The sequence below is a fragment of the Candidatus Nitrospira allomarina genome (genome assembly GCF_032050975.1).
Taxonomy (GTDB): domain Bacteria; phylum Nitrospirota; class Nitrospiria; order Nitrospirales; family UBA8639; genus Nitrospira_E; species Nitrospira_E allomarina.
Genome location: NZ_CP116967.1, coordinates 576,716 through 634,386, shown reverse-complemented (window position 1 = coordinate 634,386; position 57,671 = coordinate 576,716). Strand labels below are relative to the sequence as shown.

Sequence of the window (57,671 nt, the reverse complement as noted above, 5' to 3'; positions counted from 1 at the left end):
AAATTCCTTGTCACTGCTGTTGGGAAAGGGGGACGGGAGTTTTCAGGACCAAAAAACGATTTCTGCCTGCCAGGAGCCGAGGAATGTGGCTGTGGATGATTTTAATCTGGACCACGTGCCGGATTTCGTTGTGGCGTGCTCCGGGGATAATCATGCTCTCGTGTTTTTGGGACAAGGCGATGGCACTTTTTTGCGTGGGGCCCAATACCTGGTTCATCGTACGCCAGTGAGTATTGCCACAGGAGATTTTAATGAAGATTTTCTTCCTGATTTAGCGGTGGCCCTCCGCAACGACAAAATCCAAATCCTGTTGGGTATGGGGAACGGCAAATTTCGATTGGGACCGTTATATGAATATGGAGATACACCTACCTCTGTGGCTACCGAAGATTTGAATGGGGATAAACATTTGGATTTGGCCGTGACCAATGGAGGGCCGATGAGTCATGCGGTGTCGATCTGGCTGGGTTTGGGGGATGGCACCTTCCAAGCTCCAACTGACTATCGAACTGGCAAGCGGCCATTGGGAGTCTCCTTTGGAGACTTCAATACTGATCGTGCCATAGATCTTCTCGTGATTAACGGTGAAATGAACACCATTACCGTGTTTTTAGGAAACGGGGATGGGACTTTTCAGGAGGGAAGGGAGTCGGGCGGTGATGCCGGTCCAAATTTTGGAGTGGCTCAGGATTTTGATGGCGACAAAGTTCCGGATGTGGCCGTTGCCAATATTCAATCCGGAAGTATTTCATTGCTATTTGGGAAGGGCGATGGAACCTTTCATTATCCTCCAAGAGATTATCCCACTCCGCATGCCCCATTTGCATTAACCACCCTATCGATTGCCACCGATCGGGGGGAAGAACCGGGATTAGCGGTCGTGAATAATGCCTCAAGTAATGTCTCTATTTTTTTACATCATGGGTTGAATATCCGGAAGGGCCAATTCCCGGCAACTCCTTCTTAAATCCTTCTTCAAATGTGAAGTTCTTGACACCCGATTTCTGCAATGATTACAGTAACTTTGCCCTTCAGAAAGATGCGTAACGCCGGTCCAAAGCGTGATTCAGCCTTGTGAGGAGAATGTGCGAACTTTTGGCTGGTGGTTTGGAATGGGGTCTCTGTTGACCTTAGCTGTTTTGCTTGTCCAGGGAGGGATGAGAGACCTGATTTATGGTTCGTCGTATTCTGGGACCTGGGAAGGAATTCTTTCCATGGGACTGACGGTTTTTGGAGGTGGAGTTATTGCGGGCTGTGTAGCGGTGATCTTGAATCGACTTCGCTAGACAACCGTGATGATTTGGGAAAAAGACTGTAAGGGACTGTAATCCGCCTGTTCTTTGGGGGGTTGGCAAGGAAAGGTGGGGATTGTCCCATACGCTCATCGTGAGTATCTCATCCAGGAGTAGGTCTGTATCGATATGACGTGTCTCAGATGCCAAGGAACTATGCTGGTTGAACGTCAGTACACCCGAGTTTCACGTCGGTTCAACGCAAAATGTATCAATTGCGGATTTTGGTTTGATTTAGCAGATGTGTTACGTTTCTTTAAGCGCGTCCTCGAAAGCGGTTACAACGGTCAAAAAATCCGTGAAACCCTCTAGCCTGTCTAAAGCCTCCCGCCCTACTTTCATTCAACTTAGTAACTCAAAAACTTTATAATTGATTGAGTCTCTGTTTGGTTTCTGTGGTGTGGCAAACAACTGAGTGAATTCTAAGGATTTTGCTGTGGCGTATTGGGTTTTTATTTCTGAGGGCAGTCCTGATTTCCGGAATAACGCTCCTATTGTCTCTCAATCCTTGATTCCACATTTTAGTCACACCTTGACGTTGGCCAATACCCCAATATTCATGTGAGGCCAAAACCTGTAGTCCCTTAACACCGGACCTATTTCAATTACCCTTTAGCTAATTCTTTGAGGGTTGTGCGGATGAGGTCTTCAAGTTCGTAGTGTTCGTCCAATTTAGCCGTCGCGAGATTCATGGCTTTTTTGACTTCTTGGGCGCGATATCCCAAATTGATGAGGGCGGAGGCGGCTTCCTCCTGGAGAAAATTGGTCGGTTCGGTCGGAGCTGGAGAGGGCTCGTGGGAATTCGTAAGCATGATGCGATTGGTTTTGTCTTTTAACTCCAGCACGATTCGACTCGCCGATTTTTTTCCAACTCCGGGAATGGAAGCTAAGGTTTCAAGATCACCAGTTTCAATTGCTGTACACAAATCTCGGATGGAAAGGGTCGATAAGGCACTCAGGGCGAGTTTCGGTCCGACCCCGCTGATGGTGGTAAGAAGTGAAAAAGCTTGTTTCTCTTCAGTGGTGGAAAATCCAAAAAGCTGAATGGTGTCATTCCGCAAGTGGGTGGAGACAAAAACTTGCACGGTGGAATTGATTTCAGGCAGGCTGAAATAGGTGGAAAGGGCAATAAATACATGATAGCCCACGCCCTGCACAGAAATTACGGCGTCTTGTGGCGTTTTGGAAAAGAGAGTTCCTGACAGTGAGGCGATCATGATTGTGCGAAACCCAAACTATCTGCAAATGATGAAGGGATGGTGGGGATTGTGAAGGGGCAAAGTAGGAATAAAGAAGGATAGAGCGGAGTGGAGCCAAGAAGGCAGAGAGCCTGTCCAGGATTAGCGATCATAAGGAGGCTCTGATTGTTTGAGTCAGGCGTTTTGAACGTTTGAGGCAAAGTTGGGTAATTGGGCGAGACGGATCTGAAAATCTGGAGGAAACCAGGGCTTCCGCAATAGATCGGTCTAATATTAGACAGCCTCCTAGGCACTGTCGGCAGCCATTTTCTCCATCAATTCGTCAGATATCTCAAAGTTGGCATGGACCTTGGACACGTCTTCGTTCTCTTCCAGGAGATCCATGAGTTTTAAGGCTTGCTCTGCATCTCTGCCTTCAAGTTGAATGTGGTTTTGTGCGATAAAGGTTAGCTCGGACAGACTGGTTTCAATCTGAGCCTTCTGTATTGCTTCCTTGACGGCTTCAAAATTTGCTGGTTCAGAAATGACCTCAAATCCGGTGGGAGTTTGTTTCACGTCTTCAGCTCCGGCTTCCAGTGCTAGCTCGAATAGTTGTTCTTCAGTCACCGCCTGGTTTTCGATAACCAGTAACCCTTTTTTTTGGAATTGCCAGGCGACTGCGCCGGCTTCGGCCATCGTCCCATTATTTTTGGTGAGAATATTTCGAACTTCGGCTACCGTCCGATTACGTTTGTCGGTTGAAATTTCTAGAAGAAGTGCCGTGCCTCCTGGTCCATAGCCCTCCAACATAAACTCTTCGAATTGCATTCCCGGAAGTTCTCCGGTCCCTCGCTGAATAGCCCGTTTGACGGTATCGGCTGGCATATTCACTTCTTTGGATTTTGCAATAGCTTGGCGTAAGGCAGGATTGCCGTCCGGGTCGCCGCCGCTACGAGCGGCAATGGAAATCTCACGGATCACGCGGGTAAAAATTTTCCCCCGCTTGGCATCTTGTGCGCCTTTGTGGCGCTTAATTGTTGACCAATGACTATGTCCACCCATGCTCGCGATCCATTCCTCTAATTAAAGGCATCGAAAATACCAGAATGTGCCCCCGCGTGGGCTTCTATCACAGTAATTGAAAGGGAGTCAATGCACGTGATCATGGCAGAATAAGAGGTTTGGAATCGTAAGCAGGGTGGGTAGTTGTTGTCCTGAAGAGGCAGCAAGCTATATCCTGTTCAATTGATTTTCTTCTTTATCCGGTGTTAAGGAAATTAGTCATGCGCATCGTATTTATGGGCACCCCAGCCTTTGCGGTTCCTACGCTTCAACAGTTATTGAAGTCAGAATTTTCTGTCGTCGGGGTGGTGTGTCAGCCTGACCGACCGAGTGGGCGTGGGAAGAAAGTTCAGGTGGGGCCGGTAAAGGCGCTGGCATTGTCACAAAATATCCCGGTGGTGCAGCCTGAAAAAATGAAGGATCCCAAGTTAATGGAAATTCTTCGAGCATGGGAGCCTGAAGTGGTGGTGGTTGCTGCGTTTGGACGAATTTTACCCAAACCCATTCTTGATCTTCCCCCGAAAGGATGCCTGAATGTGCACGGGTCCCTTCTTCCGAAGTATCGAGGTGCTGCACCCATTCAATGGGCTGTGATCCAGGGAGAGGTGAAGACCGGGGTTACCATTATGCTTATGGACGAAGGGATGGACACGGGAGCCATTCTTCAACAGGAAGAAATTTCTATTGGGCAGGATGAAACCTCAGGAGAGTTAGCTCCACGAATGGCTCAGGTTGGCGGAGCCCTTCTAGTCAGGACACTGCGTGGATGGATCGAGGGCACAATGCCCCCTATCCCCCAAAATGATTCGGCGGCGACTATGGCGCCCATTTTGACCAAAGAAGATGGGTTGCTGCATTGGGAGCGACCTGCGCGAACCCTCGCCAATCGCATTCGCGGACTGTCGCCATGGCCTGGTGTGTATACGTTTCTGGAGGGTGAACGATGGGGGATTTGGAAAGTCCAAGTTGAAGATCAAGAACCAGGTGCCCGGCATACTGCCTATGATATATCTCAGGCCCCAGGCACCATTACTGCTATCACGAAACAGGCCATCCGTGTCCAAACTGGTCAGGGAAGTTTGAATCTTTTGGAGATTCAACCGGAAAATAAAAAACGCATGCATGTTTCTGACTATATAGCCGGGCATCGAGTGACCATCGGCATGACCTTTTCAACGGGGAAGCATGACGATTTGGCGATGTAATCCTGTGGTAAAAATTTGTGGCACCGTCTGGGTTCTGGTGCCAGGCGTTTTCATATGACCCGTTTTGGTGGAAAAGGATCCAATGATGACCGATCAAACCTCAGATTTATTGGCCTATATTCAGAGTCAAATAGAGGAAATCACCACTATTCATGCACAGGCGGAGAAGGCCCTCAATGCCGTGCAGGGAAAAGACCATGTCACCAAGTGGAAGAGAAAAGTGATTAATGGTCTAGAACCCTACGTGAGTCAGGCATATCTTCAGCACATTACCAAGGAATGGCTGGAAACCACCTATTTTGTGGGCGATGTGTTTGATGAATTAGCCGATGAAGTGGACATGTGCCGTCGGCACCTTAAGAAGTTGGTTAAGGACATTCAGACCACCGGTATCCCCTGATGCCTCCTTCCCATATGAAGCACCAGGTTGAACCTTCTCATTTTTCTCCCCGTCTATAATGGCACCCCTTCCTCCTTATCCGCGCAAACGGCTCGGTCAGCATTTCCTTATTGACCGAAATTTACTTCGAAAAATTATCAATCTGGCGGACCTCCAGCCCGATGAATATGTCTGTGAAATTGGACCGGGTGGCGGCGCATTGACCAGATTGTTATGCCAATCGGCGAAGCGGGTGTTAGCCTTGGAAGTTGATCCCCGTATGGTGGATTTCTTGAAAAAGGAATTTGCGGAATGTTCGAACCTTGATATTCAAGAACACGATGCACTCCGCTTTCCCTTCGATCAACTACCAGAGCCTGCTGTGGTAGTGGCTAATTTGCCCTATAACATTTCAACGCCCATTATGTTCCGGTTGTTAGAAGCCCGGCCAAAGATCCATCGAATGATCCTAACCGTGCAACTGGAAGTCGCCAAGCGGTTAACTGCCAAACCCAATACTAAAGACTATGGTGTGCTATCCGTTATGGCCCAACGCTTGGCCGATGTCCGTTTCGGTTTCCCCGTGTCTCGAAAATGCTTTCGCCCCGTTCCTGATGTAGATTCGGGAGTGGTGCGGTTGGATATTCGTGTTCATCAGCCATATTCTGCTCAGGAAGCTGACGTGTTTGCTTTGGTGGTGCGGGCGGCATTTGGTCAACGCCGAAAAACCCTCCTCAACGCATTACGAGGAGCGGGTTTTTCTTTGACCTGTCTAGAAAGTGCTCAAATTCGTACAGGTATCACATTAACTAGGCGAGCGGAAACGCTGTCGGTGGGGGAGTTTCAGCATTTAAGTGAAGCGCTCAATGGCCCAATGCTGTCCTCCGATTCTTAATATCTCGAGGATTTTGTAACCTTGTCATATGCGTAAGGGTTGTTTGCTCGATAGAAACACTTATGGTAGGATTTTTTGATGAGTGTCTTCCCTAGTTCAAAGACCAAGCCAACAAAAGACCAAACCAAGGGATTCTCTGTCTTAACCACACAAGTTGTGGGAATTTTAGTCGCAACTTTGGGCATTCTTGGGCTGCTCAGCCTGGCAACCTTTTCTCCTTCTGACCCGATTCTTTTTTCCGAGCAACCTTCCTCAAATTCCATTCCCGAAAACGCTGTAGGTCTAATTGGAGCTACTCTCGCGTTTTCCCTCCTCACTGTGGCGGGAGGGGGGGCTTATGTAGTTCCGTGCTTGCTCATCGGGTTGGGTTTAAGCGTCCTATGGGGGGAAAAACTTCGTATTACGTCTGGCAGTCTTCTGGGATCGCTGCTTGGTGTTCTCTCTTTCAGCGCACTGCTACATCTTAGATTTTCAGACCAGCCTCAAGTCTCCGACATGGATGTCTTAGGGGTAAGCCAGGGTGGAGTTGTGGGACAATGGGTAGCAGCCGGGCTTGGATCGTACCTGGCGGTCACGGGTGCCACGATCATGCTTGGGGCACTGTTACTTATTGCCTTCCTTTTGCTTGTGCCGTTATCGATTGGGCAAATTGCTCGAACTCTCCTGAATTTTTTGGGGCGCCTTAAAAATACTGTGGTGGAATCGGTGAGGGAACGAGACTGGTGGGTGGCGGAGTCCCAACCAAAAATGAATAAATCGATTCGAATTAATCGTCAATTGGCTGCTCGTGGTGGTATCGGTGCGATGGTTTTGGAAACTTTGGAACCCAAGTCCAAGTTATCCAAGACAAAAAGAGATGATTTGCCAGCTACCATCGAGATAACGCCTACTCTCCCACACATTGAGGAAGTCGACGACACCTTTATTTCTCGCAAGAAAATTTCAAAGTCCTATCAAATGCCTTCCCCAACCGATCTGCTGGATACTCATGCTGCGCGGGCAGCTCATCAGACCGATGCGGTGTTAAAATCTCAGTCCGAAGTTCTTGTGAACACGTTGGCAAGTTTTGGGATTGAGGGAGGCGTCACGGATGTGCATCCTGGACCGGTGATTACCATGTATGAGTTTGCTCCCGGTCCCGGCATCAAAGTCGCCCGAATTGTGAATTTGGCTGATGACCTGGCCATGGCCTTAAAGGCCTTAAAAGTTCGAGTGGTGGCTCCTCTCCCAGGAAAATCCACCGTAGGTATTGAAGTGCCGAATCCCCAGCGTGAAACGGTTGGATTGAAGGAGATGTTGACATCAGAGGCTTTCACCCGGGCCCGTTCAAAGCTGGCCTTGGCCTTGGGGAAAGATATTTTTGGGCGACCGGTGGTGACAGATCTCCGGACCATGCCCCATTTATTGGTGGCGGGTGCGACAGGGTCAGGAAAAAGTGTGGGGCTGAACTGCCTGTTATTAAATATTCTATTTACGGCCCATCCCGACGAAGTGAAACTCCTGTTAATTGATCCCAAAGTGTTGGAATTGCAGGTGTACGATGGGATTCCCCATCTCATTCGCCCGGTTATCACCAATCCCAAAGAAGCAGCTCGTGGGTTAGGGTGGGTCGTACAAGAAATGGAGCGTCGTTACCAGGTGTTAGCGGAATTGGGTGTTCGAAATATTGATGCCTATAATAAAAAAGTTACCGACTCTCAGGAGACGGGTTCTCCACTTCAGACCGTGAAGAAGCTGAGCAAGGGTCAATCGATGGATGTGGAGGAGGGGGCCCCACTTCTGGAGTCTTCGCAAGAAGAGCGGGTTCTGTTGCCCTACATTGTAGTGGTCATTGATGAATTCGCCGATCTGATTATGGTGGCGCCTAAGGATATTGAAGATCGCATCGCGCGACTCGCTCAGATGGCCCGTGCGTCAGGCATTCATCTTGTCTTGGCGACTCAAAGACCATCAGTGGATGTCGTGACTGGATTGATCAAGGCTAATTTCCCTGCACGTATCGCGTATCAAGTTTCTTCAAAAATTGATTCCCGGACCATTTTAGACGCGAATGGAGCAGAAAGTCTTTTGGGAAAAGGTGATATGCTGTTTTTATCCTCCGGCACCGGTGGAATTAACAGACTGCACGGTCCTTATGTCTCGGATGAGGAAGTGCGTGGGGTAGTGGAATGGGTCAAATCCCAAGCCACTCCCGTCTATGACCCGGTGGCCCTAGAGTCCGTTCAGGAACCCTCGGTGGATGAACAGGATCGCGATGAGACCTATGAGCGGGCAAGAGAATTGGTGATGACCACAGGACAGGCCTCAGCCTCGTTTATTCAGCGTCGCTTGCGAGTGGGGTATCCCCGAGCAGCCCGGATGATTGAGCAAATGGAGGAGGAAGGTCTGGTGAGTGCTCCAGGGCGTGATGGGAGACGAGAGGTCCTCGCTCGAAGTACGGTTATTGCGGAGATAGGATGATGTCACTGCCGTTCCTGCGATGGGCGATCTATCTAGGCATTATTTGCTTTATGATGCCTGTATCCGATACCTCGGCGGCATCTGTTTCCGTCATGGAAGATATCGTTGCGAAGGTTGATGCTCGTTATGCTCAGACCAAAGATTTGCAAGCTGACTTCGTCCAGGAAACCATTCTTGAAGGATTTACGACGGGGTTTACCTCTTCAGGGCGGCTCTATTTAAAAAAGCCTGGATTGCTTCGATGGGATTATCTTCATCCATCGGAAGAGCAGATTTATGTGAATGGTGATCAGGTCATGATGTATGTCCCTGAGCATCAGCAGGTGGTCAAAGGGGCGCTTACGCAAATGGCCGCGTCCAAGGGGCCCCTAGCTCTTCTGCAGGGGGCAGGAAATCTATCTCAGCAATTTACGATTCTGGAATCCGCAGATGGCTCGAAAGATAATGAAAAGTTCCCGAGTCTCACCTTAGTCCCTAAGCCTGTTGACCAAACCCCTCCAACTATCAAGAAAATTGTGCTCAAACTCTTTCCTGATACGTATTTTATTCAGGGTATTACCTTGTTTGAGGTGAGCGGGAATATCTCTCATGTGATGTTTGACCACATTCAGGCGAATACGGGTCTTTCGTCCAGTCAGCTCACTTTTGATGTTCCGCCGGATGTTGTGGTGGTGGAATTACCCTGATTTCAACATTCAGGTCTGTCGTTTTAGATGGTATTCTCTGATAAGGAAAAGGTGGAAAGAAATGGCTGAACGCATCTTGGTTGTGGATGACGACAAGGGAGTTCGGGAAGCCCTGTCAGAGTTCTTGCTATCATTGGGTTATACCGTCGTCATGGCCGAAAATGGTGAAGAGGCCCTGAAACAATATCGTAAGGGTGACTTTGACGTGATAATGGCGGACTTGATTATGCCCAATATGGATGGCATGGAATTGTTGAGGCGTATCCGTGAGGCCAAAAATGATGAGGTAATTTTTCTGATGATCACTGGACATCCCTCCATTGGCACGGCGGTGGAGGCTATTAATCGTGGGGCCGATGATTATATTACCAAACCCTTCCATCTCGAGGACGTCAGGTTGCGGGTAACGAAAGCCTTGGAAAAACAAACCCTAAAAGGCCGCTTAAAAACAGCTCAAGGCTTGGCCTGGGGTTTAATGTTGTCCATTCCTCTTTGGCTCTTATTGGGGATAATTCTGGTTATCCTGTTCAAAGGATAAGTCGCTGTTTCCTCCAGTGGTTTTTGTGTGGTCATGGCTCAATCGCCAATCCCAAATTCATTGTGAGCCTGTTGTCGTGGTTCATGCGGGTCTTACTGTGTGTTTTGGGTATTGTGGTGTTCAGTGCAATCTCTCTTCATGCCATTAGCGGCCACATCACTGAAGATCCCACCAAAATTTTACAGAAATATCTTTCCCTCGATAAAAAAGGCGTTCGGTTGGAGGCGCATTCCTGGGAGGTGGTGAGACCTTTTGTGGCCTGGCTGGAAGAACCGGCCTGGGGACACGTAGTCGTGATTTCTCAATATGAGGTGGTGGACGATGTGTCGCAATGGGAAGTTATGAATGGGCTAGAGGCCAAAATTCCCGTAATTTTCGAGGTGTTAGGAACGATGCACTGGGAACGCGCAACGTTTGTGACCAATCCACATCGTGAAATTCAATATTTTCATCTGAAGGGGGTTGGGGACCGGTGGCAAATTGTTGGGCCTCAATTGCCTCCACATGTGGGCCGTCAACGTTTGGTCGATTTTGTTCGTTGGGCGGAGTTAAATGAATCTGGACCTGAAAGAAAAAATCTGCTCAATTCTTTGATACAACAATTAGAGCTTACCAATGAGAAAGATGTTCAAAAATGACTACATGGCGTGCGGAAGTGTTGTTCTTTGACTTTGACGGAACTTTGATCGATTCGAAAATCGATATTGCCACCTCGGTAAACCTGACGCTAAGGGATTTGGGATTGGCCTTACGATCCCGGGAAGAAATATTTAGTTTTGTGGGTGACGGGGTGAAGCGGCTATTGCGGTTATCGGTGGGGGAAGAAAATTTTGATCAATATGAAAAAGCCTTGGAGATTTTTCGAAAACATTATCTAGAGCATTGCGTGGAAACCACACGGTTTTACCCTGGGATTTGGGAGGTGCTTCATCATTATCAGGACCGAAGAAAAGCTATAGTGACCAACAAGTCCTTGGAGTACACCCTTTCAATTGTGGATGGGTTACATGCCCAGGATCTCTTTCATCATGTCGAGGCCCCTCGGGATACGATGGAATTGAAGCCAGAACCTGTAATGTTGTTGCGGGCACTTGAGGGATTGGGCGTCGATCCCTCTGATGCGGTGATGATTGGGGATAGTACGAATGATGTTCGAGCAGCCCAGGCGGCGGGTATTCGAGCTTGTGCCGTAGGGTATGGGTACGGGAATCGAGAAAAAGTTGCAGCATTACGGCCTGACTTTTATTGTGAAAATCCGAAAGATCTTCTTGGGTTGTTTTAATTCCTCCCACCTCTCATTCATTTCTGCGAGTGACAGCATATAGTAAAAGTGGCCTGGTTACCCCGTGATTTTTCTAGTTGTGGCTAACCCAGGAATTCTTTTATGATCCATTGAGATTTTTGTAGCTAGGAACATTTTTGATTATTAATCACGAGAAGAGGTCTTGATGGCGCAGCCGGTTATTACCTGTTTGGACATGGAAGGAGTGTTATTTCCTGAGATCTGGCTAGCTTTGGCGGATAAAGTTGGCATACAAGAGCTACGTCTGACCACCAGGGATGTTGCGGATTATGATGTCTTAATGAAAAAACGACTGGAAGTCCTGAAAGCGCATCGCATTACTCTTCGGGATATTCAGGAAGTTGCCAGTACGATTTCTCCCCTCCCTGGCGTTCCTGATTTTTTTGCCTGGCTGCGTGAACGATGTCAAATCATTATATTGTCGGACACGTATTATGAGTTTGTCGGATCACTTATGAAGAAGCTCGACTTCCCTACGATTTTTTGCCATACATTGGGAGTTGATTCCCATGGGTTTATCACAGATTATTTCTTACGCCAACAGGATCAAAAGCGACACGCTGTCAGTGCGATGAAAGGTATCGGGTTCAGAGTCTTGGCGGGAGGAGACTCTTATAATGATGTTTCAATGTTAAAGGAAGCCGACGCCGGATTTTTTTTCTGTCCTCCTGATTCAATTATCCAGGAATTTCCCCAATTCCCTGTAGCTCGTTCATATGTGGAATTTCAGGAGCATTTGGGTCGGGCAGGCGGCTTCTCTTCCTGATCTGGTCATGCTGAGGTAGGTTTGAATTCCCTTCCCCCATGTTTCGTTCGAGAGGCCCTTGGCTAATGCCAAAATTTATGGAGGGGTTTCTGAGGGGAAACATTGTTGCGTTTCCAAATTGTACTTGCTAGATGTATGGCGGTTTATGAGCGGCTGAAGAAGCGTACTGATGATAAAGGCGAAAGAGCTTCATAGAATCATTTTTAAAGAAAAAAAAGAGATGTAATCCTCAAAATATTGCCAGAAATTTTTTCTGGACTCTCTAGGGCTGTGGCTGCACAGTGTTTATGCCAAGAGCACTGACAAACTTGAAAGGAGCTTTTACATGAGGGTCTCGCGCATTCGCCTGTCTCTATTGGTAATGGTACTGCTCTGCCTCTCTACCGTAACCGGCTGTCTTGGGAAGCGGGAATGGCAATACCCCCCGGCCTCTACTGGGTCATTTCTGAACGAAAAAGCCGCCGCGCCAATCCCGGCAAAAGCCATTGTTCTTCCTTTGGAAGATGTGAGGGGAAACGAGGTAAAAGAGGAATATTGGAAGGCCGCCATCCCTCTCGTTCCCTATGGAGACACGCGATATCAACGCCCTGAGGCCGCACCCAACCCTGAAGAGGTGGATGTCGTCAAATTTGATCCGGCTAATGATTTGGCCCAATCCATCGCTGCGGAATTAAAACATGCAGAAATTTTTTCCTCGGTTGATTTTGCCAAAGATGAAGGACAACAACCGGCGGATGTGGCCTTTCGAGGTCGTCTCCGTTCGACTGACTGGAACCGTAGATTGTACTCGTATCTCTTAGCTCCCGTGGGAGTGGTTTTTTGGATGTTAGGCCTTCCCATGAGTGAAACCACCACCGCTCTGGAGCTTGATCTTCGATTAACCCCCCTGAATGATCCGTCGAAGGTGTTATGGAACATGACAATGGAATTCGAAGGGAAGCAGCTTGATGGACCATATTATGGTCTTGAGAATGCTGTCGAGAGTTATCCTGAGGCTATGCAAGAGGCCTTAAAGCCCGCAATTGCAGATTTGATTGGCTTGGCCAACGAGGACCCAACCCGACTAATGCCACGCTAAGTGATTGAAATTATTGCCATGTGAAGTATCGAGAAAAAATATGAAATATCTGGTTGATATTTGGTAAGCAGAGGATTATTTTAAGCTTCAGGAATTGAAAAAACGGCCGATAATGATTAGGAAACACTGACATCTTGCAAGGACGTTCGTTGTCGTCTCTCATGAATTCATGAGATCTTTTTCTTTCATTCAAGATTTCAGGCACTTGGTGGTATTTTTATATGGAAGAAATGGTCGTAATGGTGACGGTAGGTTCTGAGGGAGAGGCTACAAGCCTGTCAAGGATTTTGGTAAAGAACGGATTAGCCGCTTGCGTCAATATCATTCCAGGCGTGCGATCAATTTTTCATTGGGAAGGTGAAATTGCTGAGGAACAGGAATTTTTGCTATTGGCAAAAACTGTGAGACGGTCGTATGACCAATTGGTTTCCTTGGTGAAAGCCAATCATAGTTATGAGGTTCCTGAAATCATTGCTCTGCCTATTCAGCTTGGAAGCGAAGAATATTTAGCCTGGATTCGAGATGCAACCAAGAGTCGAGTCGGCATGAATGAAGAGTAAGGGGAAGTATTTTTTCGGCTTAAGGTCTGCATAAATGAAAACGTTGATGCTTTTAATTTTATAATTTGGGTGAATTATGAAAGAGTCTGAAGATACGTTGACGGTCATAATCTTTCGTGGGGCCCGCTCAAATCCCTGGCGCCTAAAATTCCGAAAATCTCTTGTGAAGTATGGAATGATTGTGGGTTTAGTGTTGCTGCTGGTTCAGGGTGGGGTTATTACGCATTATGTTTACCAGTGGAGCCAACTGAGTGAATTAGGAGAAATAAAACAAGAATTAACGTCCTCGCGTGCTCGAACCAGTAATTTTTCAACCGAAGTAGATGGAATGAAAAAGCGGATGTTAGCGCTAGAGACCCTTAATCGGAAGCTTCAAACCATGTTTGGTCTTGAGGCGGATGAGATTCAGGGGCTGCCTTCTGGTCTTCCTGGGCAGGGTGGAGAGGAATTACCCTATGAGGAGATGCCATATGATGGGGTCCAAGAAGAGGCGTCTTGGGATTTAAAAACTTCAATTGAAAAAACCGGGACGTCACCTGAGGTCTCTGGTTTAAATTCGACCATGGACCGAAAAATTACCGAGATTAAGGCTGGACTAGAGTGGCTAAATCAACAAACTGAATTGGAAAGTCAAATCCTGGAAGAGCTTTCTGCCGCAGCCCAGCAAAAAGCTGATCAATGGGCCTCCATCCCTTCCATCTGGCCAGTCAAAGGTGCCTTAACCTCAAAGTTTGGTCCTCGGGTCTCCCCCTTTACGGGTAAAAAAGCCCTGCATGCTGGTATTGATATCGGTGCTCCTACTGGAACCGAAGTTCGTTCTCCTGCAGCGGGGAAAGTTGTCGTGGCCGCCTATGATGGGCGTATGGGAAAATTTGTTCGTATTGACCATGGTTATGGCATAGAAACGACTTATGGGCATATGTCCAAAATTAATGTGAAATACGGGGATAAAGTTCAAAGAGGCGATCTTGTCGGTCTTGTCGGGAGCACGGGAAAGTTTTCTACGGGACCCCATCTTCACTATCAAGTGGCTGTGAATGATAGAGTTGTAGATCCTATTCATTACATTTTGGATTAGCCTGCCCTTTCAGGCCTTGGAGATTTCTTAGATATCTGCCAGGTCTGCTCGTGATTTTTCTTGCTACACCTCCACTTACACATTCCTTTGAAAAGTTTGGGACAAAAGACCTAAGCCGTTTGATTCGAGACTGGGTCTTCTTTTATAGAGGGTGGGCCTTCTTTTGTGTTGAATTATCTATAGCAATTGCATAGATTAATCTTAGATGACGTTAATGCATTTTTGGTTTGTGAAGAAAATTTAGAAAATGCTCAGGAAATTCAAGGAAATATTATTTGAAATTTAAGTCTACCCGTTAAATTGACAATAATTTGTTTTCTTTGTTAATTTCTTGTCTTGTTGGGGTATTTTACCTAGCCCAAAGTTGTTTCTAAATATTGATGGTGATGATTACTTTTGCTTTTAACCAAGGAGGAGGCCCGATATGAGTCTCGATTACGTAAAATTCACGCCCGGTTTCGGAAAGTTTATGCCAAAAGAATATAGGGATATGGTCGAGCATGGACCATTTGGAAAAAAAACTTCTGTATCGCAAGTGGGAACGTTTAAGGAGATCTTAGAGGAACATCCTATGTGTGCGGGATGCGCGATGACCTTGTTTATTCGATTGGCTATTATTGCATTCCCTAATCCAGAAGATACGATTACAGTTGGTACTGCTGGTTGCGGGCGACTAGCCATCTCTCAGGCAGCTATTCCTTTTGTCTATGGAAATTACGGCGATCAAAATGGGGTGGCCAGTGGATTGTCACGCGGACTTCGCTTGAGATTTGGAGATCGCCCTAAAGATGTTGTAGTGATGGCGGGGGATGGGGGAATGGCAGACATTGGTTTTGCTCAAACTTTGCATTCCTGGTTTCGAAAGGAAAAATTTACGACCATCATGTTGGATAACGAAGTATATGGGAATACCGGTGGTCAAGAAAGTGGCATGACCAACAAGGGCCAAGTTTTGAAGATGGCACCTTTAGGGAAAAAATTTGAAAAGATGGATATGTTAGGAATGGCCAAGGTTGCGGGGTGTGCCTATGTGGCGACAGTGGTTCCCAATAACCCAAGAAGAGTGGAAAGTGTCATTAAAAAAGCGGTCCTGATTGCGCGAGAAGTTGGCCCAACGTATATCCAAGCCTATACCTCATGTAATATTGAATACGCGATTCCAACAGATAAAGTGATGGAAGATGCCAAAGATGTCGAGAATGATCGTTATGCATTTTCTGAATATCTTACAGACGAGGCCAAGCAGTATTTAGGGGAATTGTATGGATACAAAGAATATCTACCGAAGCCTGCAGCTGCAGTAACAAAAGGGTAGTTGTCTCCCCGATAGTTCGCGTGCTTGGTTGGGATGCTCTTTAAGGTATGAAAATGGAGGAGGTTGAAAATGGCTATTCGTTATAACATTCGTATGGCAGGCGTTGGTGGTCAGGGTGTGGTGACTGCATCCCACATTTTTAGCACAGCGGTCATTAATGCTGGGGGAGAGAGCACCATCGTTCCGTTTTATGGGTCTGAAAAGCGAATGGCTCCCGTAGAAAGCTATGTTCGTGTTTCAAATGAGCCGATTTATGAAATTGGAGAAATTACCTTTCCCCATATTCTCATGGTCTTTCATCCACAGTGCATTACCCATGGTAAGAGCTACACGAATCCATTTTATTATGGGTTAAAAAAAGAGGGAGTCGTTCTTATCAATAGCAATACACCCATGAATCTTGAGCCGGATCAAGCTGCCGAATTGAAAGAACTGGGTGCAAAAATTTATTACCTTCCAGCCACCCAAATGTCTTTAGATGTGGCGGGAATTGATCTGGCCACCAATATGGCGATGGTAGGAGCCATCGGCGCAATTACGGGACTTTCGACTATAGAGGCCACCGGAGAGGCTGTGAAAGATAGATTTCTCGGAAAAGGTTTTGTGGTGTCAGGTGGAACTGCTGCATTGGATAGTGTGGTGGAAAGAAAGTTCAAGAAGAAGGCGGAATTGATTGAGAAAAATTTAGCGGTGGTAAAGGCTGGTTGGGATTATGCTGTCGATAATGGATGGACTTTGGGAGCCTCCTCAATGGCTGACCAAACAACGAGTGCGGCAAATAAAGCAGCAGCAAAGGCTTCGGTCTAAAAACGAAAATAGAAGGAATTGAAAGGGGAGAGCGATGTATCTTGTTGCAAATATAGATATAGATATTTGTGCTGCAACCAGCTGTAAGTTGTGCACACAATACTGTCCGGAAGCCAATACGATTCAGTATGATACGGAGGCGGGAAAGGACAGGGGTTTAAAGTATGGGTCGGCTTATGTCGCCGTTGATCGTTGCAAGGGTTGCGCACAATGCGTATGGGTGTGTGACAATATGGCCAAGCATCATGCCATCAAAATGGAAATGATCGATCAAATTGGGGATGCGGCACTTACTGAAAATATTTCCTACTTGGAAAAAAATACTAAGCCGGTTCTTGCTAGTCCGCTGAGGGGATAATCTAAGAAAAGTTTTTCATTCTCCAGTCATTTCATACTCATCAATCGGAGTCTAACGTGGAATTAACGAAAGAGTTAGAAGAAGCAATCGTGGCCCCAGGCCCACAAGGTTTCCATCCACCATCTGCTGCGGAACTTGGTGTCCTGACGCCTGAACAAGGATATGGTTTGAAGTTTGGCCATGTTGTTGCGGAAGAGCTGGCAATGGAAGCTATGGCGCGTACGATGTTGACTCGAAAGAATGCAACCATTTTCCCTGGTCCGATGGTTTTGTGGAATTGGAATGATCATGCGGCCGATAAGGCTAGAGCTGTATTAGAGCTGGCAGCCCAATTGCCCGATGTGCTCGTCATTCCCATGCCGGATTATCGCCCCAAGTACCCCAAGGTTGAACCGGAGGAAGTGATCAATCCGAATCATCCCAATCTGACAATATGGGGAAATAAGATTGAAGCCTGTATTTTTATCGGGGTCCATTGTCACTATGCTAATCTGACTCTTAAAATGATTCGAGCCGGAACCAATTGCTGGACATCTGCTATTTGTGCGGAACAGGGGCATGAGGATGCCATGTTCACGGTTCGAGATTCTGATGCTGCAAAGATCCGAAGAGTTGCAGCAGTTTTTAAGCGGGTACGAGAAGAAATGGGAATAAAGTTACCAGAAAGTGGCAATAATGTTCGTTTTACTGGACTGCAGTCCAAGGTCCATGGCGGAAAAACACACACCAATCCTCTGGATTTTAATATCGAAAGCCCGGTTGATGGAGACGCAGCAGCGTTTGGCCATAAAGCTGAACATATGCAAAGGGAAGCATGAGTAAATCTGTAAAATTTCAATTAAGTAATAAGGGGGTCAAACTATGAGCGAAGCCCTTGAATCAGAAGTTAAAACAAATCCCCAAGGTGATCCAATTACGAGTGCGCCGGCTGCACCATCGGTAGATAGCGAAAAGGGGAGAAAGGACCCTCATGGAGAGGCCAAGCGCCAGAGGGTTGTCTCTCCAGAGTATATGTTTTTTGAGGCTCCCAGGGAACGGGAATTCATTACCGGGAGTGAATGTGCAAAAGAGGCGGTGAGGCGCTCAAATGTAGATATGTCCGTGGCCTATCCCATTACCCCACAAAGCGAAACCTTGCAATTAATCGGAGTCTTGTATGGTGAAGGGTATGTGAAGGAATTCTATCGAGGTGAAGAAGAATATGGCGTCATGTCGGCAATTGCTGGCGCTTCCCGTGCAGGTGTTCGAGCTTTTACGGCTACAGCTGGTCCTGGAACATTGCGAGGTCTTGAGCCCATTGTCTCATGGGCCGGTCACCGCCTTCCCGCTGTTTGCATGTTTACGTGCAGGGTCGTGAATGCTCCATTGGCTATCCAACCTGATAATATTGAAATTGCCTACCTTTTAAATAGCGGAATGTTGGTCTTTCATGCGGAAAATCAACAGGATCTGTTTGACTTTATCATGAAGGGTTTTATCATCAGCGAAAAAAATGATGTGACCCTTCCTGTGGGTGTCTGTTGTGATGGTTTTTTTGTGACTCATGCTCGAGGGTATTGTGCGATGCAGGATCGTGGGCTCAAGCTCCCGCCTCGAGACCCTTACCGAGGATCGGTCCCGGTTTTAGATGCGGAGAACCCCCCAGCTCGATTGTCCCGTGATGCTCCAGTGCAAAAATCTAATTTTATGGCCTACAACATTCATGCGGTGTGGCAGCAGGAAGTATGGGCTGGGGTAGAACGATCACGGAAATATATTAATCAATATATGGATGGATTGTTAGAAGCTCAGGATGTGGAAGACGCAGATGTTCTCCTTATTGCTTCGGGGAGTGCTGCGGCGCAATCCCGCGAAGCGGTTCGCCAATGTAAAGAGAAAGGCATTAAGGCAGGATTAATCAAAATTCGTTCCTTGCGACCTTTCCCAACAAACGAATTAAGAGAGCTGTGTGGGAAGGCCAAGCTTATTGTTATCCCGGAATTTAATTATGTCGGATGGTTGGCCAAAGATGTGGCTACGGCAATTTATGGTTTCTCCAACGCAAAAATTGTGGCAGGTCCACATGTCTACGGTGGGATGTCAATGCCAGTTGAGATGATTACGGATGAAGTGGAATGTGGTTTAACCGGTAAGAAGTCGAATACGGTTCCAGAATCTCATATTATGGGAACGGTGGATCCAGCAGCGGTTGCTCATTTTATGAAGAGCATTTAGAATCATTAAAGTAGCAAAGATAGGATGACCAAAAAGCCCGTCCCAAGAATAATTGGGGCGGGCTTTTCTTTGCCATCAGGAAAAATTAAGGATTGATAAAGAGAAAGGCTGTCGGTTAGTAAAAGCTACTGATAAAGTAAAAGGTCTAGATGATCCATTCTTCTCCCGGACCAATCATCTTGGTTACCAATGATGATGGAATAAATGCTCCTGGTATCAGGGTGTTGGCTGAAGCTCTGAGCCCATTAGGGGAAGTTTGGGTTGTGGCCCCAGAGAAAACACAAAATGCCGTTGGGCGGTCGATGACATTGCATAAACCATTAAGACTGCGTCCTCTGAAAAAACGATGGTATGCCGTTAATGGGACCCCAGCGGATTGCGTGACACTAGCCGTGTGTCATCTTCTACCGGCGTGCCTGCCAAATTTGGTGGTATCAGGTATTAATAATGGATGGAATTTGGGTGATGACGTTACTAATTCCGGAACGGTTGCCGGAGCCATTGAAGGTATGCTTCATGGTATTCCTTCTATTGCCATTTCCCTGGAAGACTTACCAAAATGTCAATATGCCGTCGCAGGCCATTTTGCCTTTTTGGTTGGCAAACGGGTTTTAGAATGTGGGCTTCCTGAAGAAACCATATTGAACGTGAATGTTCCGAGTCGTCGATTGGAGAACATTGCCGGTATTCAAATAACCTGTTTGAGCCAGCGACGTTATCTCAATCCCGTAGTCGAAAAGACAGATCCGAGGGGTAATCGATATTTTTGGATTGCCGGACAACGAGAATCATGGGCTAGAGGTAAGCATTCTGATCATGACGCCGTTTCCAATCAAATGGTTTCAATTTCTCCACTTCATTTGGATTTGACTGATTATTCTGCGATGCAGGCGCTGAAAGGGTGGGAGAAGTCTCTTTTTCCCTCAAAACAATCCCTGCGAAAACCAATCAAAATTTCTGGGAAAGGTAAGCGATCTCCAATAAAACCAAAACGTCTATGAGGGACTGATAACCAGCAATTTCTACTGAAAAAATATGGAATTGGGCAAACAATTATACGAGTGGATGTTATCGTGGTCTGACTCTCCCTATGGAGTTCCGGCCTTATTCTGTCTCGCTTTCGCCGAATCTTCATTTTTCCCATTGCCTCCTGATGTGTTAGTGATTGCGCTTACTCTTGGCAATCCAAGCCTGGGTTGGTGGTACGCAACGGTTGCGACAATGGGGTCTGTACTTGGAGGAGCTTTTGGATATGGAATCGGATGGTTAGGGGGACGGCCTCTTCTGCTTAAATTTATGGGGCAAGCAAGAATGGATTTGGTGCATCAGTATTTTCAACGGTATGAAGCCTGGGCTATTCTCATCGCAGGTTTCACCCCCATTCCGTACAAAATTTTTACCATTGGGGCAGGAGCGTTTTATGTGAACTTTCGAACTTTTATGGTGGCCTCACTTATCAGTCGGGGCGGTCGGTTTTTTCTCGTTGCAGGTGCTATCCAATTCATGGGCCCATGGGTCAAAGAACTCATCGAAAAGTACTTCAACTTATTTTCCATTGTCTTTGTGGTGATGTTGGTGCTTGGATTTTGGCTGGTCCAACATCATGGAAAAAAACTCACACATCCCGCGCCAACCCGAGAACAGTAAGTCATGTCTCTCACCCTGTATAACTCCCGAACAAACAAGAAAGAACTGTTTCTTCCGCTGACGCCGAATCAGGTTAAGATGTATGTTTGCGGAGTCACGGTATATGATGATTGTCATCTTGGACATGCCAGGAGTGCGTTAGTTTTCGATACCATCAGGCGGTATTTGGAGTACAGCGGTTTCCAGGTAACCTATGTCAGAAATTTTACAGATGTGGACGATAAAATTCTCCAACGAGCTCACAAAGAATGTATTCCTTGGACTCAGGTGACGGAAAAATATATCGAAGCCTTTTATCGTGACATGGGGCGATTGGGAATTATTCCCCCCACAATAGAGCCTCGGGCGACTCACCATATCCAGGATATCGTGAACATGATTGCGGGATTAGTTGAGAAGGACGCTGCCTATGAGGTGGAAGGTGACGTGTATTTTGAAGTCAGAAAGTTCAGTCAGTATGGCCAATTATCCGGTAGGAATCTGGAAGAATTATTGGCCGGTGCTCGCGTTGAAGTCGACCATCGGAAAAAAGATCCCATGGATTTTGCTCTCTGGAAATCAGCAAAGCCGGATGAGCCAGGGTGGGAGAGCCCTTGGGGTAAAGGTCGACCGGGTTGGCATATCGAATGTTCGGCCATGTCGATCAAGCACTTGGGTCCAACATTCGATATCCATGGAGGGGGGAAGGATCTTATTTTCCCGCATCACGAAAATGAAGTGGCTCAGTCCTGTGCCTACACGGGAAAGGAGTTTGCCCGGTATTGGATTCACAACGGGTTTGTAACGATTGATCAAGAGAAAATGTCCAAGTCATTGGGGAATTTTTTTACGATTCGAGAGATCTTTGAGAAGTCACCGTATTCAGAAATAGTAACCGGGGAGTGTCTTCGCTATTACCTCCTCTCCACGCATTACCGAAGCGATATCAATTTTTCTGACCAATCCATTTCCGAAGCCAAATCGGCTATGGATTCCATCTATGGACTCATTCGGCGACTGGAGGAATTCGATACTCAAGCGGATAATCAAGGTAACGAAGAGTGGGGGCGCGTCTCGAATCATTTTGCCAAAAAATTTGAGAAAAGTATGGATGATGATTTCAATACACCCAAGGTGCTCGGAGCTTTTCACGAACTTCGAGGAGAGATCAATAAATTATTGGGAAAGGGGTTATCCAGCCAGGCTAAACAAAAAGTCAAAGAGGCACTGAAAAAGTTTGGCGAACCGCTCGGGTTATTCCAGTTGAATCCTAAAGAATGGCCGTTTGTTGCATACGGTTCTGCAACGATAAAGGGTGGCGGTTCTTTGAAGGCAGAAGGAAAGAAAACCGCTTACGGTTCTACAATAATAAGTGGTGGTGGTTCTGTGGAGACTTCTCGTTTCGTAAGTTCGGATTGGATCGAGGAAAAAATTCGCCTTCGCAATGAATCTCGGGCTCAAAAAGATTTTTCTACCGCTGATACCATCAGAAATGAATTAGCCGAACAAGGCATCATCCTGGAAGACCGACCCGATGGCACCACACGTTGGAAGCGATGAATCCCCGGCAACGGTGTACGGGTTTCATGCGGTTCTAGAATCTCTCCACTCACAGTCTCGGCCCGTCCAACGAATTTGGACTCTTCGGGCTGATGGTCGATTTCTTCCCATTGTGAAATTGGCAAGGGAACGCGGTATTTCCCTGGCTGTCGAATCAAGGGAGCGATTAGATCGCTTAGCTGGCGATCGACATCATCAGGGCGTGGTGGCTCAGGTTTCCGCCAAGGAGTATCTGGAGGGAGAGGAGTTGCTGGACCTACTTTCTCTCAAACATATTCCTGCTTTATTAGTGGTGTTAGACCAAATCCAGGATCCACATAATCTAGGCGCGATTGTCCGTTCGGTAGAGGCGGCTGGTGGAGATGGAATTGTCATCCCCAAGCACCGTGCCGTGGGTCTGACGGGTGGAGTGGCCAAAGCATCGGCTGGGGCTTTAGAGCATGTCTCCATTGCTCGTGTAGCCAATACGGGAAAGTTTCTTGAAACTTGTCAGAAGCGGGACATCAGGACTGTAGCATTAGTCCCGGAAGGAGTTGAATCCTATTCAGAGGTAGACTTCACAGAACCCGTTGCGCTGGTGTTTGGAAGTGAAGGAGAAGGGATCCGGCCGATTGTCCTAAAAAAATGCGATCAACTAGTTAGGATTCCAATGTTTGGAAGGATGAACTCGCTGAATTTGTCAGTTGCCGTAGCAGTGACACTCTTTGAAGCAGTTCGGCAACGGAATTAGAAACCATAAGAACAGTGCGGAAATTATTTTATCTGAATCAGGCCTTCCTGAATTGCGGCATTGAGCAGTTGGGCGGCATTAGAAACCCGAACCTTCTTCATCATATTGGCCCGGTGGGCTTCAACCGTTTTGACGCTAATTTTTAATTGCTGTGCAATCTCTTTATTCTTCAACCCCGACCAGATGAGTTGCAGGATTTCTTGCTCGCGTTGAGTCAGGGCCTCTGGGCGTTTTCGCTTAATAGGTGGCATGTCCAATTTATCCGGTTTTAGTTGGTTGGTCATGGGTACCTCAGGCATTTCCTCTAGGCGAATTATCTAAGGGAGAATATCAGGTCATTTTAGGATTGTAAACCGAAAGAATACGTAAACTCACCCCAGTCGAATTAACTACGGAATATGTGACTTTTATGTCTCACTGGATTGTTTGGCCGAGCGTCTTTATTCTGGGAACGATCATTGGGAGTTTCTTGACGGTATGTGTGCACAGAGTCCCAAAGGGACAATCAGTAGTGGCTCCTCGGTCGGCATGCCCCCATTGCGGCGGTCAGATTTGCTGGTATGACAATGTTCCTCTTTTGAGTTTTATCTGGCTACTGGGAAGGTGTCGAGCTTGCCATGCGGGTATTCCGCGAAGATACCCCATTATTGAGTTGGCAAATGGCTTAGGCTATCTCCTGGTGGTCTGGCGGTTTGGGCTCACGTGGCCCACGATCGTGTATGCGGGGTTGGTGTCGGTGTTCCTTGTGGTGGCTTGGATTGATTGGGACCACAAAATTATTCCGGATGTGATTACATTACCTGGAATTGTGATTGGCTTTTTGTGCGCATCCTTTCTGCTACCGACGGGCTGGGTCAATTCGTTTATCGGTCTGTTGGTGGGAGGGGGGATTTTACTAGCTCTCGCGTGGGTCAGTCCCTTCTTGTTCGGAAAAGAAGGCATTGGAGGTGGTGATATTAAATTTTTGGCCATGGTGGGAGCCTTTTTGGGGTGGCAGCAGGCCATACTTACCCTCATGGTAGGATCAGTGGTCGGCGCGGTTGTCGGGATAATATTGCTGGCCACGAAGGTCCTTGAAAGAGGCCAATACATTCCTTTCGGACCATATCTAGCGCTTGGCGGTCTGATCGCGGTGGTGTGGGGAACGGAATTATGGCACTGGTATTTTCATGGGTTGTTATAAGTACCCAACGAATTCAGCAAGGCAGATGCGACCACACGGAGTCGGTTCAAGACGTTACTCTAACAGGGACAAGACGATTGAAGAGATCTCTTTTGTGTAACAGAGGTTTTACCCTCACTGAATTAATCATTGTGCTTGGCATTATCGGGGTAGTCTTGATGTTAGCTCAGACCTGGTTGGTATCCCAGTTACCTCATTGGCGATTGAATGGAGCAGTCAGACAGGTGTCCTCTGACCTTTTAGGGGCAAAAATGAAGGCTGTGATTGAACGGAATAGGCAACGAGTTTTCTTTCAGGATAATCATCGGTATGTGTTATTGGATGATGATAATAATAATGGAAAGTCCGACCCGGGCGAACATCTTGTAGCTCGCGATATTCAGGAGAGTTTTCGAGATGTCATGATGACAGCCACCAACAATCCCTCCTTTCTGCCAAGAGGAACGGCGTCCAGTTTAGCTTCTATTACCCTGTCCAATTCAGCCGGAAAACGGATCATTACGGTTAGCATAACCGGACGGGTAAAAGTGAAGTCTTAATGAACATCATGATGCATGAGAGATATCGACTGACGAGTTGCCTGCGAGATCAACGAGGGTTCTCTTTGTTAGAAGTGCTAATGGCCCTGGTGGTGGTTTTCCTGGCGCTCCTTGGATTTGCAGGCTATTCCGTTGTCGCTCATACCGGCATGACGGCGAGTGAAAAAATGACCAGAGCCGTCACCCTCGCCCAGGAAAAATTGGAAGACGTGCGCCGGGATGGAGTGCCCAGTTCGTTAACCGGTACATGGATTAATAGGGAACCCTATGGCTCAATTTCCGGTGCGAGCCATCATCAACGAACGCTCACGATTCAACCCCATTTTCCAATATCCGGGTTACACACTGTCAAGGTCGAAGTGCGGTGGGATCATGATGCGCATACCACCACACTTACCACTTATCTCACAAAGTAAAAGTGAATACGCAGATGCCACATGTTTCGATAGGGTCCCCTAAGGGGTATACCCTCGTTGAGGTCGTGGTGGCCCTGAGCTTGAGTCTCCTGACAGTGAGCGTGGTCTATGCTCTGTATATTCAAGAACTCAAAGCCCAGGTTGTGCGAGAGCAAATCCTGGACATGCAGCAACAGGCTCGCGTGGTGGTGGATTTGGTGACCAGGGAAATCCTGATGGCCGGTTATGATCCTCGCGGAGTGAATCGTGATTCCGATCTTACTAATGATTTTGAGGGCATTACGTATGATCCCCAAAAGCTCTCAATCAAGGCTGACATAAATGGTAATGGCATCACCAGTGATGCCAATGAATCGATTGTCTTTGTCTATGATGCCTCGACCCACCTGCTCCGGCGAAATACCGGTGGAGGAAATCAACCGTTTGGTGAGGATATTGAAGCGTTTGGCATAGATTATCTTGATCAGGCTGGGAACCCGACCACAGATTCCAAAGCCATTCGACAAGTGAGAATTTCGGTGACAGCCAGAACGTCACAGCCTGATCCACAGTATGCCAAAAACGGTGGATATCGAACGGTGACTCTCCATTCCCGAATCACGATGAGAAATGTCCAATCATGACCGGATTCAATAGCAAGGAAGGAATAAGGCCTTATCACAATTCCATGGGTGGAGCGCTCATTACAGCCTTGTTATTGGTCGCTTTTTCTACAATTATGGGTGCGACGATTTTGTTTGCCACGTCCACCGACCTACAAATCAGTGGAAATTTCCGAAGGGCGATGGCTACGTTCTATGCCGCAGAGGCGGGCATCGCAGAAACCGCCGTTCGTTTGGGTGGATCTTCCTTATCAAATCCAGGGTATCTCGGCGATCCTTCTCCCATCCTGCAAGCAAATTGGTCCGCCTATGTGTTGTCTTTGCCTGAGTGGAAACCACAGTATGATACGGAATATTCAGAGGTTTTCACCAACTATTTTCCTTTGAGTGGAAATTCTACGAATACGGCAGTTCGTCCCAATAGTGTGCAATCTATTCTCCCTTACTGGACTAAAATTCGTCATAAAACCGAGTATGATGCGGAACGGGCGGGACACAGTTCTCTGACCCCTCACTATCAAGATGGTGATGGAATTAGCGCGACGCATTCAATAAATAACCGAGGCAGCCTGGTCTTCTTTGGATTTGCATCAGAAAGTGAACTCGTCCCCACCTCATTTACGTCAGTAAATCCCACTCCATATTCCCCAATCGAAATCATCATCAGCCAGGGTCAGGCAGAAGGTGCCACGTCCCTGATTCAAGTGGAGGTTGCACACCCGTCTGGGCCGCCATTGTTGGCCGCCGTATATGCGAAAAATCAGGTCGTATTTGCTGGCGGAACCACAGCCGTAGAAGGATTTGATAATTGTGGGATCCTGGCGGCAGGCCGGCCCCCGGTGCAGTTGGGCCCTGCAGGTGCGTTGGCAGGAACCGCGACTTTCACAGGGAATCCTCCGACGCCACAAGTGGGATCGGAATTCCTGGATTTAGTCAAGGCTTTAGAGAGCCTTAAGGGAGGCGCTCAGGTCATTTCAGCAGATCTGGTCGGTGTGAATCTTGGGGCGCCTGGGCATCCTGCCCTGTTGTATGCCGAATCGCTTGCAGGGGGATTTCCGAGCCGCCTTGCCGTTCAGAATCTCTATGGATATGGCATACTTTTGGTAGCGGGAAATCTTAGCATTTCCGCGCCATTTCATTGGGAAGGGCTTATCATTGTCTCTGGGCAAGTGACGTTTGATGGTGGAATTGGGAGTTCAGTCATTCAGGGTGCCCTCTTGGCGGAACAGGTACAGATACTGAATGGCGAGGTGAAGATGACTCTGGATACCTGTCCGATCGCCGCGTCCCTTCGAGTGCTTCCGGTTAAGACTCTCAGTTGGCAACAACTTCTCTAGCCCTCTCTAAGACTTTTTATATTATTCGACTGTTAAATCTCAAAAAATTCATGTGCAAGGCTCGCTCTCAATAATTCCTCTAACTTCCAGTTTCTAGTTGAGTTTACTTTTTCGGGTAAAATGTTTTCGGAAACTTCCCCTATTTCCGCATCTTTCCTGAGACTTTTGATTCGTGGCGACATGGGTCCTTTGATTGATTGCAGAAGGGTGACACCATTCTTACAATGGTTTTCTTGTCACGGCATGGGGATTGGTTTACAGATTTCATCACAACTGCTTGTTGAGTTCCCCCACGGCGTGTTTGAGGCGAGTTCTTTCTAGGAAAAACGTGTTCTCAATTAACCTTTAACGGGGTAAATGCCATGAGTGTACAACCAGACATTATTTACACGAAAGTTGATGAAGCGCCTGAGCTGGCCAGCGGATCGTTTCTCCCAATTATTCAGTCATTTGCTAAAGCGGCAGGTGTGACCGTTGGCACCAAAGATATCTCCCTCGCGGGAAGAATTCTTGCGCAATTTCCTGACAAGCTCAAGCCTGAGCAACAACAGCCGGATGATCTGGCTCTATTAGGCGAACTCGTTGAAAAGCCGGATGCCAATGTCATTAAATTACCAAACATCAGTGCATCGCTCCCACAAATTAAGGGTGCGATTGCTGAATTACAATCTCAGGGCTATGCGATCCCTGACTATCCTGAAGATCCTAAAAACGAAGAAGAAAAAGACATTAAGGCCAAATATGACAAAGTGAAGGGAAGCGCGGTCAATCCGGTGCTGAGGCAGGGGAATTCCGATCGTCGGGCTTCAGCCTCGGTCAAACAATACGCCAAAAAGAACCCGCATAAAATGGGTAAATGGACAAAAGATTCCAAAACACACGTGGCGCACATGACGACCGGAGATTTTTTCGGCAATGAAAAGTCCGTAACCATCAACGAGAAAGCTGCCGGAAAGGGAAAAATTGAATTTGTGGCGGACGATGGTAGCGTTACCGTCGTGAAAGATAAATTAACCCTCAACAAGGGTGATGTATTGGATGCCAGCAAGATGAGTTGCCAGGCATTGCGTCAGTTCTTTAAAGAGCAGGTAGCAGATGCCAAACAGAAGGACATTTTGTGGTCGTTACACCTGAAGGCCACCATGATGAAAGTTTCGGATCCCATCATGTTTGGTCATGCGGTGAGGGCATTCTTCGACGATGTCTTTAAAAAGCATGAAAAAACGTTCGCTGAATTGGGCGCCAACCCGAATAACGGATTAGGTGACATCCTGGCCAAAATTAAAAATTTACCTGAGGCCAAAAAGAAGGAAATCGAGTCAGATATCCAGGACTGCCTCAAAAATGGACCGGCACTGGCGATGGTGGATTCCGACAAGGGCATTACCAACCTTCATGTGCCGAGTGACATCATCATTGATGCATCCATGGCGGCTGCACTGCGAACCTCAGGGAAAATGTGGGGACCTGATGGCAAAGAACATGACATGAAAGCCATCATTCCTGACCGGAGTTATGCCGGTATCTATCAGGCAGTGGTCGATTTTTGTCGCGAAAATGGCGAATTCAATCCGTCTACCATGGGTAGCGTCCCCAATGTGGGGTTAATGGCACAAAAAGCCGAAGAATACGGGTCACATGACAAGACATTTGAATCCACCGGGAAAGGCGTAGTCAGAGTGCTGGATGGAGCAGGGAATGTCTTGCTGCAACACGATGTTGAAAAAGGCGATATCTGGCGCAGTTGTTATACGACGGATGTTGCCGTTAAGGATTGGGTTAAGTTGGCTGTGAACCGGGCCAGGGCTTCTTCGACCCCGGTGGTATTCTGGCTCAATAAAAATCGGGCTCATGACGCCCAAGTCATTGAAAAAGTGAATCTTTACCTTAAGGATCACGATACCAAAGGGCTGGACATCCAAATTATGGCACCGGTGGATGCCATGAAGCACTCCCTCAAACGTGCAAAGGACGGCCTCGATACCATTTCGGCTACTGGAAATGTGCTTCGGGATTATCTCACTGACTTATTCCCCATTTTGGAGTTAGGGACGAGCGCCAAAATGCTGTCCATCGTTCCACTCATCAATGGTGGAGGTCTGTTTGAAACCGGAGCCGGAGGATCGGCCCCGAAGCATGTACAGCAGTTTGTCAAAGAAGGACATTTACGCTGGGATTCCCTCGGAGAGTTTCTCGCCTTAGCCGAGTCGTTTGCCCATTTGAGTCAAGTCAAAAACAACAAAAAAGCAAAAATTCTGGCGGACACTTTGGACAAGGCCACCGGAAAGCTTATGGACAACCGGAAGGCCCCAGGGCGTGAATTGGGGCAATTGGACAATGCGGGAAGTCATGTGTACGAGGCCATGTACTGGGCGCAAGAACTCGCCGCACAGAATGATGATCAGGACTTAAAAAAGCAATTTGCCCCGATCGCAAAAGAGTTGGAGTCCAAAGTCGATACAATTCTTGAAGAGATTAAAGCGGCAAAGGGACGGGCTCAGGATATTGGCGGGTATTATCGTCCCGATCCAACCAAGGTGATGACCGCCATGCGTCCCAGCGCGACTTTCAATGCCATCTTAAGTCGCTTAGCCTAGGTTCTCAACGTAGGCTGGTCTTCCGGTATTATTCTTATACTGGGGAAGTGTGCAACGAGCCGGGTTCCAAACGGAGCCCGGCTCGCCTTTTTTGGGGAGATAATTTCTGTGAGTCATGTGAAAATTGTGACACTTCCCAAAATCGGGGTTGTTCCCATTGTCTGTAAGACCAAGCGAGACATCTCTAGGGAAACCCCACTAGATGCACGGGATGACGAATCCCTCGGATGGGGGTACTGGGATCGAATTTGGCCTTCTGAAGTGGCCTTATCAGAATGCCTCATTCATCGGTTTTTCCCATCAAAACTGCAAGGCGTCAAGGTTCTGGAAATCGGCTGCGGAACAGGGTTAGCCGGAGTGGTTGCTACCCGGCTCGGGGCATTCACCATGTTTTCAGATGTGGTGCCTATTACACTTGAAGCCACAAAGGAGTCCTGTCGCCTGAATCATATCAGCAATTTTGACACATGCTTGTTGAATTGGACGGAAAAGATTGGACCAAAAAAGTTTCTTTATGATTTGGTAATAGGCAGTGAAGTTTTTTATGAGGAAGGAATTCTAACCGGTATTTCTCATATACTTGAACAGGTGCTTACCCCAAAGGGGAAAGCCATGTTTTGTGATCCAAACAGACTGGGGCTCGATACGGTCGAACATGAGTTTAAAAAGAAATTTATTGTGGCAATAGAAGAAGTCCCGCTCAATTGGCCTTCCCGAAAAGATGCCGAAGTAGAAAAGAAGGGGTTTCTTTACCAATTAAGTCGCAGGAGTCAGGAGGCATTCTGACAAGATCATTCCCCACGTACTGAAGGTGCTAGGAATGAGGACGAGGCTCTTAAGCACAGGGATGCCCAGAGGTTTAAAAATTTAGTGAGTAAATTTAATGGCTTTTTAAATCAACAAGATGGATGGTTAGACCATAGCAGGGTTTTTTCTGATATCAGGAGAGAGCGTAGGCTATTGCGGGGTTGGTTTAGGGAAGCCTGGGGCTAAGTGGGAATGCGTCTCTTCATCTCAACTAACTAATTTTTAACAGGTTTTATCTTTAAGGGTGTGGTGGTGATCTTATGGGCATTCCACGTGGAAGCACTGGGACTTTTGAAAGGGGTTCATGGGTCTTTTGATTGATTGCAGCGGGATGAAGGCATTCGTACAATGCACCGTTCCGCGCGGCAGGCGGGTTGTGCTACGTTTGTCCTTAACCATTATGATCAGTCCCTGAAGGAAGGGTTGGATTATGGCAAAAGTTCTTGAAGGCCCGGGAATGGGCTTATTGCGAAAATGGGGGATTTCTACTCCCAACTATGCTGTCGTGACCTCAAGTGAGGAGTTTGACCAATTATCTCAGGTCAATGATTGGCTCCAAAAAAATAAACTGGTAGTCAAAGCGCATGAAGCACTTGGCTCTCGTTTTAAATTGGGGTTAGTCAAAGTGGGCTTGGATTTAGCCGGGGCCAAAGCGGCTGTGCGGGAGATGCTTGGGAAACAACTGGAAACCCTGACGATTAAGCAGGTGATTGTTTCCGAGGCGGTTGATCACAAAGAAGAATATTATGCCGCGGCCAAATCGACGCGCGATGGGGTGGACCTCTTGGTGGCAACCTGTGGTGGGATCGAAGTGGAATCTAATTGGGATAAGGTCAAGCAGGTATCCATCGAAACCGGTGAGACCCTGTCGGATTCAGCGCTTTCCTCTCTGGTAAAGGATGCGGGGTTTTCCGGCGATACGGCCGCTAAAATGGCCGAATTTTTGAAGAAATTATATGCCTGTTTTGATAATGAAGATGCTCAATACCTAGAAGTGAATCCAGTTGTACTCAGTGCCCAGGGAGAACTTATGGCTCTGGATGCAGTGACCCTTTTGGACGGTGATGCCAAGTTCCGGCATAAGGACTGGACCTTTCCGTTTGCGGCTGAGTTTGGGCGTGCCTATACCAAAAATGAAGAAGAGGTCATGGCGGTTGATGCCAAGGTGAAAGGTTCAGTCAAGCTCATTGAGATTCCTGGTGGCAATATTGCGATGTTACCTGCAGGTGGTGGAGCCAGCGTTTATTATTCAGATGCGGTGGTGGCCCGTGGTGGCAAACTTGCGAATTATGCAGAATATTCAGGCGATCCACCTGACTGGGCAGTGGAAGTTCTGACGGAAAAAGTCTGCTCCTTGCCTGGTATCAAGCATATTATTGTGGGTGGAGCGATTGCGAATTTTACCGATGTCAAAAAGACCTTTGGTGGTATTATCAATGCGTTTCGAAAGGCTAAAGCGGAAGGCAAGCTCGAGGGTGTCAAGATTTGGGTGCGCCGGGGTGGTCCAAACGAATTGCAGGGATTAGCGGCCATGCGTGCGCTTCAGGATGAGGGTTTTGATATTCAGGTATTTGACCGCAAAACACCGTTAACGGACATTGTCGATATGGCCATGGCCGCAAAATAACCTATTAGACCTTGAGGATGTAGGAGACCGTTTCGATGAGTATTCTTGCAACGAAAGACACGCATGTCGTCATTCAAGGGGGGGTGGCCGGGGTGAATGCCGCTCGTCGTATGGCTGAGTTCCGGTACATGATAAAGCAACCATTGAATGTCTCTGCGTTCGTTTATCCCCCTGATGCGGGGAAGACTAACGAGATCATTTGTGGAACCGAGTTAATAATGATCCCCATTTATAAAACCGTCGCCGAAGCGACGGCCAACCACCCGGAAATTAACACGAGTCTGGTCTATATCGGAGCAGACCGGGCCTATGCCGGCACCATGGAAGCCCTGAATGACCCGCATATTAAAACGGTCTCCATGATTACCGAAGGGGTGCCGGAAAAAGATGCCAAACTTTTGGGAAAGCATGCCCGTAAGCTTGGGAAAACCTTTAATGGCCCTTCCTCAATTGGGGTAGTGTCGGCAGGAGAATGTCGCCTCGGAGTGATCGGGGGGGCGTTTGATAACTTGGTGGCGTGCAAGCTGTATCGTCCTGGTTCTTTCGGCGTGGTCACCAAGTCCGGAGGATTGTCGAACGAGATTATATGGATTTGTTCTCAATTTGCTGACGGCATCACGACGGCGATCGGTATCGGCGGTGATGCCTACCCGGGCACTGATTATGTCAGCTACCTGGAAATGTTTGAAAACGATCCGCAAACCAAGGCGGTGGTTATTGTCGGGGAAATGGGTGGAGATTTGGAAGAACGGGCTGCCGAATGGTACGGGGCCAAGAAACGCCGGATTAAATTACTCGCGGTCGTATCAGGGTTCTGTCAAGAGAGTCTTCCAAAGGGTATGAAATTCGGGCATGCCGGGGCGAAAGAAGGATTGAAAGGTGAGGGGTCTGCCCGGGCAAAGTCTGAAGCCCTGAAAAAGGCCGGCGCGATTGTGCCGGATACTTTTGGAGCTCTGGGGCCGGCCATCAAGGCCACCCATGAGGAGTTGCTTAAAAGCGGACAGGTCAAGCCCATTCCGGATTTGGCACCGGCGGACATACCGAAGCTCCCCAAAACGGTTCAAGAGAGCATGAAGGAAGGGGAAGTGCTGGTGACCCCCCTGATTCGTTCCACAATTAGTGACGATCGCGGTGATGAACCGCTGTATCAAGGTTATCCGGCTTCTGAACTGATCAATAACGGATATGACATTCCCCATATTATCGGCCTGCTATGGGACAATCGTCTTGTCACCAAACAGGAAGCCGAAATCATTAAACGCATTATCATGCTGTCTGCTGACCATGGCCCTTGCGTGAGTGGAGCCTTGACGACGATTATCGCCGCTTGTGCTGGAATCGGATTATCTCAAGCGGTCGCGGCCGGTATGATTATGATCGGTCCGCGCTTTGGTGGAGCGGTGACGGACGCGGGGCGGTGGTTCAAATACGCGATCGACAACAAACTTTCGGTCGATGATTTTCTCGTCTACATGAAAAAAAATGTGGGACCTGTTCCGGGAATCGGTCATCGAGTCAAAAGTTTGAAAAATCCGGATAAGCGGGTGAAGGAGTTGGTCGGGTACGTGAAAAGTTTGGGCATCAACACGCCCCACTTGGACTTTGCGTTAGAAGTTGAAAAAATTACCGCTGTCAAAAAAGATAATCTTATTCTCAATGTCGATGGAACCATGGCGGCGGCCGTGTTAGTCGATATCGGTTTTCCGGTTGATAGCCTCAATGGCTTCTTCATTTTATCGCGAACCATCGGAATGATTGGACATTGGACGGATCAAAAGCGGCAAGGGAGTCGGCTTATCCGATTATTTGACTATCTGGTAAATTATGCTTCCCCAAAGCGTCGCGAGGTGCCACCGTTAAAGTAGTGCCGGTTAAATTTATACCGGGTTAGTGGTCGGTCTAGATTAAAACTTATCCATGTTGAACTGAACCCAGGAGAAGGTGCTATGTCCCTAGAAATGGTCAAAAAACTATATGCTTCAATGCCGGGAATTGTGGACAAAGCTCGCAAAAAATTTGGGCGGCCTCTCACGCTGACAGAAAAGATCCTGGTCAGCCATGCGGATGATTTCGATACACAAGTCTGGGAGCGTGGAAAGGCCATGTTGGCTCTTCGTCCCGATCGAGTCGCGATGCAGGATGCGACAGCTCAAATGGCCATGTTGCAATTTATGCAAGCGGGAAAAGAAAAAGTTGCTGTTCCGAGTACTATCCATTGCGATCACTTGATCAGGGCTGAAGTCGGATCGGAAAAGGATCTTTTGCGCGCATGTGATGAAAACCGGGAAGTCTATAATTTTCTTGCCTCGGCTGCGAAAAAATATGGGATCGGATTCTGGAAGCCTGGAGCCGGGATCATCCATCAGGTGGTGTTGGAAAATTATGCATTTCCTGGAGGATTGATCATTGGAACCGATTCACACACGCCAAACGGTGGCGGGTTGGGAATGTTGGCCATTGGCGTCGGTGGAGCCGATGCGGGGGAAGTGATGGCGGGTCTTCCATGGGAGGTCCTCCATCCTAAACTCATCGGCGTGAAGTTAACCGGAAAGCTGAATGGCTGGGCTTCGCCAAAAGATGTCATTTTGTATATTTGTGGCCTTCTGACGGTGAAGGGTGGAACCAATAAGATCGTGGAGTATTTTGGCCCTGGTGCGGAAACCATCAGTGCGACAGGCAAGGGCACGATTACCAATATGGGGGCTGAGTTAGGTGCCACGACTTCTATTTTCCCGTTTGATGAAAAAATGGTGGCATACTTGAATATCACGGAGCGAGCTGACATTGCCAAATTGGCAGCAGCCAATCGGAGCATGTTGGTGGCAGACCCTGAGGTCTATCAGTCTCCGGAAAAATACTTTGATGAAATCGTCGAAATCGATCTGTCCACTCTTGAACCACATGTTGTGGGACCGCATACCCCTGATCTGGCACGACCCATCTCAAAAATGGCAGCGGAAGCCAAAGAAAAAGGTTACCCCGTTCAGTTAAAAGCGACTTTGGTTGGAAGCTGTACCAACTCTTCATATGAAGATATCGGTCGTGCGGCGCATATTGCCAAGCAAGGGTTACAAGCTGGGCTTAAAGCCAAAACGGCCTTTCTGGTCAGCCCGGGATCAGAACGGATTTACCACACCATGAAGCGGGAAGGATTTTTGGAGACGTTTGAAAGTATGGGGGCCACCGTCCTGGCAAATGCCTGTGGACCCTGCATTGGTCAATGGAAACGCGCGGATGCCGTGAAAGGAAAAGCCGACTCTATTGTCAGTACGTTTAACCGAAACTTTCCCGGGCGGAATGATGGGGTGAGTGAGACGTTATCCTTCCTGGCTAGTCCTGAAGTGGTCACGGCTTATGCGTTTTCAGGTGATCTAGGCTTTGATCCGATCAAGGGGACCTTGAAAACCGCAGATGGAAAAGACTTCAAATTTGAGGCGCCTCAGGGAGATGAATTGCCGGCCAAGGGTTTTGCTAAAGGGGAAGAAGGTTTGGTCCAACCTGCTGAGGATGGTTCGAAGCTTCAAGTGGACATTCCTCCTACCAGCGAGCGGTTGCAATTATTAAAGCCTTTTCCAAAATGGGATGGGAAAGATTTTGAAAAGTTGCCGCTATTAATTAAAACTAAAGGCAAGACCACAACGGATCATATTTCTCCAGCCGGTCCGTGGCTCAAATTCAGGGGACATTTGGACAAGATTAGCGACAACATGTTCCTTGGAGCCAACAATGCTTTTGCAGACGAGGCGGGCAAGGCCAATGACGTCTTAACCGGAGAGTCCGGTTTGACTCCTGCACAAGTTGCCAGAAGGTATAAAGAAAAAGGTTTGGGGTCGTTTGTGGTGGGTGATGAAAACTATGGGGAAGGGAGCAGCCGTGAGCATGCGGCGATGTCTCCACGATTTTTGGGTGTCCAAGCTGTCCTGACAAAAAGTTTTGCTCGCATTCATGAGACCAATCTCAAGAAGCAAGGCATTCTTGCACTGACATTTGCGGATCCGAAGGATTATGACCAAATTGAACAAGAAGACCGGATCAGTGTGAAGGGGTTAAGTGGACTTGCGCCAGGCAAACCGGTTCAGGTTGTTCTTCACAAGAAAAATGGTCAGGAAGTGGTCATTCAAGCCAATCATAGTATGACCGAACAGCAGATCACGTGGTTTAAGGCTGGTTCAGCATTGAATGCGTTAAATTAGATGGGCTGGGTGGTTGAAACGTACGACGAGAAATTTGTCAATCGTATAAGGTACTATCTTTGAGCTATGCCTGACACATTGGATAAAAAAAATACTTTGGATCAAGAAGAGAGTCTCCAACCTAAGATGGTTACCGTGGAGATTGAAGGGAAACCGTTCCAGGTTCCCGCCGGTATCACCCTGATCAAGGCCTTGTGGTATGCAGGGCAGGATGTGATTCGTGGAGTTGGATGCCTAGGCGGGTTCTGTGGAGCCTGTGCGACCTATTACCGTACGAAAGACGATCCCAAGGTCAAAACCTGTTTGGCCTGTTCGATGGCAGTCGAGGATGGCATGTCCTTTTCGTTTATGCCGGCTTTTCCGGCGAGAAAAGCGACCTACAACCTTCTTGAGCTCAAAGACCCTAAGCAGGATTTGTTTACGCTCTATCCCGAAGCCCCCTTATGCCGGAACTGTAATGCTTGCACAGAAGCCTGCCCACAAAATATCGATGTACGGGAAGGGGTGTGGAAAGCGGTGTTTGGAGATTTTAAAGCGGTCTCTGAAATGTTCATGGATTGTGTCATGTGTGGAATGTGCGCGCCCGTTTGTATTGCTGATATTGCTCCCAACCTGGTCGCGCTCTATGCCAGTCGGGCTCAAGGCGTGCATTTCACCGAAAAACCGGAAGGCCTCTCGAAACGTATTCAAGAGATTACCGATGGACATTTTCAGCAGGAGTGGGATCGTATCCTCAAGTTGTCCGATGAGGAATTGCAAAATACCTCCGCGGCCACAACCTAACCAGTTTTTTTGCTTTTCTCATGGAACTTACCGATCAGAGAAATATAGTTCATCAAACCCGAGACGCCCGTCGGTCTAAAAGTTTTCCCAAGCTTTCTCCAGCCGAACGGGATGGCCTTATCAAGAAATACCATCCTGATCATCGGGCTCATGCCTATCGGCCGATTATTTTTGGGCCCAATGCCGGTCAATCAACCGTGACCGAAGTGGCGACCCTGTTGGAAGGGGAGAGCCCGGTTCCAGCCGATCTTAATCTCACTCCGGATTACACCGTGGATGTCCTGGTCGTTGGTGGAGGAGGGGCGGGGTGCGCGTCGGCGCTCCATGCCCATGCTCAGGGAGCCGATGTGTTACTGGCCACCAAGTTGCGCCTGGGGGATTCCAACTCGGTCATGGCCCAAGGCGGGATGCAAATCGCCGTCGGATCGGACGATTCGCCTGTCCAGCATTTCTTGGACACCTTAAAGGGCGGTCACATGAAAAATGACCACCAGTTGCTAAAGGTCATGGTGGAAGAGGGACCGTCTATTGCGAAATGGTTGTTGGAATTGGGTGTCCTATTCGATCGGGATGCCGATGGAAATCTGCATGTGAAAAAAGGGGGAGGAAGCTCAAAAGCCAGGCTGTTAACCTGCTCCGATTACACCGGTTTGGAAATCATGCGAGTGTTGAAAGACGAAGTGCTGAACCAGAAGGTTCCGTTGTTGGAATTTGTCGCTGCGGTGGAATTGTTAAGTGATGCCAATGGGGCCTGCACGGGAGCGGTGCTGAAAGACTTAGACAATAATCGGTTCATCGTCGTCGCCGCTAAAACGGTGATTCTGGCAACCGGCGGCATTGGCCGGTTGCATATTCAGGGATTTCCAACCAGCAATCATTTCGGGGCGACAGGGGATGCCTTGGTCCTGGCCTATCGTCTCGGCGTGCCTCTCGTTCAAATCGATACTTTTCAATATCATCCTTCCGGTGGAGTGTATCCGGAGCAATTAGTCGGTGCGCTGGTGACAGAAGGCATTCGCTCTGAAGGCGGCCATTTAGTGAATGGGAAGGGCGAGCGCTTTGTGAATGAATTGGATACCCGTGATGTTGTGTCCTCGTCGATCATTCGGGAATGTGAAGAGGGGCGGGGCGTTCGAACACCATCAGGAAGGGTGGGTGTCTGGCTGGATACCCCGTTGTTAGATGTGGAACATGGACCGGGAACGTTGGACAAACATTTTCCCGCGATGGTTCGGCAGTATGAGCGTTACCAGGTCGATATCCGGAAAGATCCGGTGCTGATCTATCCCACGCTGCATTACCAAAACGGGGGCGTCAAGATTGATGTGAACGGAGAAACGCCTGTGGCCAATTTATTCGTGGCGGGAGAGGCTTCCGGCGGATTACATGGTCGAAACCGGCTCATGGGGAATTCTTTGTTGGACTTGATGGTGTTTGGCAAGCGAACAGGTATTCTTGCTGCAGAGCGGTCCAAGTCTCTGCCGAAAAGTTCGTTGACCTTAGACCACCTGAAGCGATTTCGAGCCGAAGCCAAACGGCATCAGGTGTCTGCTGGTATCATTTCACCTATGGTCTTGCCGGCTTACACCAACAAGTAATTATCAAGGCGATTGATCACCAACCGGGATATTGTCATCGCCGAATGTTCCGTTTTGAGCTGTAGAACCTACGAAGGGGATTTATGAATATTCACGAGTTTCAAGCCAAACAGCTCTTTGCACAGTTTGGGATTCCTGTACCCAAAGGCAAGGAAATCAAAAACGTCAAAGCGGCTGAAAAGTGGGCCTCAGTTCTTGATACCCCCGTATTTGTGGTGAAAGCGCAGATTCATGCGGGTGGACGTGGCAAAGCCGGCGGGGTCAAATTAACCAAAAATAAATCTGAAGTCCCGGAACTTGCTAAGGAAATTCTCGGGAAAACACTGGTAACCCATCAGACAGGTCCCAAGGGCAGAAAAGTTCGGCGCCTACTGATTGAAGAAGGTGCAGGGATTGCTAAGGAATTGTATTTGAGTTTACTGGTAGACCGTGAGTCAGGCTTTCCGACGTTTATTGCCAGTACGGAAGGCGGCATGGACATTGAGGAAGTGGCCGAGCATACACCGGACAAATTGCTGAAAGTGTCCATTGATCCGGCGGTGGGATTCCAGGGGTACAATGGAAGAAATCTGGCCTTCGGCTTGGGACTTCCAGAGCTTGAGCCCGCGGTGGTGAAGCCGTTTTTTCAAATGTTGGAAAACCTGTACCGGCTGTTCATGGAAAAAAACGCATCGCTTGTGGAAATTAATCCATTGGTCATTACCACGGATAAGCGTCTGGTCGCATTGGATGGAAAAGTCTCAATTGATGACAGTGCGCTATTTAAACATCCTGATATTCAAAAGTTCAGAGATTTGCACGAAGAAGAACCGTTGGAGATTGAAGCGGGTAGCAATAATCTGAACTATGTCAAACTGGATGGAGACATCGGTTGCATGGTCAACGGGGCGGGTTTAGCAATGGCAACCATGGACGTCATTAAATTGGCGGGATCGGAACCGGCGAATTTTTTGGATGTGGGCGGTGGGGCGACCAAAGAGACGGTTGCAGCCGGTTTTCGCATTCTGTTGAAAGATAAAAAGGTCAAGGGCATATTCATTAATATCTTCGGCGGCATTGTGCGGTGCGAGCGTATTGCCCATGGAGTGATTGATGCGGCGAAGGAAGTCGGCATCAAGCTACCTGTTGTTGTTCGACTTCAAGGAACCAACGCGGAAGAAGGCCGAAAGCTTCTGGCCGAATCAGGTTTGAAGGTGGAAGGGGTCGCTGACCTCTGGGAAGCTGCTCAGCGTATTGTCGCTCTCAGAAAAAAGAAATAGTTAACCTGATCGTGGAAATATTCTCCTTGATTGGTGAAAGGTGATGTGGCATGAGCATTTTGGTGAATAAAAATACCCGGGTTGTCGTTCAAGGGATCACCGGCAAAGAAGGGTCATTTCACGCGACCCAGTGCAAGGCGTACGGAACGCAAGTCGTGGCCGGCGTGACGCCTGGCAAAGCCGGTCAGGAAGTAGAAGGCATCCCGGTGTTTAATACCGTTCGTGAAGCCGTCAAGAAGACTGAAGCCACCACCTCATTGATCTTTGTGCCACCTCCCTTTGCCGCCGATGCCATTTTAGAAGCCGCCGATGCCGGCATATGGCTGATCATCTGCATTACAGAGGGGATTCCTGTCAATGATATGGTTCGGGTCCAGCGGGCGCTTTATGGGAAGACCACGCGTCTGATAGGTCCAAATTGTCCGGGAATTATCACGGCCGAGGAGTGCAAGATCGGGATCATGCCAGGATTCATTCATAAAAAAGGGCGGGTTGGCGTGATTTCAAGAAGTGGCACCTTAACCTACGAAGCCGTCAATCAGCTGACCAATTTAGGTCTTGGCGAAACGACCTGCGTCGGCATCGGTGGCGATCCCCTCATCGGAACCGGGTATATTGATTTGTTGCACATGTTCCAGGAGGACGACGAAACGGAAGCAGTCGTGATGATTGGGGAAATTGGTGGTGATGCCGAGGAACGGGCTGCGGCCTATATTCAAAAAGAGATGACCAAACCGGTCGTGAGTTTCATTGCCGGAATTACGGCACCTCCCGGAAGACGAATGGGCCATGCCGGCGCTATTATCACCGGAGGAAAAGGCACCGCGGCTGATAAAATGGCCGCCCTGGAATCGGCTGGTGTGACTGTCGTCAAGAATCCCGCAGAAATAGGGGAAACGGTCAGAAGCGTTCTACATGCCTAGCCATATTCAGTCTTAACGACGCCCCATTTTTTAGATAGTTTAATCCCTTTCCATGAACTAAGTGGACGGGTGCGTCCTGATTAGAACATGGAGTTAGAGGAGTTTTGATCACTCCTTCCACAACCCCCTCAAGCCCAACCTTTTCCCAATTTATACTCAATAGTCGTCTTCATTCTAGGCAATGTCTTCTAGGGTTCCATTATTTTTACAATATTCTTTATTTTTTTTAAAAAGAATAGTAAGGTTCCTCACTTGAAAGGTGGGGACTGATGCCAAAACAACTCAATATTTCCACGACATATTTCATGTGGCGGATTGGTGGAGGGCTATTAGGATCCATTCTGCTCTTGCCTTTCCTGCTCTTTGCTCAGGAACCTCCGATTCCTTCCTCTGTTGAAACAACAGATGTTTTTATCCTTCGGCAACTCATCGAAGTTCAAAACGAACTGAGGGATGTTCGGAAAGAACTTGCAGAAGTTCGTAAATCGGTGAGCGAATTACAGGGAAGCTCCAATCTCCCCCTTGCTGCGGCTCCACGTCCTTCTGCTGTTGGCAATGTTGAACTCAATTCAGATGATCCTACCCTTGGTAGTCAGAAAGCGAAAGTTGCCATTGTTGAGTTTACAGATTATCAATGTCCCTATTGTGCTAAATATCATTCGGATACATTTGAAAATCTGAAAAAGGAATACATCGACACGGGAAAAGTGCAATATGTCCTTCGAGATTTTCCGTTGGACTTCCATGCCTATGCCATAGGGGCGGCTATTGCTGCAAATTGTGCCGGCGAACAGGATGCATATTGGCAGATGAACCATCAGCTTTTTTCCAATCAATCCGAGCTTGGGGATGGCTTGTATCAAAAGTTGGCCCGGTCTTTGGGACTTAACATGGATCTGTTTGAATCATGCGTCAATAGCCCTGAACAAATACAAGAAGTTGATGCGGATGTGGTTTACGGTCAAGAGATTGGGGTGAACGGAACCCCGACGTTTTTTATTGGACGAGTAGAAAACGGGCAACTCACAGATGCCAAAGAAGTGAGTGGGACTCAACCGTTGTCAGCCTTTTCAAGAATCATTGAGCCGCTACTCGTAAGTGACGGGAATGTAAGTGAATAGGAAAATGTTTCTAAAGGGCAAAAAGTAAAATTTGCAGGATTGTGATGGGGCTGCACAGTTTTACGGTTGCGTGCCTCTAAAGCTCTGTAAGTAAAAAAGCTGTACCGAGCCTCTGCATAAGGCCCTGAAATGATCGAATAAAAATGGAAGATACATGAGATACATGAAGACCTTGCTGACCCTTATTGGTCTATTCCTCGTCATGAGTGCCGACGTGGCCGCCTACAAAGTGATTCCGAATAACGAGGCGGATGTCCTCTTCAAACAAATGGAAAAATCCATCTTTTTGTATGACAAAGATCCCTACACAATTAGCAAGGCCGTGGAGAAGAACGATGTGGCAGGCATGTCCCTTGTCATTATCTATAATGGTAAGCCGGTCATTCATAAATGGTATGGAGACCGTAACCAGAAAAAGAAGGAAAAGACGACTGCAGACACGATCTACCAATGTGCCTCGACGAGCAAGATGGTGTCATCACTGGGCTTTACTGCAGCTTCGCGGCAAGGGAAACTTAGCCTCGATGGGAGTGTCACGGATTTCAATAAGAAACATCCTGACACCATTATTACAAAATGGGTCGACAAGGTTTTCAAAGATCACAAGTCCTGGCCTGATGACATTACGCCTCGACGTTTGCTGAGCCATACGGCAGGTTTGGACACACATGGAATCGCGAATAAGCCATGGCTTCCCTCCAGTGACCCTCTCAAAGGAGTTATTCTCGGCAGAAACCTTGCGCATGATGCCGTTAAACCTATCCACGAACCAGGGACTAAGTATGACTACTCTGGAGGTGGGTATACCGTGGCAGAAGCGATGCTCGAGATTGCTACCGATAAACGTTTCGAGACCTATCTTAAACAAAATGTCCTTGAGCCTTATGGCATGAATAATAGCACTTTTGAGGATGGCAGTTCGGACATGGTCCATTTGGCTCGTGGGTGTAGTCGAGGTATATGTCTCTATGATGTCCAAGTTTCTGAACTCAAAGCTGCAGGTGGATTGCTGTGCCATCCTGTAGATTACGCACGATTAGTCTCGCTGATGATGAATGATGGGGCAGAGTATCTTGAGAAAAATGCTGGAACGCAGATCATACCGAAGGCCGATATTGATGAGGTTCTGACAAAGGTGCCTCCTGCTGAGTATGGACTTGGAGTGGACATTTCGGGATCTCAATTCTCCCACGGAGGCAAGCACCAAGGATTTGCTACGAACTTTTATGCGCATAGCGATAAGCAGGTGGGCATTGTCGTACTCGTCAACGGCAAGTATACATGGGCAAGAAATAAGGAAGTCTACGGAGCAGGCACCCTCAATAACGCGGTGGTCAAAGCGTTTAAAATTGCTTTTGGGGTGAGCAACGAATCAGGGCAACCCCTTAAACCAACATGTAGCCAAGACGAGGATTGTGCTGAGGGTCAATACTGTGACAAAGGCCCTGTCGCGACAATTGGGATTAACAAGTGTAAGGCAGGCAAGAAACGTAATGAAACGTGTAGCCGGAACGATGTGTGTGGCCCCGACCTCACGTGTTACGGGGAGCCGATCGGGAAATGTGGTTTCCTGGGAACAGTCGTCGTCGGGGATCAGTGCTTTAAGGGCAAGGAATGTCGGTCAGGCAAGTGCGAAAAAGATAAATGTGTGTGTAAGAGTGACGGCGACTGTCCCGATGGCCAAGCCTGTTATACCCCAATCGGGAAAGCCAACTATTGCGCAAGCACGAGCAAGGCCCTGGGGGCCAGTTGTTCTAAAAACAGCCAATGCGCCTCGGACAAGTGTCAACAAGACCAATGCGTGTGCAAGGGGGATGGTGACTGTCCGAACGGGCAGGCCTGCTTTACACCCGTTGGCAAAGCGAATTATTGCGCGAGTACGAGCAAGGCTCTGGGAGCTACATGTTCCAAGAATAGTGAATGTGCGTCGGACAAATGCCAACAGGATAAGTGTGTGTGTAAGGGGGACGGCGACTGTCCGAACGGGCAAGCCTGCTATACCCCAATCGGGAAGGCGAACTATTGCGCGAGTACGAGTAAGGCCCTGGGAGCCAGCTGTACCAAGGATAGTCAATGTGCCTCAGACAAGTGCGAACAGGACAAGTGTGTATGTAAATCAAACGGCGATTGTCCCAACGGGCAAAGCTGTTATACCCCGGTTGGGAAGGCGAACTATTGTGCAAGTACGAGTAAGGCTCTGGGAGCGAGTTGTTCGAAGAATAGCCAATGTGCCTCGGATAAATGTGAACAAGGGGAATGTGTGTGTCAGTCGGACAATGATTGTCCGGGATCGCAGAAATGTAAAACCCCTGTGACCAAAAAGAATTACTGTACGAAATGAGGTCAACCTGAAAAGGCCAATGAACGATGTTGGGCACAATAAGGTCTCAACAAAGGTCAAAGAGTGCTACGTAGCGTTCCCCTAAGCCCATTTTATTGATGCCTTTTAACAAGGGGGTGGACCATGAAACGAAACTGGTGGTCTCTCATCACGATTGGTACGGGTCTGGCGATCATGGCGGTCAACCCTATGACCACCAATGCCTATAAAATAAGAAAAAGCGAGCGACTGATGCCAATTCTAAGTCTTGTATTTCTCCTGGCGATTTTTGGTGTGAACGAGGTGTCGGCGAATTTATGTGATCCGGTGAAGGATCTTACGACGATTCAGGAGACCAAAGATGAGATTGAGTTCTATAAGGAACTTTTTCCCAATGCGGACTACCACGGCAGTCAGGACTATAACGGATTTGTGCTGGAGTGTAATCGCAGGCGCGATAATAAAGGCGACGAAGTCAGAAAAATGCTTACGAATAAAGATTGGGCTGAGATGAAGAGCATCTTGAAGGAGAGCGATCTTTCGCCCTATTTATTTTCCGCGAAGTATAAATTCTTCGGATTCGCCTGGTTTGAAATGAGCTACCTGATCTGGAAAGAGGGTGGTGTCTGGAAGATGGTGCTTCCCTATGATCCAATTATTAATGATGAGGTTGAAAACCGGATCGATTTTAATATGACTCACGCTGGAATGCTCTACGATAAGGATCAAGTCGACGAAAACGGGAGTGGTTCGAGTAAGACGTATATCCTGAAATCAACGGCGCTGCCAATTAGCATCACTAAATGTGCCACCACAACGTTCTTTGCTGGCAAGGAAGAGAAGTACGATGGGCAAAATGGCGTCGATGCCCATAAGCGAGACCCCGCCAATAAGCATATTAGCCTCGGAAAAATTCAATACTCCTATAAAGACGGCAAGGGCAGCTATTGGGTGATGAATGGCTGTCGGGTGAAGAAAAATGAGCATCTCTTTGGCAGCACCAATCCCACCACCGGAGAAGTTGAAAAGATTATGCCAGCGGATTGGGTATTAAATAATTTTGAAAAAGTGGCGGAAGAGTATTGGAGTATTCCTGACAATTTTGAATTGTACGTTCTTCTAAAAGGTCATAATGGAAATCGGCTCGACCCTTCGGTAAAAACCAAAATCAATAATCATATTAAAAATAATGATTATTTAACGATACGCTTTGGAACGAAGTTTCTTCCCGGCGCCAATCAAATGTATAAAGCGAATGCTTGGCAACCGAATAACTTTTCCACAATGACTGATGATGGAACTTATACCCACGAGGTCGGTCACGCCTTTGGCCTAGATGACGAATATGCTCAGGGCGACGCTAGTAAGAATAAAGATCATTGTGCTAATTCCCAATTTGATCAATTTGATGGCACCTCGGGGTCAACCTCTTACACCATCGACAATTACACCATGTGTAATGGTTATGGGACACAAACCAATACCATTTATCATTATATAGCGGTCACCCGCTATATCTTGGGAGAGACCTGTAAGGAGGATCAGGATTGCGGGGCCGGTCGGTATTGCAATAAACGCTTGGGACTCAACCGCTGCTTAACGGACGGAACAAAAGGTGTCAATCAGAGCTGCACCAAAGACAGAGAATGCACATCCGGCAAGTGCGAAAAAGATAAATGTGTGTGTAAGAGTGACGGCGACTGTCCCGATGGCCAAGCCTGTTATACCCCAATCGGGAAAGCCAACTATTGCGCAAGCACGAGCAAGGCCCTGGGGGCCAGTTGTTCTAAAAACAGCCAATGCGCCTCGGACAAGTGTCAACAAGACCAATGCGTGTGCAAGGGGGATGGTGACTGTCCGAACGGGCAGGCCTGCTTTACACCCGTTGGCAAAGCGAATTATTGCGCGAGTACGAGCAAGGCTCTGGGAGCTACATGTTCCAAGAATAGTGAATGTGCGTCGGACAAATGCCAACAGGATAAGTGTGTGTGTAAGGGGGACGGCGACTGTCCGAACGGGCAAGCCTGCTATACCCCAATCGGGAAGGCGAACTATTGCGCGAGTACGAGTAAGGCCCTGGGGGCCAGCTGTACCAAGGATAGTCAATGTGCCTCAGACAAGTGCGAACAGGACAAGTGTGTATGTAAATCAAACGGCGATTGTCCCAACGGGCAAAGCTGTTATACACCGGTTGGGAAGGCGAACTATTGCGCAAGTACAAGTAAGGCCCTGGGAGCCAGCTGTACCAAGGATAGTCAATGTGCCTCAGACAAGTGCGAACAGGACAAGTGTGTATGTAAATCAAACGGCGATTGTCCCAACGGGCAAAGCTGTTATACACCGGTTGGGAAGGCGAACTATTGTGCAAGTACGAGTAAGGCTCTGGGAGCGAGTTGTTCGAAGAATAGCCAATGTGCCTCGGATAAATGTGAACAAGGGGAATGTGTGTGTCAGTCGGACAATGATTGTCCGGGATCGCAGAAATGTAAAACCCCTGTGACCAAAAAGAATTACTGTACGAAATGAGGTCAACCGGTAACGATTCTCGGCTTTGCCGAGCTAGGAGTAGTGAAACACGAAGCAGCATGACCTGAATTCTGGTATAGCGGGCCGGCTTGCAGGCAGGTTGAATTTATGCGCCTGATCCCTTTTACCATTGAGAATTGACGCCCATAATCAAGTATCTTGATGGGCGTATCGTTCATGGTGTTGGTCATTCCTCATCATGAACGGAAAATCAAACTCGGTAAGAATCACCGTCATGGTCGGAACACATTATCCCTCTGGTATAATTAGAATAGCGGAAGAGGATCTCTTGGGTCGGTGCCCGCTGGCTGTTTTTGAGTAATACTTACTTCGAGCGCCCAGATGGAGTCGGGAGACCACTTTTTCGGTATGTGGTGCATGCGATTTGGTTCACACAAAAAGAAAGTAGTTCTGTTTGGAGGCCAAAACTTTCTGTTCAGACCGATTAATGAAAAGCACGAAAGACTATTTGGTTATGAAAGAAATCAGAACCCTGATGTTAGTCCTCGGAATAGTCTTTTCTTTACTAGGATGTGCCACGAAAATGGCGTCGTTGCCTGCCAGCCTTTCAGCCGATCAAACCATCGTGTTTGGGAAGGTTCAAGCAAATCTCACCGGACCTACGACCCGGTGGTATACTCCGCAGGTTCGATTTTTTGAGCTCATGAATCACTCTACAAAGGAACGGTTCCGAGTGGATATCGAGTCTGCGGACTCGCCATTTTTTCTCGCACTTCCGCCGGGTGAATATGAGTTGGTGCGGCTCCAGATCAATGAAGGGGCTTTCCGATCGATGGCCCAATTGAATTCGACGTTCCAGGTGAGTCGGGGTGGACTGAATTATCTGGGAAGATGGAAAGTGAAAATACATCCCCCGACGTATCTTCGGTTGGTTGATGTTTCCGTGGAAACTGATTTAGAGGACGCAAAAGCCGAAGTTCGTTCACTTTATCCCGATTTAGCCGGTCTTCCTATCCAATCGCAACTCCCGACACCCAAGGATTCGGAAACGCGTTTAGTGGAAATATCTCCTTATCCTCGGGTATGGTGGTTTTGCCGCCATCTAACCTGTTAATTTTGAATATGAGAAACATCAGGTCCTAAAGGTGGATTGCAGATGGGCAATTCCGATCCAAAAGACGAATCCATCAAAAGCCGCTAATGAGTTTTTCTCGATATTAGGGAATTGGGGAGACAGCACAATCCTGTCGAACTAGATGATTGGAAAGTAGGAATGAGAAGATTGTCGTTTGTTTTTTTAGCAATTTTAGGGTTTTTCCCAATGGGATGCGGTTCTTTCCCTCAGGAACAACTGAGTGGATGGAATGGCGTGCATCGTGAAGAGCTTATTCGGGTGATGGGACCGCCGACTAAGCAAACGGCCCTGCCTAACGGCGGACAACGTTTGGAATTTATTCAACGGATAACTCGCCATCCATTGGGTGGTGAAGTGTATGGCACATCGTATGAGTGTCATAAAACGTTTGAACTCGATGCCGAAGGTATCATTCAAAAAGCCGTTTCTGAACCGGCGTGTTGATCAAACATCACTCACACCGCATTGTTCCTGAAAACCCCAAAAAACCGTGGGATGGCGCGGGATTTGATCCTTAATCAGGCCATCCGGCTCAATCGTGGGGAGGGTTGACCAATGTCCCGTAAATATCTGGCCTTTGATATCGAAACGGCAAAAATTTTGCCCGAAGATTTCGTTGACTTGCATGATCACCGGCCGCTCGGCATTACTTGTATGGCGAGTTGGTGTAGCGATGAATCCTCGGCGGTGACGTTTTACTCGAAAAATTCAGATGGATCTCCTGCGCCGCAAATGACCAAGGTAGATGTTGCCGCCTTTGTCGAGCATCTCAAAACTAAACTGCAGGAGGGCTATACCATCATTACCCACAATGGGTTGGGATTCGATTTCGTGATTGTAGCGGAAGAATCCGGCCAGCTTGATGTTTGCCGTGAATTGGCGATGAGCCACGTGGACATGATGTATCACTTTTTTTGCGGAAAAGGGTTTCCTGTCAGGCTCAACGCTGCGGCGAAGGCCATTGGTGTGAGTAAGCCCGCGAATGTGGATGGTTCCGTTGCCCCGAAGCTGTGGAAAGGTGGCGACTTCCAGACGGTCTTGGATTATGTCGCTCAGGATTGTCGGTTAACGTTGGATGTGGCCGAAGCCAGTGAACAAGCGAAAAAGATTAGTTGGATAACCGGACGTGGCACAACATCCCATTTTGAATTGCCTGGTGGATGGCTGACCGTTCAAGAAGCCTCCAAGTTACCTCTGCCTGACACGTCATGGATGGATAAGCCATGGCCGCGATCAAAATTTATGGTGTGGTGGTGAGTGTGTGAATGGTCATAGAAAAATAGGAAAGGAATGAGAGATTATGCCTGTATTGATTGGGAAGAATTCGGTAGTCAGCGTCAATTATAAGCTCACTGACGATGCCGGTAAGGTGTTGGATAGTTCAGATGGGTCAAAGCCAATGGTGTACCTGCATGGTGCGGGGAATATCATCCCCGGGCTGGAGAAAGCGCTGGCCGGTAAAGGAGAGGGTGATGCTCTGAAGGTAAGGATTGAGCCTGCCGATGCCTATGGAGAAGTCATTCCTGACGGGATCAAGAGCATCGAAAGGGCTGCGTTTGAGGGGGTAGAATCGGTTGAACCGGGAATGGTATTTGAGGCCCAGGCACCGGACGGCACGACGCAGCAAATTATGGTGGTGAAAGTAGATGGGGATAAAGTCACCATTGATACCAATCATCCACTGGCCGGTATCGCGCTCAACTTTGATATTAAAGTTCTGAGTGTGCGAGAAGCGACAAAGCAAGAACTCGAGCATGGGCATACTCATGAGCACGGACATGACCACTAGCAGGATGTTGAAAAAAGTCGCCAGCGGCGTTCTCGACGCTTTCGTGCTCACGTACTTAGCGTACACTTCGCCCGCCCAATTACCTGCGGCCTTGCTGGACGAGCCTTTTTGAAAATTCCGCAGGATTGTATATCAATGATGGGAAATTTCAGCAAAGCAATGCAGACGGACGCGGCTATGCCGCACCGCTGCTCCACAAGGCGTTAGCCTCATATTCCCTAAGAAGGGCACAGCGGGCCTTAAGCAAAATCAGGACAAGTTCCTGGAAGGATATTACATCCCAGAGCGTCTTTAATTTGGGCTCAGATCCTTCGCCGCTGGCTCAGGATGACGCTTGAATTAAAAACTATATGAATTAAAAGTCATTTCTTGTTTGCATTACAATATTTCAGGTTTTCCCATGAACGGCGTGGAAGAGGCGGAGCGGGCCCTAATCGTAGGAGTTGCCGAGTAGCTCTTTGGCGCCGGGGAAATTTCCAAACCTGCTTTCTCAAAATCCCCTGTCATTTCTGATTCCTGCTCTGGTGTCATGGAAATGGGTGGTGTCTACCGGCTCACCGGCTTGGATGGCTCGTTCCAGGTCCTCATTGATAGTATTGGCCACTCTCCCCGCTGATTGGCGATGCCGCCTACGGAATCTCTTTTAAAAACCTGGTGTTTTTGTGATGGTGCCGTTCAGGGGCTTTGCTCCTGACCATTGGTTGACTCATCCTAAGCCAGAACGTGCGCGACTTTTTAATGGGAGGGTGGGTCATCTGGTATTAACTGTTTTCGGCCATGGATGAAATTATTTTGCTCCGTGGGACTTTCCTTTTTTGAATAACCAACCGATGTATGATTCATAACCACATATTTGGAGGATGTTATGAATTTGGTCGATCGAAGAAGTAAAAGGACATCGGTATGGTTCAGTGCAGCTTTTGCGGGTGTGTGTATGCTAGGAACAGGGCAAGTTGAAGCTGCCAAGATGCCAAAAGTGGAGATTTGCCATTTTGACCCGGATGAAGGGGTTTTTAAGAAAATTTCCGTCAGTGGTAACGCAGTCCAGAATCACCTGGCTAACCACGGGGACATATTCCCAGCAAGTTCAAATGGTGCTGGAACGATCACTCTGGATGCAGAATGCAACGAGGTCATCGCGAGGCATGTTTTTTCCCGGGCATACATCGATACAGATCGGGATGGAACGTATGACCCGCAAGTCGACGTTGAAATCTCGGAGCTTGTTGATGCCAACATGGACGGTGTTATTAATGCGGGCGACACTATTGAATTCGGCCAATACCCAAAGACGTTTGACCCTTGCTCATCTCCCCCCGACGCCAATTGCGCAGATCTTGGCAATCTCAACCTCGCTCCAGTGGTTGTTACCCACGTTTTTTCCGCCACGCCCACTTCCGTCATCGTCCAATCTGCTTCAGGTTCGCTCTTCAACTGGGAAATTCCGGGTGAACTGGAAATCGTGCGGTTAGGAACAATACCCGAGCAAATACTATTTGATAGTTTTCTTGATCAACCGAATGATGCTATTAAAATTCCCTTAGGAGGGGAAGCCGATCCGAGTGATGCCGTAGATATTATGAGGCCAGGAAACGGCGCCAACGACTACTTCTTCAACGTCGAAATCAACCTCGCTCCTTAGTGTGATTGCCCATTAGCGAGCCCTTTTATCCTGCGGATAAAAGGGCTCGTCCGGGTCTGACCTTTTTCATGTACCAGAATGAAACTCGGGGGCAACATAAACCGGCTGCGCCTGCCGGGGACACTCCTCTGATATTTCGACTTGCAGCCAACGTACACATCGTTTTCACTCCTCCCCAATACGCTTGAAATAGGCACCCACCTGGAATATTAAATACCTGAAATGGGATCTGATTCACTCACTACCCATTTTTCCCATAAACGGCGCGGAAGAGCCGAAGTTGGCCGTAATCGTAGAGATTACCGAGTAGCTCTTTGGCTCCGGTGAGATTGCCAAACCCCGTTTTCCCGAAGGCTTCTGCCATTTCTAATTCCTGCTCCGATGTCCACAGTCGGGTAAGGTCTACCGGTTCACCGGCTTGGATGGCTTGTTCCATGTGTCCATAGATGGTGCTGACGACCAAGCCGCGCTCACTGGCGATCTGTTCGATCGAATGCCCAGACCTAAAATAGCGCAACGTATCATGGACGGTATCTCCAAGCGGCCTTCTTCTGGCCGGCCTGTTGAAAAAGTTCGCCGCCGGCGTTTTCGGGGCCCTGTCGTCCTCCCGTAATTCTTTTGCGCTCCTGGTGCCCATTCCCCTGCGGCCTTGCCCGTGGGAAAGGGCGGGTGAAATTGTGGAATTTTTTGAACTGTCCGGTTCTTCATAAGTCTCCAAATCCTGCCGGCACTCAATATTTTTTTTATTGTTTGCCGGGTTTTGATTCCTTAAAGAGAGTGCTGAAGCGGGATTGGGTTCCTTTGGAATTGTCAGGGGAGCGTAGTTTTCCAGGTGTCTTGCGATGACTGCCAGGAACTTAGGCCCAAATTCCTGTAATTTCCGATTTCCGACTCCGCTAATCTGGAGGAATTCCTGTTCATTAGCCGGATAGTCACGTGCCATCTGCCGTAGTGCCACATCGGAAAATATGACGTAGGCAGGGACATCAGCCTCATCAGCTAATGTTTTGCGAAGTTGACGGAGGCGAGTGAAGAGCATCTCATCGTGACCAGGGTCCTCGCCAGAGAGCGCCTTGCGTTCCGGTGTGCTCATGGGCTTTGTGAGCATGAGCGTTTTGGGGTCTTGAAGAAAAACCTGACCCTGGTCGGTGACCTCCACCACGGTGAATGGGTCTGCCGATTGTCGGAGATATCCCAGCCGGATGAGTTCCCGGCTGATGGCGGCCCATTCTGGCCTCCGGTGGGCTTCTCCTTTCCCGTAGCTGGTTAATAGGTCATGACGCCATCGTCGGATTTTTTCGGTGTTGGCTCCGGTGAGTACGGCGATGACGTGATTGAGCCCGACGCTAAATCCACTTGTTCCACGTATTTCTTCAACGCAAGAGAGAACGGTCTGCGCGGCATCCGTGCCGTCGAAGATATCCCTGGGCGTCAGGCAGTTATCACATGCCTCACAGTTTTCGGATTCAACCTGTTCTCCAAAATATTGGAGCAATGTGCGGCGCCGGCAGGTAGAACATTCCGCATAGTGCACCATTTCCTGTAATTGCCTGTCGGCGATCTGCTGCTCCTGGAAGTTAGTTTTCTCATTGATGAAGCGTTGCTGCTTGACCGTATCCCCGGCGCTGAAGAGCAGGACACACTCGCTTGGCAGGCCATCTCGTCCGGCACGCCCGGTCTCTTGATAATAGCTTTCGAGGTTTTTGGGTAAATCGTAGTGAATGACAAATCGCACGTTAGGCTTGTTGATTCCCATGCCGAAGGCAATGGTGGCGCAAATCACCTGGATTTCATCTCGAAGGAACAATTCCTGATTCCGGGTCCGCTCCTCGGCACTCAGTCCGGCATGATAGGGCAGTGCCTTCAGGCCATATTGCTGTAAACGATCCGCCACACTTTCTGTGGTCTTCCGGCTCTGGCAGTAGAGAATTCCTGAGTCCTTTGGGCGTTTCCGGAGAAATGCGAGGACTTGTCCAAACGGATTGTCCTTTGGCTGCACCTGGTAGGTCAGGTTGGGCCGGTTGAAACTGGCCACGTAGCAGGCCGGGTCCCGCAATCGTAGAAGTGTGACAATGTCTTTTTGCACCCGCTCCGTGGCGGTAGCGGTGAGTGCGATGATCGGGAGACTGGGGACCTGATCCCGGAGTTCCACAAGTCGCCGGTATTCCGGCCGGAAATCATGGCCCCATTCACTAATACAGTGGGCTTCATCAATAGCCAGCAGATTGACCTGAAAATTCCTGACCAGGCTGAGGTATCCGGGAACCATGAGGCGTTCCGGTGCCATGTAGAGGAGGCGGTAGTCACCCTGGTGCAGCCCCCGCAAGCGAATCTGGGATTCCTGCGCGGTCAGAGATGAGTTGAGATATGTTGCAGCAATGCCATTGGCACGGAGCCCATCCACTTGATCTTTCATCAGCGCAATGAGCGGCGAGACCACGATCGTCAGGCCCGAGCGGGCCAGCGCCGGTAACTGAAAGCACAGGGACTTCCCTCCTCCCGTGGGTAACAGGGCCACCACGTCGCGCTCAGCGAGTACATCCCGAATGATCTCTTCCTGTAAAGGCCGAAAGGCCGTGAAACCAAAATGTTCTTTTAACAGTGAGAGGAGGTGAGGTTGTGTTGAGGGGTGCAGGTGCCGGGAGTTAATATGTTGAGGGGGTAGGTTGTTCTTCACAATTGAAGTTGTCGTAATTGTAGGAGATGATGATGATGGAGAGTATTGATAGGGAGATTCTGATCTGGCCCGAGGCTCATCTTGGGGGGGAACATTTCCCTCTGAGCCTCGGTTACCTTCTCCTAGCCCACTCCGACGGTTTTCTGCCGTTCAGGCGCGATATTCTTTATTTTCTCTCAGTATCTTCGTAAATTCAGTATGTTGTTTGCCAGTGGGCGGCCCAAGATCTGTCATAATGCTCCTTCCATAATGGGACTGTCTACCTGTGTAAGCACAAGACCCTCGACATCATGAGGAAATCGGGGGTATTCAGCAAGAATCGGAGGAAATTGCCGAAAATAACAAAATAACCCCTGGTGTCGAGATGCAAGTAGCCGAACGAATGCAAGATACAACGCTGGTCTTGATGATTTCAGGACGGGTGACCGCATACTCCCGGAAAGTGTTCCAGGGGATGGTGAAATCCGCCAGGTTCTCCGGCGCCAGGCATATCACTTTTAATATGGAGGGCGTCACGTTCATGGACACCATTGGGTTGGGGGGACTGGTGCTCGCCTACCTTGACTTGAATGACAATCATATGGCGATGAGTGTCGTAGAACCCCAGCAGCCGGTGAAAACCTTACTCGAAGACGCAAATTTTCCCGAACTGATTCCGACATATCCCACTGAAGAGACTGCCTTGCAAGCCATCCAATAGTTTCCCGAGTGCGCTTCCCTGTTTTCATCGTTTAAAATGTGGTAATGCGATTTTTCCTACGCCGGGTATGTGTGTTTAAACAATCGGCAGACAGTAGCGAATGTGTTATCCTCGCATGGTCTCCCTAAAGGAAAGGAGTTAAACCCGAATGCTTATGGTAATAGGAAAGTTGTGATGGCATGTGAGCAGCTTATGGCGTTGCGAGCAGAACTGGTCCGTCAACAATTGACGGGCTTTGTGGTGCCGCATACGGATGAATATCAGAATGAATATCTGCCTGCCTGCGCAGAGCGGCTTGCCTGGTTGACCGGGTTTACCGGTTCGGCGGGGACGGCGATTGTCTTACAAAATGAAGCAGCAATGTTTGTGGATGGCCGGTATACGCTTCAAGTGGCTGACCAGGTTGATGAGAAAAGCTTTACGCTTCACAATAGTGGGGAAACTTCACCGGTGGAATGGTTAGCACTTCGTGCAGCACCAACCGATCGAATCGGCTATGACCCTTCCCTGCATACTCCGCAGGATCTCGAACGGTTTCAGACGGCAATCGAACGAGTCGGTGCACAACTCATCCCCTGTGTATCGAATCCTATCGATGTGGTCTGGCATGATCGGCCTCAACCACCCTCAGGTGTGATCAAGCCTCATCTCCTGGATTTTTCCGGTCAAAGTTCCCAGGTTAAGCGTGAGATCTTAAGCCGGAGGTGTTTAGAAGACCGGATCGATGCGGCCATCATTACGGCACCCGATTCAATTGCCTGGTTGTTGAACATTCGCGGATCGGATGTAGCCCATACTCCATTACCTTTGTGCCGGGCTATTCTATATGCCACCGGGCGGGTCGCCCTGTTTGTGGATCCAAAAAAAATCACCCCGGGCTTGCAGGCGCATTTGGGTCCGGACATTTCCTTTGCACTACCGGAGGAATTTGAAGCTGGCTTACAACAGTTGGGAGCCCATGGGAATCGGGTGCTGTGTGATCCAGCCAAGACCAATTCCTGGATTTTCACCACATTAAGCCGGAGTGGGGCTGATATTGTACATAAAAATGATCCCTGTGTGCTGCCAAAGGCCTGTAAAAATCCGGTGGAAATTGCAGGAGCCTATGCGGCGCATCAACGGGACGGACTGGCCATGTGTCAATTTCTGGCGTGGCTGGCCCGGGAAGGACCCAAGGGGATGGTGACTGAATTAGAGGCCGTGGAATATCTCGATGCCTGTCGTCGAAAACAGGCGTTGTGGGAGGATTGCAGCTTCCCGACAATTTCGGGTGCAGGGCCAAATGGCGCCATTGTGCATTATCATTCGACCCCGGAGACGAATAGGCGCCTGGAGCCAGGGACATTGTATCTGGTTGATTCCGGCGGGCAATATTTGGACGGAACGACTGATATCACCCGGACCATTGCGATTGGACGTCCTTCGGACGAACATCGTGATCGTTATACACGCGTGTTACAAGGCCATATTGCTCTGGCCACGGCCAGATTTCCTGAAGGGACCACAGGCAGCCAATTGGATGCGCTGGCACGTGCGCCCCTATGGGCAATGGGGTTGGATTACGATCATGGGACAGGCCACGGTGTCGGGAGTTTTTTAGGGGTCCATGAAGGTCCACAACGGATCGGGAAAGCTGCCAATGCGGTCGCTCTGAAGCCGGGGATGATTGTGTCAAATGAACCGGGTTATTACAAAACCGGTGCCTATGGGATTCGCCTGGAAAATCTGGTGACGGTGGTGGAGGATGAGTCCTTCAAACACTCATCGCGGAGGTTTCTTGCCTTTAATACCCTGACGATTGTGCCATTTGAGCGAGCCCTCATTGCCATCGAAGTGTTATCGTTCAACGAACGTCAGTGGGTGGATACCTATCATGCTCGCGTGTGGGCGGAACTCCAATCTGTCGTGGATACGGATACGCGTGCCTGGTTGGAGCAGGCGACGCAACCTCTCATCTAAATCCGCCAATTTCCTCCATGCTGTTCGAGACATAGTCAAACTGGAGCAATTATATGAAGACCCAAAAATCGAATGAAGAGATAGTGGATGCCATTAAAACCCAAATGGGGCAAAATCCTGAGATTACCAATGTGATTGTGAAGGGTCATCTTCTCCAACTCCATGTAACCCAGGGACTGTTTCATCGTTTGTCGGCCGATCGTGAACGAGGTCGAAAAATCATTTTGGTCCTCATGGAACAGATGAAGCGACTGACCGGATTATCGGATGTGGCGGTGTGGGTGTATTCAGAGAATGAAAAAGTGATTGAGGGAACGGTCAAAGCCTTTGGCGGGGATAATGTAAACTTTCTATTTGACTTGTAAGTTTCATCCGAGAATCTTAGTGCAAGGGGAGTTTCCTATTCCTGATTGTTGCTTTTTGGCCAGGAATCCAAGCTAGGAGGAAGTCCGGTTTTCCAAGATCCCACGCGTTTTCCCCCAAGACCAATCCGACAGGACCACACACCGTTCGGTGTATGATTAATCCGCCATCGTCCTCCATCGGCACTGATCCACATCCAGACGGGAGGACGTTGAACGGGTCGCTGAGATTCGGATGGCACTTAAACCTCCATGTCGTCGTGCTGAAAGGGTCTTTTGGTAGGCGCTGAATTCAATTTTAATGAAAGTATTGTGATCGATAACGATGAGGCTTGACAAGTTCCTTGCCGGATATGCCATGGTGTGCCCATGAAAAATTCAGATTATACCCCACCAGGAATTGTGTCGGAAGCATCAACAGGCTTGGTGGGACAGTACGAGGCTGATGTATCGTGTCTGTCAGTGAATGGGAAGACCGTGATCCTGATTGGCACGGCCCATGTGTCACAAGAATCTGTGGATTTG

General features: G+C 48.4%; 53 protein-coding genes (2 of these 53 running past the window's edge). 48 read left to right on the top strand and 5 right to left on the bottom strand.

Annotated elements, in window-relative coordinates:
• Nucleotides 1-967 carry the 3' portion of an FG-GAP repeat domain-containing protein gene (locus PP769_RS02705; protein WP_312644857.1) on the top strand. The gene continues 284 nt to the left of window position 1, outside the view, so 967 of the gene's 1,251 nt are visible here — the last part of the coding sequence; its start codon lies off the left edge, out of view; its stop codon occupies nucleotides 965-967.
• Nucleotides 968-1,897: 930 nt separating this feature from the next.
• Here PP769_RS02705 and ruvA read toward each other — a convergent pair.
• A complete protein-coding gene (gene ruvA / locus PP769_RS02700) occupies nucleotides 1,898-2,509 on the bottom strand; it encodes a Holliday junction branch migration protein RuvA (protein WP_312644855.1) in 612 nt (203 codons plus the stop codon).
• 267 nt (nucleotides 2,510-2,776) lie between these two features.
• Nucleotides 2,777-3,532: a YebC/PmpR family DNA-binding transcriptional regulator gene (locus PP769_RS02695; RefSeq protein WP_312644853.1), complete on the bottom strand. Its 756-nt coding sequence runs from the start codon at nucleotides 3,530-3,532 to the stop codon at nucleotides 2,777-2,779.
• 221 nt (nucleotides 3,533-3,753) lie between these two features.
• Here PP769_RS02695 and fmt point away from each other — a divergent pair, with 221 nt between their 5' ends.
• The 21 genes from fmt to rlmB all read left to right on the top strand — a co-directional run bounded on the left by fmt (nucleotide 3,754) and on the right by rlmB (nucleotide 23,090).
• Nucleotides 3,754-4,737, top strand: coding sequence for a methionyl-tRNA formyltransferase (gene fmt, locus PP769_RS02690; protein ID WP_312644851.1), 984 nt, complete (start codon nucleotides 3,754-3,756; stop codon nucleotides 4,735-4,737).
• A gap of 82 nt (nucleotides 4,738-4,819) precedes the next feature.
• Nucleotides 4,820-5,137, top strand: coding sequence for a hypothetical protein (locus tag PP769_RS02685; RefSeq protein ID WP_312644849.1), 318 nt, complete (start codon nucleotides 4,820-4,822; stop codon nucleotides 5,135-5,137).
• 58 nt (nucleotides 5,138-5,195) lie between these two features.
• On the top strand, nucleotides 5,196-6,011 hold the full coding sequence (rsmA, locus tag PP769_RS02680) for a 16S rRNA (adenine(1518)-N(6)/adenine(1519)-N(6))-dimethyltransferase RsmA (RefSeq protein ID WP_312644846.1): 816 nt from the start codon (nucleotides 5,196-5,198) through the stop codon (nucleotides 6,009-6,011).
• A 78-nt stretch (nucleotides 6,012-6,089) separates the two neighbouring features.
• The gene (locus PP769_RS02675) at nucleotides 6,090-8,471 is read left to right on the top strand and encodes an FtsK/SpoIIIE family DNA translocase (protein ID WP_312644844.1); all 2,382 of its coding nucleotides are present in this window, start codon (nucleotides 6,090-6,092) and stop codon (nucleotides 8,469-8,471) included.
• Nucleotides 8,468-9,157 carry a LolA family protein gene (locus tag PP769_RS02670; RefSeq protein WP_312644841.1) on the top strand — a complete coding sequence of 230 codons (690 nt, stop codon included), beginning with the start codon at nucleotides 8,468-8,470 and terminating at the stop codon, nucleotides 9,155-9,157. The genes PP769_RS02675 and PP769_RS02670 overlap by 4 nt, the downstream gene beginning before the upstream one ends.
• A 61-nt stretch (nucleotides 9,158-9,218) precedes the next feature.
• Entirely contained in the window at nucleotides 9,219-9,695 is a 477-nt protein-coding gene (locus PP769_RS02665; RefSeq protein WP_312644839.1) for a sigma-54-dependent transcriptional regulator, read from the top strand.
• A gap of 83 nt (nucleotides 9,696-9,778) precedes the next feature.
• Nucleotides 9,779-10,333 carry a hypothetical protein gene (locus PP769_RS02660; protein WP_312644837.1) on the top strand — a complete coding sequence of 185 codons (555 nt, stop codon included), beginning with the start codon at nucleotides 9,779-9,781 and terminating at the stop codon, nucleotides 10,331-10,333.
• Nucleotides 10,330-10,977 carry an HAD family hydrolase gene (locus PP769_RS02655; RefSeq protein WP_312644835.1) on the top strand — a complete coding sequence of 216 codons (648 nt, stop codon included), beginning with the start codon at nucleotides 10,330-10,332 and terminating at the stop codon, nucleotides 10,975-10,977. The genes PP769_RS02660 and PP769_RS02655 overlap by 4 nt, the downstream gene beginning before the upstream one ends.
• 166 nt (nucleotides 10,978-11,143) lie before the next feature.
• Nucleotides 11,144-11,764, top strand: a complete 621-nt coding sequence (gene thrH / locus PP769_RS02650; protein WP_312644832.1) for a bifunctional phosphoserine phosphatase/homoserine phosphotransferase ThrH — start codon at nucleotides 11,144-11,146, stop codon at nucleotides 11,762-11,764.
• Nucleotides 11,765-12,089: 325 nt separating this feature from the next.
• The gene (locus tag PP769_RS02645) at nucleotides 12,090-12,842 is read left to right on the top strand and encodes a hypothetical protein (protein ID WP_312644830.1); all 753 of its coding nucleotides are present in this window, start codon (nucleotides 12,090-12,092) and stop codon (nucleotides 12,840-12,842) included.
• Between the two features lie 221 nt (nucleotides 12,843-13,063).
• Nucleotides 13,064-13,402, top strand: a complete 339-nt coding sequence (cutA, locus tag PP769_RS02640) for a divalent-cation tolerance protein CutA (protein ID WP_312644828.1) — start codon at nucleotides 13,064-13,066, stop codon at nucleotides 13,400-13,402.
• A gap of 76 nt (nucleotides 13,403-13,478) precedes the next feature.
• Entirely contained in the window at nucleotides 13,479-14,480 is a 1,002-nt protein-coding gene (locus PP769_RS02635; RefSeq protein ID WP_312644826.1) for a M23 family metallopeptidase, read from the top strand.
• 424 nt (nucleotides 14,481-14,904) lie between these two features.
• On the top strand, nucleotides 14,905-15,795 hold the full coding sequence (locus PP769_RS02630; RefSeq protein WP_312644825.1) for a thiamine pyrophosphate-dependent enzyme: 891 nt from the start codon (nucleotides 14,905-14,907) through the stop codon (nucleotides 15,793-15,795).
• A gap of 69 nt (nucleotides 15,796-15,864) precedes the next feature.
• On the top strand, nucleotides 15,865-16,602 hold the full coding sequence (locus tag PP769_RS02625) for a 2-oxoacid:ferredoxin oxidoreductase subunit gamma family protein (protein ID WP_312647025.1): 738 nt from the start codon (nucleotides 15,865-15,867) through the stop codon (nucleotides 16,600-16,602).
• 34 nt (nucleotides 16,603-16,636) lie between these two features.
• A complete protein-coding gene (locus tag PP769_RS02620; protein ID WP_312644824.1) occupies nucleotides 16,637-16,960 on the top strand; it encodes a pyruvate ferredoxin oxidoreductase in 324 nt (107 codons plus the stop codon).
• 56 nt (nucleotides 16,961-17,016) lie between these two features.
• On the top strand, nucleotides 17,017-17,778 hold the full coding sequence (locus PP769_RS02615) for a carbon monoxide dehydrogenase beta subunit family protein (protein WP_312644822.1): 762 nt from the start codon (nucleotides 17,017-17,019) through the stop codon (nucleotides 17,776-17,778).
• 43 nt (nucleotides 17,779-17,821) lie between these two features.
• Nucleotides 17,822-19,174, top strand: coding sequence for a transketolase C-terminal domain-containing protein (locus PP769_RS02610; protein ID WP_312644820.1), 1,353 nt, complete (start codon nucleotides 17,822-17,824; stop codon nucleotides 19,172-19,174).
• Between the two features lie 149 nt (nucleotides 19,175-19,323).
• Entirely contained in the window at nucleotides 19,324-20,175 is an 852-nt protein-coding gene (gene surE, locus PP769_RS02605; RefSeq protein WP_312644818.1) for a 5'/3'-nucleotidase SurE, read from the top strand.
• A gap of 34 nt (nucleotides 20,176-20,209) precedes the next feature.
• Nucleotides 20,210-20,821: a YqaA family protein gene (locus PP769_RS02600; protein WP_312644816.1), complete on the top strand. Its 612-nt coding sequence runs from the start codon at nucleotides 20,210-20,212 to the stop codon at nucleotides 20,819-20,821.
• A gap of 3 nt (nucleotides 20,822-20,824) precedes the next feature.
• Nucleotides 20,825-22,360: a cysteine--tRNA ligase gene (cysS, locus tag PP769_RS02595; RefSeq protein ID WP_312644814.1), complete on the top strand. Its 1,536-nt coding sequence runs from the start codon at nucleotides 20,825-20,827 to the stop codon at nucleotides 22,358-22,360.
• Nucleotides 22,335-23,090 carry a 23S rRNA (guanosine(2251)-2'-O)-methyltransferase RlmB gene (gene rlmB / locus PP769_RS02590; protein ID WP_312644812.1) on the top strand — a complete coding sequence of 252 codons (756 nt, stop codon included), beginning with the start codon at nucleotides 22,335-22,337 and terminating at the stop codon, nucleotides 23,088-23,090. The genes cysS and rlmB overlap by 26 nt, the downstream gene beginning before the upstream one ends.
• 23 nt (nucleotides 23,091-23,113) lie before the next feature.
• On the opposite strand, the gene PP769_RS02585 is transcribed toward rlmB, so the two are convergent.
• A complete protein-coding gene (locus PP769_RS02585) occupies nucleotides 23,114-23,374 on the bottom strand; it encodes a response regulator transcription factor (protein ID WP_312644810.1) in 261 nt (86 codons plus the stop codon).
• Nucleotides 23,375-23,499: 125 nt separating this feature from the next.
• Between PP769_RS02585 and PP769_RS02580 the strand changes: the two genes are divergently transcribed.
• From PP769_RS02580 to PP769_RS02475, 22 genes are all read left to right on the top strand, one after another.
• Entirely contained in the window at nucleotides 23,500-24,273 is a 774-nt protein-coding gene (locus PP769_RS02580; protein ID WP_312644808.1) for a prepilin peptidase, read from the top strand.
• 92 nt (nucleotides 24,274-24,365) lie between these two features.
• Nucleotides 24,366-24,812 carry a GspH/FimT family pseudopilin gene (locus tag PP769_RS02575; RefSeq protein ID WP_312644806.1) on the top strand — a complete coding sequence of 149 codons (447 nt, stop codon included), beginning with the start codon at nucleotides 24,366-24,368 and terminating at the stop codon, nucleotides 24,810-24,812.
• An 8-nt stretch (nucleotides 24,813-24,820) separates the two neighbouring features.
• On the top strand, nucleotides 24,821-25,228 hold the full coding sequence (locus tag PP769_RS02570) for a type IV pilus modification PilV family protein (RefSeq protein ID WP_312644804.1): 408 nt from the start codon (nucleotides 24,821-24,823) through the stop codon (nucleotides 25,226-25,228).
• Between the two features lie 14 nt (nucleotides 25,229-25,242).
• Nucleotides 25,243-25,851 (top strand): PilW family protein, encoded by a 609-nt coding sequence (locus PP769_RS02565; protein WP_312644802.1) that lies wholly within the window; start codon nucleotides 25,243-25,245, stop codon nucleotides 25,849-25,851.
• Complete coding sequence (locus tag PP769_RS02560) at nucleotides 25,848-27,167, top strand: pilus assembly PilX N-terminal domain-containing protein (protein WP_312644800.1); 1,320 nt, start codon at nucleotides 25,848-25,850, stop codon at nucleotides 27,165-27,167. The genes PP769_RS02565 and PP769_RS02560 overlap by 4 nt, the downstream gene beginning before the upstream one ends.
• 362 nt (nucleotides 27,168-27,529) lie before the next feature.
• Nucleotides 27,530-29,764, top strand: a complete 2,235-nt coding sequence (locus PP769_RS02555; protein ID WP_312644798.1) for an NADP-dependent isocitrate dehydrogenase — start codon at nucleotides 27,530-27,532, stop codon at nucleotides 29,762-29,764.
• Nucleotides 29,765-29,872: 108 nt separating this feature from the next.
• The gene (locus PP769_RS02550; RefSeq protein ID WP_312644796.1) at nucleotides 29,873-30,550 is read left to right on the top strand and encodes a class I SAM-dependent methyltransferase; all 678 of its coding nucleotides are present in this window, start codon (nucleotides 29,873-29,875) and stop codon (nucleotides 30,548-30,550) included.
• Between the two features lie 451 nt (nucleotides 30,551-31,001).
• On the top strand, nucleotides 31,002-32,198 hold the full coding sequence (locus tag PP769_RS02545) for an ATP citrate lyase citrate-binding domain-containing protein (RefSeq protein ID WP_312644793.1): 1,197 nt from the start codon (nucleotides 31,002-31,004) through the stop codon (nucleotides 32,196-32,198).
• Nucleotides 32,199-32,233: 35 nt separating this feature from the next.
• Nucleotides 32,234-34,063, top strand: a complete 1,830-nt coding sequence (locus PP769_RS02540) for a citrate/2-methylcitrate synthase (RefSeq protein WP_312644791.1) — start codon at nucleotides 32,234-32,236, stop codon at nucleotides 34,061-34,063.
• An 81-nt stretch (nucleotides 34,064-34,144) separates the two neighbouring features.
• Complete coding sequence (locus PP769_RS02535; protein WP_312644789.1) at nucleotides 34,145-36,391, top strand: aconitate hydratase; 2,247 nt, start codon at nucleotides 34,145-34,147, stop codon at nucleotides 36,389-36,391.
• 66 nt (nucleotides 36,392-36,457) lie between these two features.
• Nucleotides 36,458-37,174, top strand: coding sequence for a 2Fe-2S iron-sulfur cluster-binding protein (locus PP769_RS02530; RefSeq protein WP_312644787.1), 717 nt, complete (start codon nucleotides 36,458-36,460; stop codon nucleotides 37,172-37,174).
• 20 nt (nucleotides 37,175-37,194) lie between these two features.
• On the top strand, nucleotides 37,195-38,772 hold the full coding sequence (locus PP769_RS02525; protein ID WP_312644785.1) for an FAD-dependent oxidoreductase: 1,578 nt from the start codon (nucleotides 37,195-37,197) through the stop codon (nucleotides 38,770-38,772).
• Nucleotides 38,773-38,855: 83 nt separating this feature from the next.
• Nucleotides 38,856-40,031, top strand: coding sequence for an ADP-forming succinate--CoA ligase subunit beta (sucC, locus tag PP769_RS02520; protein WP_312644783.1), 1,176 nt, complete (start codon nucleotides 38,856-38,858; stop codon nucleotides 40,029-40,031).
• 50 nt (nucleotides 40,032-40,081) lie between these two features.
• On the top strand, nucleotides 40,082-40,954 hold the full coding sequence (sucD, locus tag PP769_RS02515; RefSeq protein ID WP_312644781.1) for a succinate--CoA ligase subunit alpha: 873 nt from the start codon (nucleotides 40,082-40,084) through the stop codon (nucleotides 40,952-40,954).
• Between the two features lie 269 nt (nucleotides 40,955-41,223).
• The gene (locus tag PP769_RS02510) at nucleotides 41,224-42,075 is read left to right on the top strand and encodes a DsbA family protein (RefSeq protein ID WP_312644778.1); all 852 of its coding nucleotides are present in this window, start codon (nucleotides 41,224-41,226) and stop codon (nucleotides 42,073-42,075) included.
• Between the two features lie 154 nt (nucleotides 42,076-42,229).
• The gene (locus tag PP769_RS02505; protein WP_312644776.1) at nucleotides 42,230-44,416 is read left to right on the top strand and encodes a serine hydrolase; all 2,187 of its coding nucleotides are present in this window, start codon (nucleotides 42,230-42,232) and stop codon (nucleotides 44,414-44,416) included.
• Between the two features lie 123 nt (nucleotides 44,417-44,539).
• Nucleotides 44,540-46,921, top strand: coding sequence for a dickkopf-related protein (locus PP769_RS02500; RefSeq protein ID WP_312644774.1), 2,382 nt, complete (start codon nucleotides 44,540-44,542; stop codon nucleotides 46,919-46,921).
• 544 nt (nucleotides 46,922-47,465) lie between these two features.
• Nucleotides 47,466-47,996 (top strand): hypothetical protein, encoded by a 531-nt coding sequence (locus PP769_RS02495; protein ID WP_312644771.1) that lies wholly within the window; start codon nucleotides 47,466-47,468, stop codon nucleotides 47,994-47,996.
• A 159-nt stretch (nucleotides 47,997-48,155) separates the two neighbouring features.
• On the top strand, nucleotides 48,156-48,461 hold the full coding sequence (locus PP769_RS02490) for a hypothetical protein (RefSeq protein ID WP_312644769.1): 306 nt from the start codon (nucleotides 48,156-48,158) through the stop codon (nucleotides 48,459-48,461).
• 111 nt (nucleotides 48,462-48,572) lie between these two features.
• Nucleotides 48,573-49,274: a ribonuclease H-like domain-containing protein gene (locus tag PP769_RS02485; RefSeq protein ID WP_312644767.1), complete on the top strand. Its 702-nt coding sequence runs from the start codon at nucleotides 48,573-48,575 to the stop codon at nucleotides 49,272-49,274.
• 43 nt (nucleotides 49,275-49,317) lie between these two features.
• Nucleotides 49,318-49,806, top strand: a complete 489-nt coding sequence (locus tag PP769_RS02480; protein ID WP_312644765.1) for an FKBP-type peptidyl-prolyl cis-trans isomerase — start codon at nucleotides 49,318-49,320, stop codon at nucleotides 49,804-49,806.
• Nucleotides 49,807-50,671: 865 nt separating this feature from the next.
• Nucleotides 50,672-51,448 (top strand): hypothetical protein, encoded by a 777-nt coding sequence (locus PP769_RS02475; protein ID WP_312644763.1) that lies wholly within the window; start codon nucleotides 50,672-50,674, stop codon nucleotides 51,446-51,448.
• 241 nt (nucleotides 51,449-51,689) lie between these two features.
• Here PP769_RS02475 and recQ read toward each other — a convergent pair whose 3' ends face one another.
• Nucleotides 51,690-54,125, bottom strand: a complete 2,436-nt coding sequence (gene recQ, locus PP769_RS02470) for a DNA helicase RecQ (protein ID WP_312644761.1) — start codon at nucleotides 54,123-54,125, stop codon at nucleotides 51,690-51,692.
• A gap of 364 nt (nucleotides 54,126-54,489) precedes the next feature.
• Here recQ and PP769_RS02465 point away from each other — a divergent pair, with 364 nt between their 5' ends.
• From PP769_RS02465 to PP769_RS02455, 3 genes are all read left to right on the top strand, one after another.
• Nucleotides 54,490-54,825 carry an STAS domain-containing protein gene (locus PP769_RS02465; protein ID WP_312644759.1) on the top strand — a complete coding sequence of 112 codons (336 nt, stop codon included), beginning with the start codon at nucleotides 54,490-54,492 and terminating at the stop codon, nucleotides 54,823-54,825.
• A 174-nt stretch (nucleotides 54,826-54,999) separates the two neighbouring features.
• Nucleotides 55,000-56,784, top strand: a complete 1,785-nt coding sequence (locus PP769_RS02460; protein ID WP_312644757.1) for an aminopeptidase P family protein — start codon at nucleotides 55,000-55,002, stop codon at nucleotides 56,782-56,784.
• Nucleotides 56,785-56,837: 53 nt separating this feature from the next.
• Nucleotides 56,838-57,149 carry a hypothetical protein gene (locus tag PP769_RS02455; RefSeq protein WP_312644755.1) on the top strand — a complete coding sequence of 104 codons (312 nt, stop codon included), beginning with the start codon at nucleotides 56,838-56,840 and terminating at the stop codon, nucleotides 57,147-57,149.
• Between the two features lie 35 nt (nucleotides 57,150-57,184).
• Here PP769_RS02455 and PP769_RS02450 read toward each other — a convergent pair whose 3' ends face one another.
• Nucleotides 57,185-57,388, bottom strand: coding sequence for a hypothetical protein (locus PP769_RS02450; protein ID WP_312644753.1), 204 nt, complete (start codon nucleotides 57,386-57,388; stop codon nucleotides 57,185-57,187).
• Between the two features lie 127 nt (nucleotides 57,389-57,515).
• On the opposite strand from PP769_RS02450, the gene PP769_RS02445 reads away from it, so the two are divergent.
• Nucleotides 57,516-57,671, top strand: the start of a protein-coding gene (locus PP769_RS02445) for a TraB/GumN family protein (protein ID WP_312644751.1). It continues 1,074 nt past the right edge of the window; the window shows 156 of its 1,230 coding nt (coding positions 1-156); its start codon is at nucleotides 57,516-57,518; its stop codon lies beyond the right edge, outside the window.

What these genes read in the sequence shown, in the direction of transcription:
- PP769_RS02530 (WP_312644787.1), top strand. Translation starts at nt 36,458, where the DNA reads ATGCCTGACACATTGGATAAAAAAAATACTTTGGATCAAGAAGAGAGT.
- PP769_RS02545 (WP_312644793.1), top strand. Translation starts at nt 31,002, where the DNA reads ATGGCAAAAGTTCTTGAAGGCCCGGGAATGGGCTTATTGCGAAAATGG.
- PP769_RS02630 (WP_312644825.1), top strand. Translation starts at nt 14,905, where the DNA reads ATGAGTCTCGATTACGTAAAATTCACGCCCGGTTTCGGAAAGTTTATG.
- PP769_RS02465 (WP_312644759.1), top strand. Translation starts at nt 54,490, where the DNA reads ATGCAAGTAGCCGAACGAATGCAAGATACAACGCTGGTCTTGATGATT.
- PP769_RS02480 (WP_312644765.1), top strand. Translation starts at nt 49,318, where the DNA reads ATGCCTGTATTGATTGGGAAGAATTCGGTAGTCAGCGTCAATTATAAG.
- rsmA (WP_312644846.1), top strand. Translation starts at nt 5,196, where the DNA reads ATGGCACCCCTTCCTCCTTATCCGCGCAAACGGCTCGGTCAGCATTTC.
- PP769_RS02495 (WP_312644771.1), top strand. Translation starts at nt 47,466, where the DNA reads ATGGCGTCGTTGCCTGCCAGCCTTTCAGCCGATCAAACCATCGTGTTT.
- sucD (WP_312644781.1), top strand. Translation starts at nt 40,082, where the DNA reads ATGAGCATTTTGGTGAATAAAAATACCCGGGTTGTCGTTCAAGGGATC.
- PP769_RS02580 (WP_312644808.1), top strand. Translation starts at nt 23,500, where the DNA reads ATGTCTCACTGGATTGTTTGGCCGAGCGTCTTTATTCTGGGAACGATC.
- PP769_RS02455 (WP_312644755.1), top strand. Translation starts at nt 56,838, where the DNA reads ATGAAGACCCAAAAATCGAATGAAGAGATAGTGGATGCCATTAAAACC.
- cutA (WP_312644828.1), top strand. Translation starts at nt 13,064, where the DNA reads ATGGAAGAAATGGTCGTAATGGTGACGGTAGGTTCTGAGGGAGAGGCT.
- PP769_RS02505 (WP_312644776.1), top strand. Translation starts at nt 42,230, where the DNA reads ATGAGATACATGAAGACCTTGCTGACCCTTATTGGTCTATTCCTCGTC.
- PP769_RS02685 (WP_312644849.1), top strand. Translation starts at nt 4,820, where the DNA reads ATGATGACCGATCAAACCTCAGATTTATTGGCCTATATTCAGAGTCAA.
- PP769_RS02655 (WP_312644835.1), top strand. Translation starts at nt 10,330, where the DNA reads ATGACTACATGGCGTGCGGAAGTGTTGTTCTTTGACTTTGACGGAACT.
- PP769_RS02625 (WP_312647025.1), top strand. Translation starts at nt 15,865, where the DNA reads ATGGCTATTCGTTATAACATTCGTATGGCAGGCGTTGGTGGTCAGGGT.
- thrH (WP_312644832.1), top strand. Translation starts at nt 11,144, where the DNA reads ATGGCGCAGCCGGTTATTACCTGTTTGGACATGGAAGGAGTGTTATTT.
- PP769_RS02565 (WP_312644802.1), top strand. Translation starts at nt 25,243, where the DNA reads ATGCCACATGTTTCGATAGGGTCCCCTAAGGGGTATACCCTCGTTGAG.
- PP769_RS02695 (WP_312644853.1), bottom strand. Translation starts at nt 3,532, where the DNA reads ATGGGTGGACATAGTCATTGGTCAACAATTAAGCGCCACAAAGGCGCA.
- PP769_RS02635 (WP_312644826.1), top strand. Translation starts at nt 13,479, where the DNA reads ATGAAAGAGTCTGAAGATACGTTGACGGTCATAATCTTTCGTGGGGCC.
- PP769_RS02675 (WP_312644844.1), top strand. Translation starts at nt 6,090, where the DNA reads ATGAGTGTCTTCCCTAGTTCAAAGACCAAGCCAACAAAAGACCAAACC.
- rlmB (WP_312644812.1), top strand. Translation starts at nt 22,335, where the DNA reads ATGGCACCACACGTTGGAAGCGATGAATCCCCGGCAACGGTGTACGGG.
- ruvA (WP_312644855.1), bottom strand. Translation starts at nt 2,509, where the DNA reads ATGATCGCCTCACTGTCAGGAACTCTCTTTTCCAAAACGCCACAAGAC.
- PP769_RS02570 (WP_312644804.1), top strand. Translation starts at nt 24,821, where the DNA reads ATGATGCATGAGAGATATCGACTGACGAGTTGCCTGCGAGATCAACGA.
- PP769_RS02510 (WP_312644778.1), top strand. Translation starts at nt 41,224, where the DNA reads ATGCCAAAACAACTCAATATTTCCACGACATATTTCATGTGGCGGATT.
- PP769_RS02660 (WP_312644837.1), top strand. Translation starts at nt 9,779, where the DNA reads ATGCGGGTCTTACTGTGTGTTTTGGGTATTGTGGTGTTCAGTGCAATC.
- PP769_RS02460 (WP_312644757.1), top strand. Translation starts at nt 55,000, where the DNA reads ATGGCATGTGAGCAGCTTATGGCGTTGCGAGCAGAACTGGTCCGTCAA.
- PP769_RS02645 (WP_312644830.1), top strand. Translation starts at nt 12,090, where the DNA reads ATGAGGGTCTCGCGCATTCGCCTGTCTCTATTGGTAATGGTACTGCTC.
- PP769_RS02525 (WP_312644785.1), top strand. Translation starts at nt 37,195, where the DNA reads ATGGAACTTACCGATCAGAGAAATATAGTTCATCAAACCCGAGACGCC.
- sucC (WP_312644783.1), top strand. Translation starts at nt 38,856, where the DNA reads ATGAATATTCACGAGTTTCAAGCCAAACAGCTCTTTGCACAGTTTGGG.
- surE (WP_312644818.1), top strand. Translation starts at nt 19,324, where the DNA reads ATGATCCATTCTTCTCCCGGACCAATCATCTTGGTTACCAATGATGAT.
- PP769_RS02585 (WP_312644810.1), bottom strand. Translation starts at nt 23,374, where the DNA reads ATGACCAACCAACTAAAACCGGATAAATTGGACATGCCACCTATTAAG.
- PP769_RS02670 (WP_312644841.1), top strand. Translation starts at nt 8,468, where the DNA reads ATGATGTCACTGCCGTTCCTGCGATGGGCGATCTATCTAGGCATTATT.
- PP769_RS02500 (WP_312644774.1), top strand. Translation starts at nt 44,540, where the DNA reads ATGAAACGAAACTGGTGGTCTCTCATCACGATTGGTACGGGTCTGGCG.
- PP769_RS02555 (WP_312644798.1), top strand. Translation starts at nt 27,530, where the DNA reads ATGAGTGTACAACCAGACATTATTTACACGAAAGTTGATGAAGCGCCT.
- PP769_RS02535 (WP_312644789.1), top strand. Translation starts at nt 34,145, where the DNA reads ATGTCCCTAGAAATGGTCAAAAAACTATATGCTTCAATGCCGGGAATT.
- PP769_RS02600 (WP_312644816.1), top strand. Translation starts at nt 20,210, where the DNA reads ATGGAATTGGGCAAACAATTATACGAGTGGATGTTATCGTGGTCTGAC.
- PP769_RS02610 (WP_312644820.1), top strand. Translation starts at nt 17,822, where the DNA reads ATGAGCGAAGCCCTTGAATCAGAAGTTAAAACAAATCCCCAAGGTGAT.
- PP769_RS02540 (WP_312644791.1), top strand. Translation starts at nt 32,234, where the DNA reads ATGAGTATTCTTGCAACGAAAGACACGCATGTCGTCATTCAAGGGGGG.
- PP769_RS02560 (WP_312644800.1), top strand. Translation starts at nt 25,848, where the DNA reads ATGACCGGATTCAATAGCAAGGAAGGAATAAGGCCTTATCACAATTCC.
- PP769_RS02475 (WP_312644763.1), top strand. Translation starts at nt 50,672, where the DNA reads ATGAATTTGGTCGATCGAAGAAGTAAAAGGACATCGGTATGGTTCAGT.
- PP769_RS02490 (WP_312644769.1), top strand. Translation starts at nt 48,156, where the DNA reads ATGAGAAGATTGTCGTTTGTTTTTTTAGCAATTTTAGGGTTTTTCCCA.
- fmt (WP_312644851.1), top strand. Translation starts at nt 3,754, where the DNA reads ATGCGCATCGTATTTATGGGCACCCCAGCCTTTGCGGTTCCTACGCTT.
- PP769_RS02485 (WP_312644767.1), top strand. Translation starts at nt 48,573, where the DNA reads ATGTCCCGTAAATATCTGGCCTTTGATATCGAAACGGCAAAAATTTTG.
- PP769_RS02620 (WP_312644824.1), top strand. Translation starts at nt 16,637, where the DNA reads ATGTATCTTGTTGCAAATATAGATATAGATATTTGTGCTGCAACCAGC.
- cysS (WP_312644814.1), top strand. Translation starts at nt 20,825, where the DNA reads ATGTCTCTCACCCTGTATAACTCCCGAACAAACAAGAAAGAACTGTTT.
- PP769_RS02665 (WP_312644839.1), top strand. Translation starts at nt 9,219, where the DNA reads ATGGCTGAACGCATCTTGGTTGTGGATGACGACAAGGGAGTTCGGGAA.